The organism is Dietzia cercidiphylli, assembly GCF_039531545.1.
GTDB lineage: Bacteria > Actinomycetota > Actinomycetes > Mycobacteriales > Mycobacteriaceae > Dietzia > Dietzia natronolimnaea.
In genome coordinates this window covers 229,218-281,608 of record NZ_BAAAQG010000006.1, presented here as the reverse complement: position 1 = coordinate 281,608, position 52,391 = coordinate 229,218, and the positions used below count along the sequence as shown (strand labels likewise).

Genomic DNA, 52,391 nt, shown 5'->3' with positions numbered 1-52,391 from the left:
CCTCTACCTCGGCGACCCCACCGCCTGGATCACCGACCCCCGACGAACTAACGGAGATACCCACTAGCGGGCGCGGCGGGCCAGGCGCTCGGTGTCGGAGATGATGACGCTCTTGCCCTCGAGCCGCAGCCAGCCGCGGTGCGCGAACTCGGCCAGGGCCTTGTTGACCGTCTCGCGCGAGGCGCCGACCAGCTGGGCGATCTCCTCCTGCGTGAGGTCGTGCGTCACGCGGATGTTGGCGCCCTCCTGGGTGCCGAAGCGCTGGGCCAGCTGCAGCAGCGCCTTGGCCACGCGACCGGGGACGTCGGTGAAGATGAGGTCGGCCAGGTTGTTGTTGGTGCGGCGCAGGCGGCGGGCCAGCACGCGGAGCAACTGATCGGAGATCTCGGGACGCTCGGAGATCCACCGCTTGAGCGCGGAGCGGTCCATGGCCTGGACGGAGACGTCGGTGACGCAGACCGCCGAGGAGGTCCGCGGGCCCGGGTCGAAGATGGACAGCTCGCCGAACATGTCCGACGGGCCGAGGATGGACAGCAGGTTCTCGCGGCCGTCGGGGGCCTTGCGGGAGAGCTTCACCTTGCCGGAGGTGACGATGTACAGGCTGTCGCCCTGCTCGCCCTCGCGGATGATCACATCACCCTTCGAGTACTCCTCGCGGGTCAGGTCGGCGCGCAGCGCCGAGATGGCCGCGGGCTCGACACCCTGGAAGATGCCGGCCCGGGTGAGTACGTCGTCGGCAGACTGGTCCGTGCGGCGATCTGTCGTCACAGTCTGTGACCCTCCCGTTCGGGCGCGGACGAGCGAGGTCCGCGCCATGGCGTGCGTGTGGCGAAAGCCACTGTAGCCGGTCCGGTGCCCCAGGTGTGACCAACGCGCGGCGACCGGGGTGGGTCAGGTCTCGATCTGCTCGGGCTCGGCCAGGATGGCGGCCTCGAACTTGTCCATCAGGAGGGCGAAGCCGGCGAGGAGGACCGGGACCAGGACGACGAGGATTCCCTGCATGACCCCGAGTAAACACCCCCGCAGGCCGGCTCGCACGCGCGGCCCGGCGCACCCGAGGGTGGTCCGGGCCGTAATGTGGACTCATGCCCGACCCCGCTCCAGCTTCCACGAAGCGTCGCAGACGAGGGGTGGCCGCGAGGGGGGTGGAAACCGACCTCGGGCGCACCCGCCGCGCCAGGCGCATGCTCCGCACCCTCGAGAGCGCGTTCCCGCACGTCTACTGCGAGTTGGACTTCCGCGACCCGCTGGAGCTGAGCGTCGCGACGATCCTGTCCGCGCAGTGCACGGACAAGCGGGTCAACGAGGTCACGCCCGCCCTGTTCGCGCGGTACCGCACGGCCGCGGACTACGCCGGCGCGGACCGCGAGGAGCTGGAGGCGCTGATCCGTCCGACCGGTTTCTACCGCAACAAGGCACGCAGCATCCAGGGTCTGGGCGCGGCGCTGGTGGAGAAGTACGACGGCGAGGTGCCGCGGCGGCTCGAGGACCTGGTCACCCTCCCCGGGTTCGGGCGGAAGACGGCCAACGTGGTGCTCGGTAACGCGTTCGGCGTGCCCGGGCTGACGGTGGACACGCACTTCATGCGCCTGGTCGCGCGCTGGAAGTGGACCGAGGCCACCGACCCGGTCCGCATCGAGCGGGAGGTGGCGCGGCTGCTCCCGCGCGCGGAATGGACCGACGCCAGTCACCGGATCATCTTCCACGGCCGACGGGTGTGTCACGCGAGGACCGCGGCCTGCGGGGCGTGTGTCCTGGTCGACGACTGCCCGTCCGCGGGCGAGGCCGGCCCGCTCGATCCGGTGGCCGCCGCCCGTCTCGTGGCGGGACCCGAGCGCGCCCACCTGTTGGAGTTGGTCGGGCTGGGGGATCAGGCGTGAGCGCCTCGCTGAGATGGTCGCTGGTCGCGCTGGTGGCGCTGATCGGCGTCGTCGTCGCGCTGGTTTCCACCCTCGGCGGCGACGAGGGGGCCGGATCCGCCGCGCCGGCCCCGTCCGCGCCCCCCGTCGGGGCACCCCCGCTCGACGAGCCGCAGACGGTCGTGGACGACCAGACCCGCGCGACGGCGGATCTGCCCGCGTGTCGCGACAGCGCCGCTGCGGCCACGACCGCCGGACCCGTCGCCGGGTTCATGGTGCGTTGCATGGACGACGGCAGCACCACCACCCTCGGCAAGATCCAGGCGGACCGTCCCATGGTGGTCAACCTGTGGGCCTACTGGTGCGAGCCGTGCCGCAGGGAACTGCCCGCCATCCGCGACGCGCAGGCCACCCTCGGCGACAAGGTGCGGGTGGTGCTGTCCCACACCGACCCGTCGGAGACCAAGGGGTTCGACACCCTCGCCGCCCTGGGCATCGAGGAGCTCATCTCCGTCTCCGACCAGGACGAGGAACTGCCGACCCTGCTGGGGGCGCCGCCCGTCCTGCCGCTGACCGTCTTCGTCCGCGCCGACGGGACGGTGGCGCACGTGCTCATCCAACCGATGGACACCGAGCAGGACGTGCTCGACGCCGTCTCCGAACACCTGGGGGTCACCGCATGACAGGTTCCGCGCGCGACTCTCCGGTACCCCGACCCGGTGACGTGACGGGCGTGCCGCACCCCGGGTGGATGGACCCCCTCATGGCGGCCTGCACCGACGGCAGCTTCGACGGGCTGCTGCCCAGGCGGCGTCCGCCCGAGGACCGCGGCCCCAACGAGGTCGGCCGCCCGCACCGGGACGCCGCGGTGCTGGTCCTGTTCTCGGGCTCGGCGGATGCGCCCGGCCCGCACCCCCCGGAGGACGCCCGCGTCCTGCTTACCCACCGCGCCCCCACCCTGCGCAGCCACTCCGGGCAGATCTCGTTCCCCGGGGGCGGGGTCGACGACACGGACAGCGGCCCGGTCGAGGCGGCGCTGCGCGAGGCGTGGGAGGAGACGGGGCTGGAGAGCCACGGGGTGGACGTGCTCGCGGTGCTGCCCGAGCTCTACATCCCGGTCTCCAACTACTCCGTCGCCCCCGTCCTGGCCTACTGGCGCGAGCCGATGGAGGTCGCGTCGGTCGATCCCGCCGAGACCGCGAGGGTGATGACGGTGCCGGTCGGCGAGCTGCTCGACCCCGCCAACCGCTTCCTGCTCCGGCACTCCACCGGCTGGACCGGCCCCGCGTTCCAGCACGACGACCTGGTGGTGTGGGGCTTCACCGCCGGAATCCTGGCCGCGATGTTCTACTCCGCCGGCTGGGACCTGGACTGGGACACCGAGGACGTGCGCGACCTGGAGCAGACCCTGGCGGCCTCGGCGAACGGGGAGCAGTACCGGATGTCGGCGGAGGAGGCGCGGCGCGAGTCCACCGACCCGCTGGCCGACAGGACGGTCGCCGGGGTGCCCGGGGTCCGGTCCGGCCACGACCCCGACCGGGCCGAGGAACCGCTCGACCTGCCCGCGGACGATCCCCGCAGGGGTTACCGGTGACGGGCTCGCAGTGGCTCGACCTCGCGCTGTACGCGCTCGCCGCGGCGGCCGCGATCTCGGGATGGATCAACGGCGCGGCGGCGTCGGGCTTCGCGCTGCTCGGCGTGGCGATCGGTGCCACCTCGGGACTGCTCGTGGCGCCGCACCTGGTCAGGGAGCTCGACTCGCCCGTGGGTCGGCTCGCGGCGGGTCTGGCCGTGATCGCGGTGATGGTGATCATCGGCCAGATCGCCGGCGTGACCATCGGCCGCGCCGCGAGGCGCTACATCTCCGGGGCGGGGGCCAGGGTCCTCGACAGCACCGTCGGGGCCGTCCTCCAGGCCGCCGCGATGTTGCTGGTGGCGTGGCTGGTGGCCATCCCCGTGGCCGCACAGGAGGGCCCGGGGCTCGGCAAGGCGGTGCGCGGGTCCTCGGTGCTTGCCAAGATCGACGATGTGGCGCCCGAGCAGATGCAGCGCATCCCCGCGGCGTTCACCTCGGTCCTCGGCACCACCGGGTTCCCGGACATCCTCGGCCCGTTCGGCACCACGCCCATGCAGGAGGTGCCCCCGCCGGACCCGGTGCTGGCGGGGTCCGAGGTCGTGGCGGCGGTGCAGCCGTCGGTCCTCAAGATCCTGGGCCGCGCCGAGTCGTGCAGCCGAGCCCTCGAGGGCTCGGGGTTCGTCGCCGCCCCCGGCCTGGTCATGACCAACGCGCACGTGGTGGCCGGCACGGGTTCGGTGAGCGTCGTCGCCAGCGACCAGGAACTCGACGCGGACGTGGTGGTCTACGACCCGGGCGTCGACGTGGCCGTCCTGCGCGTGCCGGGGCTGCAGGCCCCGGTCCTGCCCTTCGCCGACCGCCGGGGCCGCAGTGGCGACGACGCCATCGTCGTGGGCTACCCCGGCAACGGCCCCTACCGCCCGGACGTCGCCCGCATCCGGGAGCGGGTGACCCTCCGCGGGCCCGACATCTACCGCGAGGCCACCGTCGAGCGCGAGGTGTACATCCTGCGGGGGTCGGTGCGCGAGGGCAACTCCGGCGGACCGCTGATCACGCCGCAGGGACAGGTCGTGGGCGTGGTGTTCGGAGCCGCGATGGACGCCGCCGACACGGGGTACGCGCTCACCGTCGAGCAGGTGTTGCCGCAGCTCGAGCGGGCGGTCGACTCACTGGAGCCCGTCTCCACCGGCAGCTGCGTCGGGGCACGCTGAGGGGACGTCCCGCCTGGGGGACGTCCCGCTGAGGTGACGCCCCGCTGAGGTGGCGCCCGTCGCCCGGTTCCCGCCCTGCTCCGGTGTGAGGAGCCGGGCGGTCAGAGCCCGTTGACCCGGCGCGCGAAGTCGACGATCAGTCGGGAGGTCGCACGCGGCTGCTCCATGGCCGGGTAGTGCCCCGCGTCCGCGACCAGCTCGGTGTGGAAGTCCCTGGCCCACGCCGCCGACGCGCTCACCGTCGACGGCCGGATGAACCGGTCCTCCGCGCCGCTGATCCCCAGCACCGGTTGGTCGAGGACGCCGGAGACGGTCCGCCGGAAATCGCGGCCGTCCGGACGGAGCTGACTGCGGACCATCCAGCGGCGGGACTCCAGGGACAGGTGCGCGACCTTGGGGATGAGCATGGACCGCCTGAGCAGCGCGGCGGTCTCCCGGAAGTCGTCGGTGTCCGGCCATGTCGGCCCGGAGCGTGCTCTGAGCATCGCCTCCACCGACGCCGCGCCGTCGGCGGTGAGGCGGCGTTCGGGGAGCCGGGGCGCCTGGTCCGCCAGGAGGCGGGGGACCAGGGCGCGGCGTTGGGCGCGATCGCGGAGTGCGGCGTTGCGGGTGGCCAGGGGGTGGGGAGAGCCCACGACGACGAGGCCCCGCACGGCGCGCGGCCGGCGGTACGCGGCGGTCCAGGCCACGAATCCGCCCTCGCCCTGCCCCACGATCACCGCCGAGGTGTGGCCGAGAGCGCGGATGAGGTGCGTGATGTCGGCGGCCAGCGTCCACCCGTCGTAACCGCGCGGTGGTTTGTCGGAGTCCCCGTGGCCGCGGAGGTCCACCGCGACGGCGTGGAAACCGGCCTCGGCCAGCGCGACGACGGGCGCCCGCATGGTCCACCAGATGCCGCCCAGGCCGTGGACCATCAGCACCAGCGGTGGCAGTTCACCGGGGACGGTGTCGGGCGGGAGAGCCTCGGCGACGTGCAGGCGGATGCCGTTGGCCGAGACGTCACGATGCCGCCACGACCCGTCGATCCTGACGATCGACGGGTCGGGCGGCCGGTGTGCTGGCGTCTTCAGCTGCGCGTGGCGGGCTGGGGCGTCTCGGTGACCCGGACCGTCCCGGGCCGCGGCTCGGCGCCCGTGGGCATGGCCAGCTTGAGGTCGGACACCGAGTCGATGGTGCGCTGGGGCTTACGGATCTTCTTGATCTTGCGGTAACCCAGCAGCCCGCACACCGCCGCCAGCAGCACCAGCACCACGAAGACGATGAGGAACCCGATCCAGTCCCACGACTTGGTACCGAACCACAGCGAGATGAGCTTCGCCCACATGAAGACGAACGGGAAGAAGGACATGAGGAGCAGCACGAGCGCCGCGACGAAGAAGCCCGACCCGGTGGCCGCCTTCTTGACCTGCTCGGTGACCTCGGTCTTCGCGAGCTCGATCTCCGCGCGGACGAGAGTGGACACCTGCGTCGTGGCGTTCTTGACCAGGGTCCCGATGCTGGCGTCGCCCCGACCGATCGAATCCGCGTCGTGCAGAGGGATCGATGCCTCGGTCGGCGAGTGGGTTCCCTGGGCGTGGCTCACGGTTGTTCCTCCATTGTCAGGCGACGGATGCACCGTCGTCCATCGTGCCACGACACGTGGCTGCCTTCACCCGCTACCCGGTCAGCCGCGCGTGCCCTTCTCCCTGATCTGCTCCATGATGGTCGGATCCGACAGCGTCGAGGTGTCCCCGCCGTCGCGGCCCTCGGCCATGTCCTTGAGCAGGCGCCGCATGATCTTCCCGGACCGCGTCTTGGGCAGCTCGGGCACGATCGTGATGTCGCGCGGCTTGGCGATCGGGGAGATCTCCCGCGACACCTCGGCCCGCAGCTCGTCGATGAGCTTCTGCCGGTCCTCCTCGGCGTCGACGTTGCCGCGCAGGATCACGTAGGCGACGATCGCCTGACCGGTGGTCTCGTCGTCGGCGCCGACCACCGCCGCCTCGGCGACCGCGCGGTGACCCACGAGGGCGGACTCGACCTCCGAGGTGGAGATGCGGTGACCGGAGATGTTCATGACGTCGTCGACGCGGCCCAGCACCCACAGCGCTCCGTCGGCGTCCCACTTGGCGCCGTCACCGGCGAAGTAGTACCCCTCCTCGGCGAACCGGGACCAGTAGGTGTCGCGGTAGCGCTCCATGTCGCCCCAGATGCCGCGGAGCATGGACGGCCACGGCTCGGTGAGCACCAGGAAGCCCTGCTCCTCCGCGCCGACCTCCTTGGCGTCGCTGTCCACGATGGCCACGTCGATGCCGGGCAGCGGCCGCATGGCCGAGCCGGGCTTGGTCTCGGTCACGCCCGGCAGCGGGGAGATCATGATCGCGCCGGTCTCGGTCTGCCACCACGTGTCCACGATGGGGGCCTTGCCGCCGCCGAGGTTGTCGCGGTACCAGCGCCACGCCTCCGGGTTGATCGGCTCACCGACGGAGCCGAGCAGGCGGATCGAGGACAGGTCGTGGGCGGCCGGGATCTCGGCGCCCCACTTCATGAAGGTCCGCACGAGGGTCGGCGCCGAGTAGTAGATGGTGACGCCGTACTTTTCGATGATCTGGAAGTGGCGGTGCTCGTCCGGCGAGTTGGGGGTGCCCTCGTAGACGATGCACTCGGCACCGTTCGAGAGCGGGGCGTACACGCCGTACGTGTGGCCGGTGACCCAGCCGACGTCCGCGGTGCACCAGTAGACGTCCTGGCCGGCCTTGTGGTCGAACACGTTGTGGTGGGTGTAGGACGCCTGGGTGAGGTAGCCGCCGGAGGTGTGGACGATGCCCTTGGGTTTGCCCGTGGTCCCGGAGGTGTAGAGCAGGAACAGCGGGTGCTCGGAGTCGAAGGCCTCCGGCGTGTGCTCGGTGGACTGCTGCGGGACCACCTCGTCCCACCAGACGTCCCGGCCCTCCGTCCACTCGACGTCCAGGCCGGTGCGGCGCACGACGAGGACGTTCTGCACGGACTTCGCGTGCCCGTCGACGCCCTCGAGATTCCCGGCCAACGCGTCGTCGACGCCGGCCTTCAGCGGTGCCGGCTTGCCACGACGGAACTGTCCGTCGGCGGTGATCACGAGCTTGGCCTCGGCGTCGTCGATACGGGAGCGCAGGGCGGCGGGCGAGAAGCCGGCGAACACGACGGAGTGGGTCAGGCCGAGGCGTGCGCAGGCCAGCATGGCGATGTAGACCTCGGGCAGCAGCGGCATGTAGATGGCCACCCGGTCGCCGGCGACCAGCCCGAGGGAGCTGAGGTAGTTGGCCGCGCGGCTGACCTCGTCCTTGAGTTCGGCGTAGGTGATGTCCCGCGCGTCGTCCTCGGGCTCGCCGATCCAGTGGATGGCCACCCGGTCGCCGTTGCCGGCCTCGACGTGGCGGTCCACGCAGTTGTGGGCCACGTTGAGCGTGCCGCCCACGAACCACTTGGCGACCGGGGCGTCGGACCAGTCGAGGACCTCGGACCACTCGGTCGACCAGTCCAGGCGCCGTGCCTGCTCGTCCCAGAACGCGAGTCGGTCGGAGGCTGCGACGTCGTAGAGGTCGGCCTGCGCGTTGGCCTGTGCGGTGAAGTCGGGGTCGGGGGCGTAGGTCTGGGTGTGGTCGTGATCGGTCATCAGCGGCTCTCTCTCGGGATATGTGTTCACGGCGGCCGGAGTCGACACGGCGGAAACGACCGGACCGGTTTCTGTGAGCGTAGTCACATACCTGGTGCCGTGTTTCGCAACACACCCGATAGGGGGACGCGGGGGGGAGGCGGGGTCAGGACCTCGGCTCGCGGCCTGCGGATTCGCCGGTCTCCCCGCCCTCCGCAGGGGTGGCGCCGGCACTCTTCGGGGTCTCGGCCCTCGCGTTGTCGGGGCCGGCGCCCACCGCGGTGGCGGGTGACGTCGTCGTCGCAGTCTTCCCCGCGCCCTCCGGCGCCTCGCCCGGCGACGTCCCGACGGTCCCGGGCGCCGTCTTCCCGGGCGACTTCTCTCCGGCGGGCTTCTCCCCGGCCGGCTTCGTGCCCGGGGTCCCCGTCTTCTCCGGGGTCGCCGCCTTGCCCGGGGTCGCCGCCGTGCCCGGGGTCACCGTCTTGCCAGGGGTCGCGGTCGCCGGGGGCGTGGCCTCGCGACCGCGGACCGGGGCCTCGAGCCCGTAGTACTCCAGGAGCTTGACCTCCTGTTCCGGTGTCAGGGCGTCTTCGGTGTGATCGGGGCGCGGGGAGTCCCGGATGACGGCACGGGTGTGGTCCACGTGCAGCTCGTCGTCGAGGAGCCGCGCTCCATGGAGGGGGACGATGGCGTCCGAGGAGAAGATGCCGGTCGAGACGGTCGCGAAGGTGATCTTGCCGCTGGCGTCGTCCACATACACCTGGCGGACCGCGCCGATCTTGGTCCCAGTCGAATCGAATGCCGTCGCGTCCAGCAGTGCGTCGAGTTGGTCCTTGAGGGTCACGGGATCTCCGGGGGGTCGAGGTGGGGGGCGGGGCCGGGGAGCACCCTGAGGTACTGCTGATTACACCAGCTAGACAGCGGTTGAGCCGGGTCTTGACCGGCTGTGTCGGCGGATTGCGGTGCGCGGGGCGGCGGTCGCCCCCGGGTCGGTAACCTCGTCCGGGTGAACACTCGCGCCCAGGACCCCCTCGCCCCGCTGGTCTCCCTGCCCGGCGTCGCGGAGGCGTCGGAAGCCGCCAGGAGCGCCCTCGCCACCGTCCACCGGCATCCCGCCAACCGTCGGGGCTGGCCCACGACCGCGGCGGAGTCGGTGCTGCGTGGGGCGCGGGCCTCGGCCGGCGTGGAGGGTGCGTCGGTGCGGTTGGACGCCGACGGTGACCACGACGAGGTGCTCTCCGGTGCGTTGCGGGTGGCCGGCGAGCTGACCGGCGAGTCGCTCGACCGGGCCGTGTCGGTGTGGACCCGGTCGCCGCTCCAGGAGCTCGCTCACCTGCACCTGTTGGCCGCGTCCGGCCCCGGGGTGGACGCGGCCTCCCTCGGTCGGCCCAGGCCGGATCGGGGGGTGGCCGAGCGGCTGCAGGGGCTGGCGGAGCTGGTGACGGGCGGGACGAGGGTCCCCGCCCCGGTCCTGGCGGCGGTGGTCCTGGGCGAGCTGTCCGGGATGCGGCCGTTCGGGTCCGCCGACGGGGTGGTGGCCCGGGCGGCGTTCCGGCTGGTGACCGTGTCCACCGGCCTCGACCCGCACTGTCTGGGGGTCCCGGAGGTGACCTTCTACCGGGATCCCGCGGCGCACCGGTCGGCCCTGCACGGGTTCGTCTCCGGCGACGAGGAGGGGGTCGGCTCATGGATCCTTCACTGCTGTAGAGCACTCGAGGCCGGTGCCCGCGAGGCCACCTCGATCGCGGACGCCGCCGGGACCTGAGCCCCGCGCCCGGCACGCGAATGGCGGGTCGGCACGCGTGCCGACCCGCCAACTCACTGCGGTTCCATCGAGAGATCCGGGTACCAGGCGTCCTGTGGTCCGCCGTGTGGCCGGTCCGGGACAACCGTCGGTGACGGCTGGCGCGGACCCACGGCTGGTGTGCCTCTCGGGCGTTATCCGTCGCGTGGGTTCCGGAGTATCGATGACGGTGGCTCGGACGGGGAACCGTGACTTCTCTTCCGTCACCGTCCTGGCGTCGTCGTCACCGTGCCCTGAGCATGCCGCGCGGACAGGCGCCCCGGCGATGGGGGGATCCCACAAGGAACCCGGGGACTTGCGGGTGGTTCCCGCCATCGCGTCCCGCCGTGTCGGCGGCGCACGATGAGGAGTTGGGGCCGAACGAGGGCGGGTCGGGTGATCGGTCCCGGCGGACGAGTCGGGTGACCGGGTTCAGTGGTCTCGCCGCGCGGAGCGGGCGAAGGAGAAGGCCGCCGCCCCCACCGCGAGCGCGATCGCCCCGACGCCGATGATCGGCCCGGTCGCGCGTTCCAGCGTCGGGAGCAACGGGGTGGGGTTGGAGAAGGTGAGGATCGGCCACCCGCGCTCCAGGGCCTCGCGGCGCAGCGCGCGGTCCGGGTTGATCACCGTCGGATGCCCGACCTCCTCGAGCATCGGGAGGTCGGTGGAGGAGTCGGAGTAGGCGTACGAGGCCTCCAGGTCGTAGCCGTAGCGCCGGGCGAACGCCCGGATCGCCTCGGCTTTGCCCGGTCCCTGGCAGTAGAACTCGATGGACCCGCCGTACCGCCCGTCGGCGTCCCGGTTCATGCGGGTGCCGGCGTAGTGGTCCACGCCGAGCATCCGGGCGATCGGCGCCACGAGTTCCTCACCGGAGGCGGACACGATCACCAGGTCGTGCCCGAGCGCCCGGTGCTCGGCGAGCAGTTCCTGCGCCTCGGCGTACACGGTCGGCGAGACGGTCTCCGTGAGTCCTTCGGTGACGATGCGCTCGACCTTCTCGGGCTCCCACCCCTTGGTGGCCGTGGCCATGGCCTGGCGCACCTTCTGCATCTGGTCGTCGTCGGCGTCGGAGAGGCTGAACGCGAGCTGCGTGTAGGCCAGATCGATCACCGATCGGCGGGACAACAGACCCTCATCGAGGAAGGATTTGTTGAACGCGAACACCGACGAGGTGGCGATGATCGTCTTGTCGAGGTCGAAGAACGCGGCGACCCGGCGAGGTCGGTGCGATGACCGAGGGCCCTGGCGGCGTGGGGCGGACACGGCTCCACGATACGGTTCTTGTGCTCACCGCGCGGATAAGTGATACTGATCACGCTCGTAAGAGCATCCCCCTATAGGTGCTCGATTCGTTCCCCCACGAATCGGGACTTCGAGAAACCGCGGCGTCCCCCTGCCGCGGTTTCTCCCATTTCGGGCGGGGTCCGCGGCCCGGGGTGTCCGGGTCGGGGACCCCGGGTCCCGGCCTCTCCACAGCCCCCGGCCTCTCCACAGCCGCCCCCGGGACACTGCATCGGGCCGGGTCCGCCGACCGGTGGGTGCGCCACGCTGTGCCCGTGACCCAGAGCCCTCGCGCAGCGCACGACACAGTCCCCGACCCTCCCGCGGGCAGGACCGTCGCGGTCGACGTGACCGACCCGGACCTCGACGCCGATGTCCGCGCCGTGCTCGCCGCGTTGGCCCTGGACCCCGTGTCGCCGGACAGCGCCTCGGCGGACGTGGCGGTGACGGACCGTGAGGACACCGGCGGGGGGCCCGGCGTGGCGCGACTGGTGCGGGTGGGCGCCGACGGCGCCGGTGGCGACGACGACGAGGTGGTCCGACTGCCGTCCGGGACCGCGGATCTCGTGGGGGCGCTCATGGCGCCGGTCGCCCCGGGTCGCGGATCCCTGGTGGCCGTGGTGGGGGCGGTGGGCGGGTGCGGTGCCAGCACCCTGGCGGCCGCGATCGCCGTCCGTGCGGCCGATTCCGGCCGGGCCCTCCTGGTGGAGGCGGACCCGCGGGGGACCGGGATCGACCTGGTCCTGGGGACGGAGTCCGAGCCGGGGCTCAGGGTGGAGGACGTGCGGGCCGAACTCGGCGGCCCCGACCCCGACGCCCTGTGGGGAGCCGTTCCCGAGGCGGGGCCGGGGTGCAGGGTGCTGGCCCGGGCCAGGGGCGGCGATCAGGCGCCGGCGGGGCGGTCCGTCTCCGATGGCGCGGTGGGGGCCGCACTGGCCCACCGGTCGGCGGGCGGACTGGTGGTCTGCGATGCGGGCGGGGTCACGGCCGGAGACCCGCTACTCGCGCGGGCCGACCTCGTCGTCGTCGTGACCAGGGCCGATCTCCAGGGCGCCGTCGCGGCCGGACGGATCATCGGCGACCTCCGCGGCGCCGCCCTGGTGATCCGCACGCACGGCGGGGACCCGCTCGACGCGGCGGACGTGGCCGACTCGGCGGGGTTCGCACGGTGGCACGTGCTCCCGGAGGTCCGGTCCGTGCGTCGGCTGGCCGGGGCCGGTGACCTCGTCCGGGCGCTCGGGCACGGACGCGGTGGTCGGCGCGGACGGGTGCGGCGGCTCGGCGCCGTGGCGGACGCCCTGCTGGGGGAGGTGAACCCCGGTGACCGGTGAGGGATCCGGGACGGCTGCGCTCCCCGGGGACCTCGTGGACCGGGTCCGCGCCCGGTTGGCCGGCCTCGGGGTGGAGCCCGACCCCGACGAGGTGGTGCGCGCGGTCCGGGCCGAGTCCGACGTGCTGCACGGCCACCTGGACCTGCTGCGGACCGCCCGCCTGGTGCGCGAGCACCTCGCCGGCGCGGGACCACTCGAGGCGCTGCTGGCGAGCCCGGGGGTCACCGACGTCGTAGTGGACGGTCCGGGACCGGCGCTGGTGGACCGCGGACGTGGTCTCGAGGCGACCGACGTGGTGGTGCCCACCGAACCCGAGTTGCGGGCCCTCGCGGTGCGGCTGGCGGGTCGGGCCGGGCAGCGGCTCGACGACGCCCGGCCCTGGGCGGACGGGGTGGTGCGGTCCCGGGACGGCATGGCGTGGCGGCTGCACGCGGTGTTGCCCCCGGTGGCGGTGGACGGGACCTGCCTGTCGTTGCGGGTCTCGCGGCCCGCGCAGGCCACCTTCGACCGGCTCGTGGAGTCCGGGACCGTGCCGCCGCAGGCCGAGCCACTGCTCCGCGCGCTGGTCGCGGCCCGGATCGGCTACCTGGTGGTCGGCGGCACCGGCTCGGGGAAGACGACCCTCCTCGCGGCGCTGCTCGGCCTGGTGCCGCCGGGCGAACGGCTGCTGTGCGTCGAGGACTCCCCGGAGCTGCGGCCGGCGCACCCGCACGTCGTGCGACTGGTGGTGCGGCACGGCAACGTCGAGGGTGCGGGCGGGGTGGCCATGTCCGATCTGGTCCGGCAGGCGCTGCGGATGCGCCCGGACCGGATCGCGGTGGGCGAGGTGCGCGGCGGGGAGGTGGCGGACCTGCTCGCCGCACTCAACACCGGGCACGACGGCAGCGCCGGCACCGTCCACGCCAACTCGCCCACCGAGCTCCCGGCCCGCCTCGAGGCCCTTGGGGCGCTCGGCGGGCTCGACCGGGCGGCGCTGTCCGCGCAGGTCGCCGCGTCGCTCAGGGTCGTGGTGGGGATGCGCCGCCTGCCAGACGGGAGACGGGCCGTGGACTCCATGGGCGTGGTCCGCCGGGATGCGCAGGGGATCGTCGTGGACCCCGCCTGGCGCGCCGACGGGGGAGCGGTGCCCGGCAGGCCCGCGCTCGACGCGCTGATCTCGGGAGCCGGGAGATGACGGCGGCGGTGGTGCTGCTGGCCGGCGCCCTTCTCGTGTGGCCGGACGGGGTGGCCCGGATGCGGCTCCGGCACCTCAGTGGCGTGCCCGGGTCGCGCGGACAGGGTCTGCCCGCGGTGCTGGGTCGGGTACCGGCGGCGGTGGTGGTCCCCGTGCTCGCGGGGATCGCGGGCCTGGTCGTGGCCGGACCCCTCCACGCCTGCGCTGCCGCCCTGCTCGGGGCCGTGGGGGCCGACCTGCGCAGGCGCGGTGGTGTGCGCGGACTCCGGCTGGAGCGCCTCGGTTCCTGGGAGCGCGCGCTCGACGACGCCTCCTCGGCGCTGCGGGCCGGGGCCGGCCCGGAGGAGGCGCTACGCCGCGCCGCGGAGGGTGCACGGTCCGGGGATCCCGGGGTCGCGGCCGTGCTGAGCGCCGCCGGCTCCCACGCCCGGCTGGGTGGGGACGTCGCCGCGGCGCTGTACGCGGCCGCCGCCCGGCAGACGGGCAGGGCAGAGTCTGGCAGGGCAGAGGCGGGCACGACAGCGGTGGGTCGAGCGGCGTCGGGTGGGGCAGAGTCCGGCCACGCAGTGGCGGGTGACCGGCGAGTCGATCGCGTGGCGGGCGAGCTCGCCGGCGCGTGGCTCCTGGCCGCCCGTCACGGGGTGGCGCTGGCCGAGGTCGTCGACGGGCTCCGTGCGGACGTGGCCTCGCGCCGCGAGCGGGCGGTCCGCGTGGACGCCGCGCTCGCCGGTCCCCGCGCTACGGCGGTGATCCTCACCGCCCTGCCCGGATTCGGCGTGCTGCTGGGGTCCGGCTTCGGGGCCGATCCGCTCGGGGTGCTGCTCGGTGGCCCGATCGGCGGAGTGTTGTGCCTGATCGGAGCCGGGTTCCTGGCAGCGGGTCTGCTGTGGACGGATCGGATCGTCGACGGGGCGTCCAGATGAGTGTCGCCCTGCTCCTGCTCGCCGCCGCGCTGTGCGTCGCCCCGTGGCGGGGCGCGGCCACCGAGCGGCTGCGCGAGCTCGCCCCCGTTGCCACTTCCACCCCCGCCCCCGATCGGAGCACGCCGGGGAGTCCGATGCGGACGATCCTGCTGTCCCCGCTCCTCGACCGGGTCCGCCGGCGGCGTTCCGGGCCCGCGGACACCGAGTCCCTGGCGCGGATGCTGGACCTGCTTGCGGTGGCGCTGCTCGCCGGGCTGCCCACCCATCTGGCGCTGGCCGCGGTCGGCGACGCGGTCGCCCCCACCGACCCGGACGTGGCCGGGCCCCTCCACGCCGCGGCGGCCCGGGTCCGCCTCGGTGCGACACCCGGCCAGGCGTGGCAGGACGTACCGGGCGCGGATCGGCTGGGCCCGGTCGCGTCGGTGCTCGCCCGTGCCACCGACGGCGGCGGATCCGTCCGATCGGCCCTCGACCACGCGGCCCACCGCATGCGTTCGGGTGCCGACGCCGCCGCGACCGCCCGCGCCGAGCGCGCCGCCGTGCTCGTCGCCGGCCCACTCGGCCTGTGTTTCCTCCCGGCGTTCGTGTGCCTGGGAGTCCTCCCCGTCGTCGTGGGTCTGGCCGACGGGATGCTGCCGGGGGTCCTGCCGTGAACCGGCGCCCCGCCCACCGATTCCGGGGTGGAGACGCCGCCCCGGTCACCATGAAGGAGACGCACGATGACCATTCACACCACCTCCCGGATCACCTCCACCCTCCGCCGCGCCCGCGTCGCCCTGTCGCGCCGGTTCGACACCGTCGCCCGACTCGACGCCGGGATGTCCACGGTGGAGTACGCCGTCGGCACCATCGCGGCGGCCGCCTTCGGGGCCGTGCTCTACACGGTCGTCAGCGGCGACTCGATACCCGATGCCCTCGGCGGAATCATCGAGCGGGCGCTCAACACCTCGGTGTGAGCTGGTCGCGTCGGTTCCGCGCTGCGGACCCCGGGGACGGCGGCTCGGTGACCGTCGAGGCGGCGCTCGGGATCGCCTCGCTCGTCGTGGTCCTGGCCGTGGCCGCCTCCGGCGCCGCCGCGGCGCTCACCCAGATCAGGGTCGTCGATGCGGCGCGGGAAGCAGCCAGGGTGGCGGCCATGTCCGGTGCGGGGGAGGGTGCCGCGGCCGGGCGGGCCGCGGCGCCCGGTGCCGAGGTGTCGGTCGACAGCGGCGGTGGAGGCGTGACAGCACAGGTCAGCGTGCCGGCGCGGGGCCTGCCGGGCGTCGTGCTGACGGGCCGCGCGGTGGCGCGGGCCGAACCCGGGGTCTCCGGGTGAGAGGGCGTGACCGGCGCGGAGTCAGGTCGCGTGGTGATGGCGGCTACATGAGCGTCGTGACCGCGTTCGCGGCGGCCGCCGTCCTCGCCCTCACCGTGGCGGTGCTGCTCGTGGGGCGGGCGGCGGTGGCCGCGCATTCCGCCCGATCGGCAGCCGACCTGGCCGCACTGGCAGGTGCGCACGCGCTGCGCGCCACCGAGGACCCGTGCTCGGCCGCTGCCGGGGTGGCCACCGCCAATCGGGCCGTCGTGGCGGGGTGCACGATCGACGGCCACGACGTGGTGATCCGGGCCGAGGTCCGGGTCGAGCTCGGCGTGCTGGGGGTGCGGGCGGCGTCGGCGGTGGCCCGCGCGGGGCCGTTATGACGCGGGGCCGCTATGACTCGACGACCTCCGAGAGCTGCCCCACCACCTCCATCAGCAACGCGATCGCGCCGGGTTTGGAGAGCGGGTCGTTGCCGTTCCCGCACTTGGGGGACTGGATGCACGAGGGGCACCCGGTCTCGCACTCGCACGAGCGGATTGCGTCGAGGGTCGCCCGGAGCCACGAGGTCGCGCGCCGGTACCCGCGTTCGGCGAAGCCCGCGCCGCCCGCGTAGCCGTCGTAGACGAACACCGTGGGCAGTCCGGTGTCGGGGTGCAGGGCCGTCGAGACGCCGCCGATGTCCCAGCGGTCGCAGGTCGCGACCAGCGGCAGTAGGCCGATGGCCGCGTGCTCGGCGGCGTGCAGCGCGCCCGGCCAGTCGGCCTCCTCCAGCCCGGCGACCCGCAGCAGCTGCGGGGTCAGCGTGTAGACCACCGCCCGGGTGGCCAGGACGGTCTCGGGCAGGTCCAGCGGCGTCACGTCGAGGATCTCCCCGCCTCGCAGTCGCCGCTGGTACCCGGTCACGCGCGCGGTCACCTCGACCTCGGCGTAGGACAGCGTCACCGGCCCGGCGGAGACGGACTCCAGGGTCTCGATCAGGTCGATCGACACCTGCTCCCGGGCCGAGGTGGTCCATTCCGGCTCCTCCGGGCGACACAGGGCGAGTCCGTCGTCCAGGTCCAGCTCGTCCACCACGAAAGACTCCCCCTGGTGCAGGTACAGCGCCCCCGGGTGGACCTGCGACCGGGCCCGGACCGAGTCGATGGTCCCGAGCATCCGGCCGTCGACGGCGTCGACGATCACCACCTCGGCCCCGCCGGTCCCGCGGATGTCGACCTCCGTGTGCGGGGTGTGGTCGTCCGCCGCCGGGTACCACCCCACGGGCCGGCGCCGGACCAGTCCACGCTCGGCCAGCTCCTCCAGGACCTCGGTGGCGCCCCACGCGCGGGCTTCCTCGTGCGACATGGGCCGTTCGCTGACCGCGCACCGCAGCTGCCCGGCCAACAGGACGGGGTTACGCGGGTCGGTCACCGTGGCCTCGACCGGCTTGCCCAGCAGCGCCTCGGGGTGGTGGACCAGATAGGTGTCGAGTGGGTCGTCGCGGGCCACCAGGACCACCAGCGCGCCCTGTCCTCGTCGTCCGGCCCGGCCCGCCTGCTGCCAGAACGAGGCGATGGTCCCCGGGAACCCCGCGCTGACCACGGCGTCCAGTCCGGAGATGTCCACACCCAGTTCGAGCGCGGAGGTCGAGGCGACACCCACCAGGTCCCCCTCGGCCAGCCCGCGCTCGAGTCGTCGTCGATCCTCGGCCAGATATCCGGCGCGGTAGGCGGCGATCCGCCCGGCCAACTCCCGGCCCCGCTCACCGTGGTCCGAGATCAGCCGCTCGCGCGCCCGCAGCGCGGTGGACTCGGCGCCCGCACGGGAGCGCACGAAGGTCAGCGTCCGGGCGCCCTCGGCCACCAACCCGGCCATCAGCGTGGACGCCTCGACGGGCGCCGGCCGCCGCACGGGGGCCCCGTTCTCCCCGGAGAACCCGTCCATGAGCGGTGGCTCCCACAGTGCGACGGTCCGGCCGCCCTGGGGTGAGGCGTCGTCGGTCACCTCGACGCAGGGGCGGCCGACGAGGGTGCTGGCGGCCGCGCCGGCGTCCGAGGTGGTGGCGGAGGCCAGGACGAACGTCGGTTCGGCCCCCAGGGCCCGGGCGAGCCGGTCGAGCCGGCGCAGGATCAGGGCGACGTTGGAGCCGAACACGCCGCGGTAGGAGTGGCACTCGTCGACGACGACGTAGCGGAGCCCCCGCAGGATGCGCGTCCACTGGCGGGACCGACCGAGCACCGACAGATGGAGCATGTCCGGGTTGGTGACGATCCAACGGGAGTTCTCGCGGATCCACGGCCGGGCGTCGGTCGGGGTGTCTCCGTCATAGGACGCGGGGGCCACATGGGCGAGCCCGGGGACGGAGTCCACCAGTGACACCACCGACGACAGCTGGTCCTGGCCCAACGCCTTGGTGGGGGACAGGTACAGCACGCAGGCCCCCCGGTCGGCGGCGAGTGTGCTGAGCGCGGGCAGTTGGTAGCCGAGGGACTTGCCGGACGCGGTGCCGGTGGCCACCACCACGTTCTGTCCGGCGTGCGCGTGCTCGGCGGTGGCCACCTGGTGGGCCCAGGGCCTGCCGACGCCCCGAGCACGCAGTTCGTCGACCAAGCCCGGGTGTGCCCAGGTGGGCCAGTCGGCGTACCGGGCCTCGCGGGCGGGCAACTCCGCTGTGTGGGTGACGGGGGACGGCCCGGCCGGGAGCTGCTCGAGCAGGTGGCCCAGGAGTTCGCGTCCGTACGTCATCACCCCTCGACCGTAGAGGGCAACCCGCCCGGGTCCTCACCCGAGCGCGTGTCGGAGTCGGGTCCGGGGTGGATCCGGCTGCACGGCGCGGTGGGCCGCCCTGCGGAGATCGGTTCACCTGGCCCTGGTCTCGTGGTGTACTTGTCCCGGTCGTCGATGCCGGTCGCGGGCTCCCCGCGGGCGGTGGGGCGACCCGACCCGCGTGGCCATCCCGAGGGTCGCTCCAAGCAGTACGGAAAAGGAACGCAACAACATGGCACAGGGCACCGTCAAGTGGTTCAACGCGGAGAAGGGCTACGGCTTCATCGCCCCCGAGGACGGCTCTGCCGACCTCTTCGTCCACTACTCCTCCATCGAGGGCAGCGGCTTCAAGTCGCTCGAGGAGAACCAGCGCGTCGAGTTCGAGCTCGGCGAGGGCCAGAAGGGCCCGCAGGCCCAGGAGGTCCGCGCCATCTGAGGCGCCACGGTCCGTGATCGACGAGGCCCCCGACGCGCGCGCGTCGGGGGCCTCGCCGTGTGTCAGGGGCCGGCCGTAGGCTCGGCCCCGTGACGCAGCTGTCGTTCTTCGCCGCCGACGAGCACGTCCCCGAGCCGACCGACCTCGAGGGCGCCCTCGCCGCCCGTGGCCAGTCCACCCTCGCGGGGGCCCTCGCGCAGGTCTCCGTGGGGCTCGACGCCGCCTGGCGCGCGGACGCCCTCGTCGCGCTGCTCACCGAGGCCGGGCTCGATCCCGTCCGCTCCACGGCGGGCCCGGACGGCCGGTGCACGGTGTCCACCGCGCGGACCGCGGATCTCGTCCCGGTCGTGCGGCGCTGGCGGCGTGGCGCCGTGACCGCCGTGCCGGACGGGTGGACCCCGTCGGCGGGGGCGCTCCGGGTCTGGTTCATCACCGCCGGCCGGATCACCGCCGCCGGTGCGGTCGATCTGGGGATCGACGCCGGGGTCGAGCAGCACGCCCCCCGACGGGCGGCCCTCGTCGAGGCCCTGGCCAGGGCCGGGATCCGCACCACCTACGTCGGACCACGGGGGGACGGGCCACTGCTGCGGCTGGGGACGGCCCGCGCCCGCGCACGGTTGGCACAGACCCTCGGCGCGGCGCCCCCCGGGGTGCCGCCGGAGGTGTGGCCCCGCTGAGCGACCAGCCCCACCGCCCGGAGTGAACGAACCGACCGAGCCGCGGGCCGGGAGGCGGGGCCCCGGTGTTGCGCCTGGATATCCGGTGGGGAAGTGTTCGATGCCATGTGCATGCTCGTCGTCGCCCGCCGGGTCCACCCCCGGTACCCGCTGGTGCTGGTGGCCAACCGGGACGAGGTCCACGCCCGCCCCGCCGAACCCCTGCACAAATGGACGGCCGACACGGAGGGGATCTCCGGAATCGTCGCGGGCCGCGACGTCACGGCCGGCGGGACGTGGCTCTCGCTGGCCGCCGGGGCGCGGTTGGCGGCGGTCACCAACGTCCGGGAGGGCGGCCCCGAGCGCCCGGCGGCAGCATCCCGGGGTGAGCTTCCGGTCGACGCGCTCACCGGACCGGTCCCCGTGACCGGGTTCGCCCAGCACGTCGTCGACGATCTGGGCAGGTACGGGCCGGTCAACCTCCTGGCCGGCGACCTCGACGAGATGTGGTGGGCCTCCAACCGGTCAGGTCGGGGGCCCATGCGGTTGGGCACCGGGGTCCACGGCCTGTCCAACGCGGCACTCGACACCCCGTGGCCCAAGGTCGTCGGCGCGGTCGCGCAGGTGCGAACCCTCCTGGGCACCGAGGCGATCTCCGGTCAGGACTGGTCGGGCCCGCTGCTCGACCTGCTCGCCGATCGCCGCAAGGCGCCGATCCGGCACCTGCCGCGGACGGGGGTCCCGCTCTGGCACGAGTGGCGCCTGTCGTCGCGGTTCGTCCGGATCGGCCGGTGGTACGGGACCCGGTCGACGACGGCGCTGCGGATCGACGAGCACGGTACCGCCGACGTGGTCGAGCGCACCTGGGACGCCCGGGGACGCGTCGCGGGGACGGTCACCGCCCGGCTCTGAATGCAGATCCGCGCGGTGACCGCCCCCGGGGCGGTCTCGCCGGTGTGGCCGTCCGGCCAGCGTGTCCGACTATCCGACGGTCCAGGTGTTGCTGCCGTCGAGCAGGGACTGCAGGTCCGCCGGTGCGGTCTCCTTGGCGGCGGCGACCTGGGCGCGGGCCTGGTCGTCGTAGGTCTCGCGGTGCACCTGCCGGATGATGCCGGTGACGGTGTACTCGAGGTCCTGGCTGGACAGGTTCGCCAGCGCGTGCGCGTAAGAGGGGTCCTCGGCGTGGGCGTCGTGGACGATGATGTCGGCCTCGTCGACCTCGGCGGTCGCCGCGACCTTCAGCGAGAAACCGGAGCGGACCACGCAGTGCTGACCGTCGTCGCCGAAGATGATCTTCTCGCCGTGGCGGACTGCGATGAGGTGGTCGCCCGCGTCCTCCTTGCGCAGCAGGTCGAACGAGCCGTCGTTGAAGATCGGGCAGTCCTGCAGGATCTCCACGAAGCTGGTGCCGCGGTGGCGGGCGGCGGCCTCGAGGACCTCGGTCAGACCCTTGCGATCCGAGTCCAGGGCGCGGGCCACGAAGCTCGCCTGGGCGCCGAGCACCAGCGACAGCGGGTTGAACGGGTGGTCCAGTGACCCCATGGGGCTGGACTTGGTGACCTTGCCCGGCTCCGAGGTGGGCGAGTACTGGCCCTTGGTCAGCCCGTAGATCCGGTTGTTGAACATCAGGATGTTGAGGTTGACGTTGCGGCGCAGGGTGTGGATGAGGTGGTTGCCGCCGATCGACATGGCGTCGCCGTCACCGGTGACCACCCACACCGACTGGTCCGGGCGGGCGGTGGCCAGCCCGGTGGCGATCGCCGGGGCGCGCCCGTGGATCGAGTGCATCCCGTAGGTCTCGAGGTAGTACGGGAAGCGGCTCGAGCAGCCGATTCCGGAGATGAACGTGATGTTCTCGCGCTTGAGACCGAGCTTGGGCAGCAGGGCGCGGATGGTGGCCAGGATGACGTAGTCGCCACAGCCGGGGCACCAACGCACCTCCTGGTCGGAGGTGTAGTCCTTGGGCTTCTGCGGCGCATCGCTCTTGGGTACGGAGGCCAACGCGTCCAGGGGCAGCGGGTTGCCGACGAGTCCGGGTTCGGTGGTGGTCATGGAAATCCTCTCCTCGCTCGCGGGTCAGCGGGTTCGGTTGGCGGTGGTGGTGCCGGTGGCGGTGTGGCCGATCCGCCGGTTGCGCGCAGCGGGCTCGCCGGTCGTGGTGATGACCCCGTCGAGCGCCAGACGGTACTTGTCGTGCTCGGTGTGGGTGAGTCGCCCGGCGAACTCCGCCTCGATGGCGGTCTGCAGCTCCTCGGCCGAGAACGCCATGCCGTGCACCTTGGTGATCGGCTGGATCTGAGCCGGGAAACGGGCCTTGAGCAGCATGGCGAGCTGTCCCAGGTTCATCTCCGGAACGAGCACCCGGTGGTACTTGGCGAGCACCTCGCCGATGTTGTCCGGGAGCGGGTTGAGGTGGCGGACATGCGCGCGGGCCACGCGGTGGCCGTTGGCGCGGGCGCGGCGGACCGCCTCCCCGATGGGGCCGTAGGACGATCCCCAGCCCACCACCAGGACGTCGGCCTCGCCGGACGGGTCGTCGACCTCGAGGTCGGGCACGTCGATGAGCGCGATCCGCAGGGCCCGGGTCCGGGTCATGAGGTCGTGGTTCTCCGCGGTGTACGAGATGTTGCCGGTGCCGTTGGCCTTCTCCAGCCCGCCGATGCGGTGCTCGAGACCGGGCTCACCCGGGACCGCCCAGTCGCGGGCCAGCGTCTCGGGGTCACGGGCGTAGGGGAGGTAGTCCCCGGCGGCCTCGGTCTCTCCGTCGGCGCCGGTCGCGGGCGCGGTGGCGAGGTTCTTGTCGATCGCCGGCAGGTCGGCCACGTCCGGCAGGAGCCACGGCTCGGAGCCGTTGGCGATCGCGCCGTCCGACAGCACGATGACGGGGGTGCGGTAGGTGACCGCGATCCGCGCCGCCTCACGGGCGATCTCGAAGCAGTCCGAGGGCGACTGCGGGGCGATCACCGCGACGGGCGACTCTCCGTTGCGCCCGAACAGCGCCTGCAGAAGGTCCGACTGCTCGGTCTTGGTGGGCAGCCCGGTCGAGGGGCCGCCGCGCTGGACGTCGATGATCACCAGCGGCAGCTCGGTCATGACGGCCAGGCCGATGGCCTCGGACTTGAGAGCGAGGCCGGGGCCGGAGGTCGAGGTGACGCCCAGCGCCCCGCCGTAGGAGGCGCCGAGGGCGGCGCCGATGCCGGCGATCTCGTCCTCCGCCTGGAAGGTGGTCACGTCGAACTGCTTGAGCTTGCTCAACTCGTGCAGGATGTCCGAGGCGGGCGTGATGGGGTAGGTGCCCAGGAACACGGGCATGTCCGCCGACCTGCCCGCGGTGACCAGGCCGTAGGCCATCGCCGTGTTGCCGGTGATCTGGCGGTAGCGACCCTTCGGCAGCTGGGCCGGCATGATCTCGTACTCCGAGGCGAAGGCCTCGGTGGTCTCGCCGTAGTTCCAGCCCGCGTGCAGGGCCAGGACGTTGGCCTCGAGGATGGCGGGCTTCTTGCCGAACTTGCTGCCCAGGAACTTCTCGATCGAGTCGACCGTGCGCCCGTACATCCAGGTCAGCAAGCCCAGCGCGAACATGTTCTTGCAGCGCTCGGCGTCCTTCTTGCCGATGTCCACGGACTCGACGGCGCCGATGGTCAGCGTGCCCATGGCCACCTCGTGCACCTGGAACGCCTCGAAGGCCGGGGAGCCGAGGGGGTTGGACTCGTACCCCACCTTGGTGAGGTTGCGCTTGGTGAACTCGTCCGAGTTGACGATGAGGATGCCGCCGGAGGGCAGGTCGTCGATGTTGGCCTTGAGCGCGGCCGGGTTCATCGCCACCAGCACGTCGGGGCGGTCCCCGGCGGTGAGGATGTCGTAGTCCGCGATCTGGATCTGGAAGCTCGAGACCCCGTGGATCGTGCCCTGTGGGGCCCGGATCTCGGCGGGGTAGTTGGGCTGGGTCGCCAGGTCGTTGCCGAAGGCGGCGGCTTCGGAGGTGAACTGGTCACCGGCGAGCTGCATGCCGTCGCCCGAGTCACCCGCGATGCGGATGACCACCTTGTCCAGCTTGGTCTTGGACACATTGCCCACCGCTGCTGACCTCCGTTGCGTCTGAGATGATCGGGGCTGGTCGTGACTCCCGTACGGCCACCGACGGTACGCCGGTTCCGGCGCGACCCGTGGCCGCGGCGGAATTGGAAAACGGTAACACGTTCCAGTTAGGCGTAGTGCCCCCTCGTCATCACCATAGACCGGTCTGTCTATCCGTGCCAATCGGCGGGAGTGCGCGCGGCCCCCGGGCGAGGTGTCCGGGGGCGTGCGAGCCCGATGACCTCGACGACGACGACGAGACGGCCCGCTGCGAACGGGGACACATATATAAGGATGCGTCCGTGCACCGACCCCGCCGGGTCGCGTTCACTCACCGTCACCAGGGCGCCTCGGGTCACCTCCTCATGGGGGAGGGGGAAGCAGAGCGCCGGCGCCCGTCCACGGCCTCGGGGGTGGATCCGCGGCGGAACGCGACTCTCGGGCAGCGCCCCTGGCCTGGTATGAATTCTCATAGACAGGCCCCGGCACGCGTACCGTATCCGGGACCGGAGTTCGGCGACACACGTCGCCGACGGATCAGCGCAGGTTGGGAGCAGTTCAGTGGCGAGCAAGCAGACAGCATCGGGCGGAAAGCGGAGCCTGGTGATCGTCGAGTCCGCCACCAAGGCCCGCAAGATCCAGCCCTACCTGGGGTCCGACTACGTGGTCGAGGCGTCGGTCGGCCACATCCGTGACCTGCCCAAGGGCGCCGCCGACATCCCGGCCAAGTACAAGAAGGAGCCGTGGGCGCGGCTCGGCGTGAACCCGGAGGACAACTTCGAGCCGATCTACGTGGTGAGCGCGGACAAGAAGAAGAAGGTCGCCGAGCTCAAGAAGGAACTGGCCGGCGTGGACCAGCTCCTCCTGGCCACCGACCCCGACCGCGAGGGCGAGGCGATCGCCTGGCACCTGCTCGAGGTGCTCAAGCCCAAGGTCCCGGTCAAGCGCATGGTGTTCCACGAGATCACCAAGCCCGCGATCCTCGCCGCCGCAGAGAACACGCGCGAGCTGGACACCGACCTGGTCGACGCCCAGGAGACCCGCCGGATCCTCGACCGTCTCTACGGATACGAGGTCTCCCCGGTCCTGTGGAAGAAGGTCATGCCGCGGCTCTCCGCGGGCCGCGTGCAGTCCGTGGCCACCCGCGTGATCGTCGAGCGCGAGCGGGAGCGCATGGCGTTCGTCGCCGCCGACTACTGGGACATCACCGCGACCCTGACGACGCAGCAGGCCACCGGCGGGGACGCGGGGGAGCCGCGCAGCTTCACGGCCCGCCTCGCCGCGGTGGACGGTGCCCGGGTCGCCCAGGGCCGCGACTTCGGCCAGAACGGCCGCCTCAAGACCACCGGCGCGGCCAAGGACGCGGTGGTGCTCGAGGAGGCCGCGGCCCGTGCGTTGTCGGACGCCCTCGACGGTGCCGACTTCGTGGTCGACTCCGTGGAGTCCAAGCCGTACACCCGGCGCCCCTACGCGCCGTTCATGACCTCGACGCTGCAACAGGAGGCCGGCCGCAAGCTGCGCTACACCTCCGAACGCACCATGCGCATCGCCCAGCGGTTGTACGAGAACGGCTACATCACCTACATGCGTACCGACTCCACGACCCTGTCCGAGGGCGGCATGTCGGCTGCGCGCGCGCAGGCCACGGAGTTGTACGGCAGCGAGTACGTCTCGCCCACCCCGCGTCAGTACACCCGCAAGGTCAAGAACTCCCAGGAGGCGCACGAGGCCATCCGCCCGGCCGGGGAGTCCTTCGCCACCCCCGGCCAGCTGCACAGCGCGTTGGACGCCGAGGAGTACCGCCTGTACGAGCTCATCTGGCAGCGCACGGTCGCCTCCCAGATGGCCGATGCCAAGGGCACGTCGGTGAGCATCCGGATCACCGGCGCCGCGGGTGAGAACCCGTCCGGGTACAGCCGGGCCACCTTCGCGGCCTCGGGCCGCACCATCACGTTCCCCGGCTTCCTCAAGGCGTACGTCGAGGCGGCGGAGGAGTCCACCGAGTCGTCCGACAAGCCCATGGCGGACGACGCCGAGCGGCGGTTGCCCCGACTCGACGAGGGGCAGGCGCTCACCGGTTCGGATCTGTCCGCCGACGGCCACACCACCAGCCCGCCGGCCCGCTACAACGAGGCGAGCCTGGTCAAGATCATGGAGGAGATGGGCATCGGCCGCCCCTCCACCTACGCCAGCATCATCCGCACCATCCAGGACCGCGGGTACGTGTACTCGCGGGGCAACGCCCTCGTGCCCAGCTGGGTGGCGTTCGCCGTGATCGGTCTGCTCGAGCAGAACTTCGGTCGACTGGTGGACTACGACTTCACCTCGCTCATGGAGGACGAGCTCGACGAGATCGCCGAGGGGCGCGAGAATCGCGACGACTGGCTGCGTCGCTTCTACTTCGGTGACCCCGAGGGCGCCGGGTCGGCCGGGGACGGTGACCACGCGGTCGGGCTCAAGAACCTCATCGACGTGAACCTCGAGGCCATCGACGCCCGCAGCATCAACTCCATCCGGGTCTTCGACGACTCCGAGGGGCGACCGGTCCACGTCCGCGTCGGGCGGTACGGTCCGTACCTCGAGCGCATGGTCGTGGGGGAGGGTGGCGAGCAGGAGTCGCAGCGCGCCAACCTGCCGGAGGGGATGAGCCCCGACGAGCTCACCCTCGAGGTGGCCGAGAAGCTCTTCTCCACGCCGCAGGACGGGCGCCCGCTGGGCGTGGACCCCGAGACCGGTCACGAGATCGTGGTCAAGGACGGCCGCTTCGGCCCCTACGTCACCGAGAAGCTGCCCGAGCCCACCGATGCGGAGAAGGCGCGATGGGCCAAGAAGGTGCTCGCCGACGCCGAGGCGGAGAAGAAGCGGATCGACGCGGAGCGCGACGCCGCCATGGCGGCCGCGAAGGACGACGAGGCCAGGGCGGAGGCCAAGAAGGCCGCGACGAAGGCCAAGTCCGCCGTGACCCGCAAGGCCAAGAAGGAGTCAGACAACCCCACCGGCCCCAAGCCGCGGACGGGGTCGCTCATGCAGTCCATGGAGCCGGCCACGGTCACGCTCGAGGAGGCGCTCAAGCTGCTGTCCCTGCCGCGGGTGTTGGGCGTCGACCCCACGAGCGGTGAGGAGATCACCGCGCAGCTCGGCCGATACGGCCCGTACCTGAGGAAGGGCACCGATTCGCGGACCCTGGACACCGAGGACGCCGTCTTTACCATCACGCTCGAGGAGGCTCTGAAGATCTACTCCGAGCCCAAGCGTCGGGGCCGGCAGGCCGCCGCGCCCAAGGCGCTGCGCGAGATGGGGGTCGACGAGGTCTCCGGCAAGCAGATGCTGGTCAAGGACGGGCGTTTCGGGCCCTACGTGACCGACGGGGAGTCGAACGCGTCGCTGCGCAAGGGCGACACCGTGGAGACGCTCACCGACGCGCGCGCCTCGGAACTGCTGTCCGAGCGTCGGGCCAAGTCGCCGCCGAAGAAGGCGGCCGCGAAGAAGGCCCCGGCCCGGAAGTCGCCGGCCAAGAAGTCGCCGGCCAAGAAGGCCACCGCGGGGCGCTGACCCGACCGCGGACACCCTCCCCGCGGTTGGCGGACACCTCCTCCGCGCTGGCGGACAGGATCGGTGCTCACGGGCCCTCAGGACGCGCAATTCGTCCGCCAACGGCGCGGAGGCGTCCGCCAACTGCGTGGCGGTGGCCGCCAACGGCGCGGTGGTGTCCGCCAACCCAGGTGCGGATCAGGTGTCGGCGGTGTCCAGACCCTCGACGGTGGGGCGAAGCGCCACGTTCCCGGCCTGCCACCGGTCCGCGAGGGTCGGCCGGAGCGGCCGGGCCAGCTGCGTCATGATGCCGCGCCCACGCAGTTCGACGCTGCGTCCCAGCACCCACCTCGCCGCCTCGGGAGCGTCGGCGTTGCGGATCGCGGCAGCCGACGCCAGGACGTGGCCCTGTTCGGACTTGGCCAGGGTGGTCAGGCGTGCGGCCTCGTTGACCGGATCACCGATCACGGTGTACTCGAAGCGCTTGGCGTGTCCGATGTGCCCGGCGATCACGGTGCCGTAGGAGACCCCGATGCCCGCCGAGAGCGGGGAGAGCCCGGCGAGCTGGCTCTGGAGGGCGCGGGCGGCCCGGAGCGCCCGACCGGCCTCGTTCTCGACCTCGATGGGCGCACCGAACACCGCGAGCAGCGCGTCGCCCTGGAACTTGTTGATGTAACCGCCGTTGGTGTCGACGGCCTCCACCGCGATGCGGAAGAACTCGTTGAGCACGGCGACGACCTCGGCCGGCTCGTGGGCGGCGGCGAACTCCGTCGATCCGGTCAGGTCGACGAAGAGCACCGCGACCTGCCGCTCCTGGCCCCCGAGCTCCGTCCCTCGTTCGAGCGCGTGGCGTGCCACGTCCTCGCCGACGTAGCGGCCGAAGAGGTCCTGGATCGCCTCGCGTTCCTGCAGGCCGGTCACCATCTCGTTGAAGCCCTGGCCCAGTCGGCCGATCTCGGAGCTGTCGTAGATGGTGACGCGGGCCTCGAGGTCGCCCTTCTTGACCCGACCGACGCCCGCCTGCATCTCGCGGACGGGGTCGGCGATGGAGTCCGAGACCAGGCCCATGCCGATCGCGCCGGCGATCACGGCGACGCTGGCCATCACCGCGAGCGCCACGAGGATGTGCCCGGGGTCGTCACCGAACAGCCCGACCCACTGCCCGGTGAGGATCAGCAGGATCCCGGCGACGGGGATGACCGTGGTGAGCGCCCAGCCCAGGAAGATCCGTCGACGGACCCCCGGGACGTGCCGGTTGGCCGGCACGCCCTGGGCGAGGGCGCGGACGGTGATCGGCCGCATGATCCGCTCGGCCTGGAGGTACGAGATCAGGCAGGTGGTGGTCCCGCCGAGGATGCTCGTCACGCCCACCACCAGGGCGAGGCGGGGGGAGTGGGCCACGTTGGCGACGACAAAGACGATGGTGCCGATCAGCCACATGGCCCCGGAGATGAGCGCCTGGTGGAAGGGCAGCCGCAGGGCCCGGTTGCGGATCGCCCCGCCGAACTCCTCACCTGACCGGTCGACCCGGAGTACCGGGAGCAGGAGCAGGGTCGACGCGATGACCCCGCCGATGAACGCCAGCACAAGGTAGCCGATGAACAGGTACTGGTTGAGGAACCGGAACTGGTCCAGGTCGAGGAAGCGGTCCATCGGCAGGACGAAGCGCAGGAACGCGAAGACGAAGACCGCGCCGATGATGTTGGCCTGCACCATCGTGAGGGCATAGACGGGCCAGGGGGTGGCCCACAGCCACCGGAACAGCCTGACCCAACGCTCCATTGGGTCAAGGGTAGTTCCCGGGGCTCGTCACGGGAACGCAGGTGTGACGTAGTGCGGCGATATGGTGGGGCCATGCCAGGGGTGTTCGATCGGTTGGCCGGTCAGTCCGACGTCGTGGCGGAGCTGACCGCCGCGGCGTCGGCGGCGCGTGCGCGGGTGCCGGGCCAGGGGTGGGACGAGTCGGACGCGCGGATGGTCCACGCGTGGCTGTTCACCGGTCCACCGGGGAGCGGACGGAGCGTCGCCGCCCCGTGTTTCGCCGCCGCGTTGCAGTGCGAACACCCGGAGATCGTGGGCTGTGGCGAGTGCCGGTCCTGCCACACCGTGCTGGCGGGGACCCACGCGGATGTCCACCTCCTGGCTCCGCAGGGCGTCAACATCCTTCTCAAGGACGTCAAGGAGACCATCCACCGCGCCGCCAGTCGCCCGAGCACCGGCCGCTGGCAGATCGTGGTGGTCGAGGAGGCGGACCGGCTCACGGAGCAGTCCGGCAACGCGCTGCTCAAGGTGGTGGAGGAGCCGCCGAGCCGCACGGTGTTCCTGCTGTGCTCGCCCACGACGGACCCCATGGACATCATGGTCACCCTGCGGTCCAGGTCGAGGAACGTCGCGCTTCGTCAGCCGGACGCGGCCGCCGTGGAGAGCGCGCTCCTCGCCGGCGGTGGGATCGACCCGGAACGTGCGCGGTGGGCCGCTGCGGTCTCCTCCGGGCACATCGGTCGCGCCCGGTGGTTGGCCACCGACGAGGCCACTCGCGAGCGTCGGGACGTGGTGTTGGAGCTGCCCATGGTCATGCACAATCCCGGCCGGGCGTTCCCGCTCGCGGACAGGCTGGTCAGCGCCGCGGAGCAGGAGTCCCTCGCCCGCAACACCCGGAACGACGAGCGTGAGGTGGAGGAGCTGCGCACCGCGATGGGTGTGGGCGGCACCGGGAAGGGGGCGGTCGCGGCGGGTCGCGGCGCCGCGGGCGCGGTGAAGGAGCTGGAGAAGGCGCAGAAGTCGCGGCGGACCCGTTCCACCCGTGATTCGCTGGACCTGGCGTTGGTCGACCTGGCGGGCTTCTACCGGGACGCGCTCATGGCCGGACTCGGGGTCGCGGACGTCGCCCCGGTGCACCCGGACAAGGCCGAGGAGTCGGCGCGCCTCGGGGGGCACTATCCGCCGGCGTCCGTGCTGGGGGCCATCGAGGCCATCCAGGAGTGTCGCGCGGCCATCGAGGTCAACGTGAAGCCGAAGTTTGCCGTGTCCGCGATGGTGGGGGCGATACGCGAGGCGCTGGGTTGACGGAGCAGAGTTGATGGAGCAGGGGTGATGTACCAGGGTGGAGGCCACCCGCACCCGGGGTACCGGTCGTTTTCCGGCGGCGAGAGCCGGTCGTATATAGTTGCGTCGCCCCACAAGGGCTCGCCGCGTTAGCTCAGTCGGTAGAGCATTTCACTCGTAATGAAAAGGTCGTCGGTTCGATTCCGACACGCGGCTCAGATGGAAGAACGCCCCTGATCTCGGGAAACCGAGGGCGGGGGCGTTCTGCTTCGGAGCCCCAGTCATGTCGCGGTAGGGAGTTCCCGACTGTCCGGTCTGGGTAGACCAGGTCTCCTCAGGGCTTTCGCGCCAGAAAGCTCAGCAGCGCAGTTCCACGCGAGCGTGGCGAACGAACCAACTCTCCCACTGCTCTGGTGTCCACCCTCGTTCACGCGTCAGTCTCAACCACACGGATCTGCCGGTGAGCATCCACATCGCGTCGACGACCGCGTCGGGGGGAGGAGATCCGAGGATGAGCCCGGAGGCCCACCGCACCTCGTCCCAACGGGTGCGTTCCCGTTCTGCGAGTCGCCCCGCGGCGACGTCGTCGACGACGGCGGCCTCGTCGAGAACGTACTGGATGGCGGCCGATCGTTCGTGCGCCCCGCGCAGCCATCTCGCGCCGGCGGCCAGGCGGTCCTCGACAGCTCCCTCGCCCATCTTGACGTAGTCCGGCAACTCGCGGACGGGGGAGTTCGCGCCATCAGACGACGACAGATCAATGCAGGTGTCGAGAAGGGTGAGCTTCCCGTCGAACTGCTGGTAGACGGTCTGCCGGGTGAGGCCTGCGGCGGAGGCGACGTCGGACATCGTCGTGGCCACCCATCCCCGTTCGATGAACATCTCCCGCGCGACGTCCACCACTGCCGCCCGGTTGAGGCGAGCCCGCTCCGCACGGAGCTCCGACGAGTAGGTCCTGGCCATGATCCGAGTCTAGACAGAATTGAGTTTACGATGTGTAATGTCAATTATGGATTCAGGATTCGTCGATACGCGGCTCGGCCGGCTCCACGTCGATGTGGTCGGCGAGGGCCCGCCACTCGTGCTGTGGCACAGCATGTTCGTCGACTCGACGAGCTGGAACCGACTCGTGCCGCTGCTGAAGGGCGCCCATCGTCTCCACCTGATCGACGCACCGTCCTGCGGGAGAAGTGACCCGTTGCGCGAGGCGACGGACATCTCCGCATGTGCGGACGCCGCGATCGAGGTGCTGGAGCATGTCCGGGGGTCGTCCGGGCAGGACGGGGTCGACTGGCTCGGCAATGCGTGGGGTGGTCACGTCGGCATGGAGGTGGCCGCTCGCAGGCCCGACCTGATCCGCAGTCTCGTCGCCGTCAGCGCGCCGACTCACCCGATTAATCGACTCCTCCGCCGCAAGGTCCGGATGCTGGTCCCGCTCTACCGGCTGATCGGGCCCCGCGGGCCGGTGAGGTCCGCGATCGAGGAGACCATCTTCACCGACCGCACCCGCGCGCACGATCCCGAGGCCGTCGAGGTGTTGCGTGGTGCGCTCGACCGGGCGGGGCGCACGGCGACGATTCGGGCCATCGAGACCGCGATCCTCAATCGTGTCGACCTGCTCTCGGCGGCACTGGAGGTGACGTGCCCGGTCCTGTTCGTCACCACCGACGACCGCGGCGAGTGGACGCCGGAGCAGGCCCGCGCGGTCGCCGCCGAGATGATCGACGCACGCGAGTCGACGGTGTCCGGGGCGCGGGTGATACCCGCGCTCGAACAGCCCGAGTCAACCTTCCTCGCCCTGGGCGAGTTCTGGGCGGGGCTGGATCGCCGCTGATGCGCGAGGTGTTCGGCCATCCTGGGGTTTCCCCGGTGGGGGACCGCCGAACCCATCGGAGCACGGCTCTGCCGATATGGCGAACACTGGCGGTGACGACGACCGCTCGCTACAGTCGAGTAACGGATTACGTAGTTAGATAGCGCGAATTGGCGTCCCCTCGACCGAAGGATCCCTGATGACTACCTCCCCTCTGCTCGTCGAGCGAGCCGACCACATCGAGACGTGGACACTCAACCTGCCGGATTCCCGGAACCCCATCTCCGATCCTGCGATCGTCGACGCCCTGTGTGACCGGGTCGCAGCGGTCAATGCCGACCATGACGTCCGGGCCGTCGTGCTCACCGGCGCCGGCTCGGCGTTCTCCGCCGGCGGCAACGTCAAGGACATGGTCGACAAGGCGGGGATGTTCGGGGGTAGCCCGTACGAGCTCCGTAACGGCTACCGGGGAGGGATCCAGCGGATCCCCCGCGCGCTGTATCACTGCGAGGTGCCGGTGGTCGCGGCCGTCAACGGCCCCGCGGTGGGCGCGGGTTGTGACCTGGCGGTGATGTGCGACCTGCGGGTGGCCTCGACCAAGGCGTGGTTCGCCGAGAGTTTCGTCCAGCTGGGGATCATCCCGGGCGACGGCGGCGCATGGCTGCTGACCAAGGCCATCGGCCCGGCCCGGGCGGCCGAGATGGCGCTCACCGGAGATCGCGTCAAGGCCGAGCAGGCCGCCGCGTGGGGGCTGGTCAACGAGGTCGTGGAGCCCGAGAACCTGCTGGAGGCGGCCCACGCCCTCGCCGCACGGGTGGCCAAGAACCCGCCGCACGCGGTGCGGATGGCCAAGAAGCTGCTCCGCGAGTCACAGCACCAGTCGCTCGAGTCGCTGCTCGAGCTCTCGGCGGCGATGCAGGCGCTCGCGCACCACACCGCCGATCACCGCGAGGCGCTCGCGGCGTTCGGGGAGAAGCGCGCAGGGGAGTACACGGGGCGCTGACCCGTCCCCGGGGCCACGCGGGGCGCTGATCCGCCCCCCGGGACTTCCCGGGGCGCTGATCCGCCCCCCGGGACTTCACGGGGCGCGGATCCGTCGCCGAGTCCATGGTCGGCCGGGGCCTCGCGTCAGCGCGGGCCCCGGTTCAGCGCAGACCCCAGGCGGTGGCGTGCCGGAGGCAGGTCTGGGCCAGCTCCTCGCTGCGCTGGACGATGAGGTCCCGCGCGGCGATGACGCCGACGGTCGCGATCGTCCGTCCCCCCTCGCGCAGTGCGACCGAGACACCGTCGCCACCGTCCACGGCCACGCCGGGGGCCGTACACACACCGGTCTCGCGGAGCTCTTCGAGCGAGGCCAGGAACCTGTCGACGAACTCCGACTCCGCAGCCGGCCGGGCGTTCAGGTAGGCCCACACGTCACGCTTCTCCCGGTCGGCCAGGAGTAGCCAGCCCGAGGAGGTCCGCAGCAGCGAGCGTCGCAACCGGTTCTCCGCGATGTAGGCGTAGTGCGCATCGGCGGCGACGTGGTCCACATAGAAGAGGTCGTCACCGACGTCGGTCGACAGGGCGGTGGTCAGACCGGTTTCAGCGTGGAGTGCGGTGAGCTGCTCCCGCGACACGGAGGTGACGGGCGGCCGACCGGCGATCACGTTGAGGAGATACGGCGCGGTCCCCAGCGTGTAGACGCGATTGCGCTCGTCGAGGTAGCCGACGGCGACCAGGCCGTTGAGCAGGCCCTGCGTGGAGCTGATCGGGGCGTCGAGGGCCTTGGCGACCGCGGTGAGGGTCAGCCCGGTTCCCGACCTGGCGACCAGTTCCATGATCGCTGCGACCCGGTCGACCATGCGGTGGCGAGGACGCTCGGGGACCTTGTCCATGCTGGGCTGCTCGGTGCGCCCGCTGTCTCCCGCATCCGGTTGCGTCATGGGGTAAGACTATCCGCCCCTGCGGGACGCACGCTGGGCATACGAGAGAGCGTAGTTCGATCCGCTATTGCGTAAGATTGCCATTCGTGCGATTCTCGAGCACGTGGTCCGGGTCACCATCCGGGCCCCGAACAGGCACACATCACACCAACCCCTTTCGAGGAGGCCCGATGCGGTCCGCACTCGCTCCACCGCCCACCCTGGCGTCGGCGGACATGGACGCCCTGCGAGTGGAGGTCCGTGACTTCCTCTCCGAAGAGATCGCCGCCGGTCGGCTCACGCCGTGGATCGACACCTGGCTCACGCGATGGGACGAGGACTTCACCCGTCGCCTCGCCGAGCGCGGCTGGGTCGGCATGGCGATCCCCACCGGGTACGGCGGCCGGGGACGCACGCACCTCGAGCGTTTCGTCGTCACCGAGGAGTTGCTGTCCGTCGGGGCGCCCGTGGCCGCGCAGTGGGTCGCCGACCGTCAGATCGCCCCCTCTCTCCTGCGGTATGGAACGGAGGAGCAGAAGCGCGAGTACCTGCCCCGGATCGCCGCGGGGGAGTGCTGCTTCGGCATCGGGATGAGCGAGCCGGACTCCGGCTCCGACCTCGCTAGCGTGCGGACGAAGGGCGTCCGCGTCGACGGCGGCTGGACCGTCACCGGGACCAAGGTGTGGACCTCCGGTGCGCAGCACGCGGAGGCGTTCATCGCCCTGGCCCGCACCGAGCCGCTGGACACCTCCCACCGCCATGCGGGGCTGAGCCAGTTCATCGTGGACCTGCGCGGAGAGGGCGTCACCATTCGCCCGATCGTCTCCCTGTCCGGAGACCGTCACTTCAACGAGGTCGTGCTCGACGAGGTGTTCGTCCCGGACTCCCGGGTGTTCGGCACGATCGGGCAGGGATGGGAACAGGTCAACTCCGAGCTCGCCTTCGAGCGCAGCGGCCCCGAGCGGTTCCTCTCGTCCTTCCGCCTGTTCGCCGCCGAGATCGGCGCGATCGCCGAAGGGCGGTTGCCCGCGCGCACTGATCTGGGTCGCTCGGTCGCGCGGATGGCGGGGCTGCACGCCCTGAGCCAGAACATCGCCGGGGCGCTGCAACGCGGGGAGCCCGCGGACAACGCCGCTGCACTGATCAAACTCCTGGGCACCACCACCGAGGGTGACATCGTCGATGTGGTCTCCACCCGGCTCGGCGACGAGTTCTCGCCGGGCGAGGCGGACACCGCCTCGTCCGAACTCGCCGACCTGCTCCGTGCGGGACTGCACCAGCGGCCCGGCTTCACGCTGCGGGGCGGGACCAACGAGATTCTGCGCGGCGTGATCGCGCGAGGAATGGGGATGCGATGAACGAGAACACCTCCACCAGTGAGACCGCCGGGAACGCCGGGAACGCCGAGACCGTCGGACTCGAGGTCGACGAGGACCTCGAGTCGATGATGGCGGGCGTCCTGGCACAGTTCTCCGGACCCACCGTCGATCCCGATGCGGCTGCCGCATGGCGAGCCCTGACCGAGGTGGGCATCGGAAGGCTCACCGCTCCCGAGGAGACCGGGGGCAGTGGCGCGGGGTGGGCCGAGGCCGCCACCCTGCTCCGGCTGGCCGCCGCCGCCGGCGTCGCGGTCCCGTTTGCGGAGACCGACCTCGTCGTCGGGCCACTCCGCCGCGCCGCCGGCCTCGATGACTCCTCGCCCGGGACGGCGACCCTCGCCGTCCTCGGCTCCGACGGTCGCGCCCGTCGTGTGGCCTGGGCCGGGGCGACCGACAGTGTCCTGATCGTGCGCAGGTCCGAGGCCAACAGAGACGGCGCAGCGAGATTCGAGGTCGCGGACGTCGACACCGGCCGAGCGGAGATCACCGCCGGCGAGGGGATCTCCGCGGTGCCGCTGGGTGACGTCCTGCCGCCCGAGGGCGCGGGGTGGACCGCGGTCGAGTCGGCCGCCGTGGAGTCGGCGGTGCTGCGCGGCGCGCTCGCCCGCGCTGTCCAGTGTGTGGGGGCCTCGGAGGGGATGCTCGAGTCGGCCATCGCCCACTCGACGGAACGCAACCAGTTCGGTCGGGCACTCGCCAAGTTCCAGTCCGTGCAGAACCTGGTGGTGGACATCGCCGCCGAGACCGTCCTGGCGCGCGCGGCGGTCGACCAGGCCGTCGCCGACGCCATGGCCACCGACCTCTGCGGGCCGCTGTCGGGTTTCCGGGTGGCCGTGGCCCGCAGTGTGGCCTCGCAGGCCGTCGCGGTCGCCGTCCGCAACGCCCACCAGGTCCACGGGGCCATCGGCACCACGCACGAACACACCCTGCACCGCCTGACCCTGCCCGCTCTGCAGTGGCGCGGTGAGTTCGGATCCGCGGCCTTCTGGGAGGCCCTGCTCACCGACGCCGCCGTCGCCGGGGGGATGGACGGCGCATGGCCCATGGTCGTCGAGGGCACTGCCGTCGAGAGCGCCGCGGCCACGTGGCTCGACCGGGTCACCCTCGGCCGGGTCGGTGGCGACGGTGGGGGCCACGGCCGCGCACCGGGAGTCTGAGTCCGTGACCGAGCCGCACCCGACCGAGCCGCACCCGACCGAGCCCCCCCGGACCGGTGCCCTCACCGACATCCGCGTCGTGGATCTGGCCCGGGTCCTCGCCGGACCGTTGTGCGGCCAGATGCTGGCCGACCACGGCGCCGACGTGATCAAGGTCGAACCGCCGGGCGGGGACGAGACCCGCGGCTGGGGGCCACCCTTCGTGCGGGACGACCACAGCGCGTACTTCGACGGGCTCAACCGCAACAAGCGGAACATCTGCATCGATCTGCGCGACCAGGAGGGGCAGGCACTGCTCGGCAGGATGCTCGAGGGCGCGGACGTGGTGATCGAGAACTTCAGGGCCGGCACCCTCGAGAAGTGGGGATTCGGCGACGACGAGCTCGCCGAGCGCTTCCCGCGCCTGATCCACTGCCGCATCACCGGGTACGGCGTCGACGGGCCCCTCGGTGGCGCACCGGGGTACGACGCCGTCCTGCAGGGACTCTCGGGCCTGATGAGCATCAACGGCGAGCCCGACGGGGCAGCGATGCGGATCGGGATCCCACTGGTGGATATCGTCACCAGTCTCAACGCGATGAACGGCATCCTGATGGCCCTGCACGTGCGGGCCACCACAGGTCGCGGACAGCTGGTGGACCTCGCGTTGCTCGACAACGCGGTGTCGATCCTGCACCCCCACGCGGGCACGTGGTTCGCGACCGGCGAACCGCCCGTCCGGACCGGAGTCGCGCACCCGACCATCTGCCCGTACGAGACCTTCACCTGCTCCGACGGGCCCTTCTTCATCGGCGCCGGCAACGACCGGCAGTTCCGCGCCCTCGCCCTCGCGCTGGACGCTCCCGAGCTGGTCGACGATCCCCGGTTCCTCACGAATCCGGACCGCCTGGAGAACTCGCCGGCGCTGCGGGCGGTCCTCGGTGGACTCGTCGGCGATATCCGTCGGGACGAGCTGGCGGAACGCCTGCGTGAGGCGGGAGTGCCCTCGGGGGCGGTGAACCACGTGGGTGAGGCGCTGTCCATGCCCCAGGTACTGCATCGCGACATGGTCGTCGAGCGCGACGGGTACCGCAGTGTCGGCATCCCGATCAAGCTCTCCGACACCCCGGGATCCGTGCGGTTCGGTCCCCGCCCCCACGGTGCGGACACCGGGCCCGTACTGGCGGAACTGGGGCTCGACAGGGCGGCGCACACCGAGCCCGGCGGCCGCTGACCGGCAGGGCACAATCTCGGTACGCTCGGGTGGTAGTACCGAGAAAGGTCGACCCGTGGAATTCCTCCTCATCGCCGCAGTGATCGCGGTGGCCGTCGCCGTGGTCTCCCGCAGCCAGAACAAGGGCCAGACGCAGCTGCAGGCGCACGACAACCGCCATCTCGAGGACCATCGCGCCGAGGCCGCGCGCTGGGTCGAGCGACTCGGTGGCCAGGTGTTCAACCTCGACGGCACCGACGAGGCCTCCAAGCAGGCGATGGCCGATGCGTCCGAGCGCTACACCGCGGCCGTGACGGAGCTCGAGAACGCCCGCACACCGGTCCAGGCGCGGTTGGCCAAGGACACCGCGATCGAGGGGCTCTACTACATCCGGGCCGCCAGATCGGCGATGGGCCTGGACCCCGGTCCGGAGCTGCCCACGACCGACGGCCAGGAACGTGCCGGCCGGGTGACCGAGGACCGGACCGTCGAGGTCGACGGCCGCACGATGACCGCGGCGACCGAGCCGAGCGACAAGACCCCGCACTACTACCCGGGTGGTGTGGTGGCCGGACGGCCTGTGCCCGCCGGTTGGTACTCGGAGCCGTGGTGGGCCTCCGCCCTGGCCACGGGCATGTGGATGATGGGCTCGATGATGATGTTCAACATGATGTTCGCCGGAATGGCGGGCGTCGGCTACTCCGGCGAGGACTTCGCGGCCGGGGTCGGCGAGGGTGGCGCGGACGTCAGCGACATGGGCGGCGGCGACATGGGCGGAGGCGAGGGAGGCGACGGCTTCTTCGACGGCGGGCTCATGGGCGGCGACGGCGGCGGCGGCGACGGCGGCGGGTTCTTCGACGGCGGCCTGTTCGGCGGCGACGGCGGAGGCGGCGGCGGCTTCTTCGACGGTGGCCTCTTCGATTTCTGACCCGGTCCAGTAGGGCCAGCAGTTCCAGTAGGGCCAGCAGGGTCAACCGCAGCCGGCCAGCACCCGCTCCATGGCCTCGTGCTCGGCCGGGGTCACCCAGAGTCCGTAGCGCTCCTTGACCAGGATCTGCCGCGAGATCAGGGGACAGCGGAATTCCCGGCGCGGGGGGAGCCAGGTGGCCGCGTCACCGTCGCTCTTGCTCTGATTGGCGTGCCCCGCCACCGCCAAGAGGTTGAGCGGATCGTTGGCGAAGTCGCGCCGCTGGTCGGGGGTGAGCTGCTGGGCGCCCTTCTGCCACGCGTCCGACAGGGCCACCACGTGGTCGATCTGAACCGCGGACGAGGTGTCCTGACCCCGCACGAACTCGATCCGCTCCCCGGTGTACGGCCCGTACAGGACCCCGGTGAGCACCACACAGTCCCGGGTCCCCGGTCGCACCGTGATGTCCTGCAGGTCGCGCCGCAGGATGTCGTTGCGCGTGTCGCACCCGTTGCGTCCGAACTCCACGGAGACGTCGTCGGACCACGCCTGTCCGAACAGGTCACGGTCGTATCCCGTCTTGGGTGCGCGGCCCTTGATCTCCAGCCGGGGTAGGGCCACCCGTGCGGCCGCGACCATCGGATCGCCCGGCGGGACGGCCTCGGGCGGTGCCGGCTCGGGGGGCGCGGGTTCGGGGACGGGCGGGGCCGCCGGATCCGACGCCGGGGGAGGGGGCGGTGGTGCGAGGGACGACGACGAGACGGGCATCCCGACTCCGCCGCCCGTCTCCCGGTCGGCATCCGCGCACCGGCCCAACCCCGCCAGGACGAGGACCGCCAACACCGAGACCACTGTGACGCGAGTGGTTCGTGTTGATCGAGTTCTCCGAGCGCGCGAAGTGGCTCGAGGGGTCCGTGATGCCATGCACGCACCCTAGCGAGACCGTCCGACACCGCGACCCCCAGTCCGGATACGCTGACGCCGATGCCGTCCGACGCCGACACCCAGCCGAGAGCCCACGACCCGGCGCACACCGGGCCGCAGCGGCGGGACCCCGGCGAGGCGGCCCGCCCGGCGCCCCGTGTGGTGGCGGCGTGCGTGGTGATCATCGTGGCGTTCACGGCGCTCCGGACCTGGGTGGCGGCCGCGGGCTGGTTCTACTGGGATGACCTGATCCTGCACGGCAGGGCCGCCGCACACCGCCTCCCGGACCCGGGGCTGCTGTTCTCCGACCACGACGGCCACCTGATGCCCGGAGGGATGGCGCTGGCGTGGGTCGCGGCCCACGTGGCACCGCTCGACTTCCGACTGCCGCTGGTGCAGATCGCGGTGCTGCAGCTCCTCGCCGGCGCGGCGCTCGCCCGGATGCTGTGGGTGCTGCTGCGGGGGCGGCCGGTTCTGTTGGTCCCCCTCGTCGCGACCCTCGCGATCCCCCTCGGTCTGCCTGCTGCCACCTGGTGGGCGGCCGCTCTCAACGCACTTCCGCTCACCGCGGCGATGGCGTGGTCGGTGGCCTCGACGATCCGGCTGGCCGAGACGGGACGCCGCCGGCACGCGGTGGGCGCGGTCCTGGCCACCACGGTCGGCCTGGTGTTCGTGGAGAAGGCACTGATCATCCCCGTGGTGGCGGCCGCCGTCCTGGTGGGCTGGTGGTGGGTCGGCCGGAGTGGGTCGGTGACCCCGCGTGTCCTCTGGCGACGGACGCGGATGGCCTGGGCTGCCCAGGGAGCCGTGCTCGTGGTGTGGGCGGCGGTCTTCCTCGCCGTCGTCGGTCGTCTCGGTGGTCGGGGGTCGTTCGGCGAGGTCGAGGGCACGCGCCCGGGGTTCCTGGACCTCGTGGACCACACCTACAGACTGGCCGTCATCCCGACAGCGGGAGGTGGTCCGTGGCGGTGGGACCGGTGGCACCCGGGGCCGCCCATGGCCGACCCGCCGGTCGCCGCCGTGCTCCTCGGTGTCCTCGCCTGTGCCGGGGTGCTGGCGTGGTCTCTCGCCACCCGTCGACGCACCGGGGCCGTCTGGGCGGCGGTCGCGCTGTACCCGCTGCTCTCCGTGGTACTGGTCGCCGTGGGGCGGGCGGGCCCGGACACCGCGGCGGAGATCGTCCAGACCCTCCGGTACCACGCCGAGTTCCCGCTGGTCCTGGGCGCCGCCGCGGCGCTGGCGTTGTCGGCGCCACGACGGGGTGTCACCACGACCGGGCGCAGGATGGTGCCGGCGGGCGTGGTGGCGCTCATCGCGCTGCTCGCCTCCTCGGCGGTCTCGACCCTGACCTATCGGACGACGTGGTCCGAACAGCCCTCCCGCGACTACGCCCTCCCCCTGCTCGAGACGCTGCATGATCGGAGCGCCCCGCTGCTCGACCAGGATCTCCCGCTCGAGGTCCTCCTCCCGGTCACCGCACCGTCACACCGGCTCTCGTCGTTGCTCGCGGGTGTTCCCGGGATCCCGCCGGTGACCGGGTGGACCACTGATCCGGTCGTGATCGACGCCCTCGGCACCCTTCATCCGGCCGAGGTCGCGGCGCTCCGGACGATCCCCCAGGGGCCCGAGCCCGGCTGCGGGTACCGGGTCTCCGGGGGCGGTGCCCGGATCCCGCTCGACGGCCCCCTGATCGACCGGGACTGGCTCGTCCAGCTCAATCTCTTCGCCGACGCGGACGGCGAGGTGGATGTCCGCCTCGACGAGGGCGCCGAGGTGACGGTGCCGGTGTCGGCGGGTCTGGGAACGGTGTTCGTGCGCGTCGAGGGGTCCGGTACCGGGGTCACCTTCACTCCCGAAGGGGGCCTTGGGGAGTTGTGTATCGGCAGCGGACCGGTCGGAGTCCTCGTGCCGCGCTGAGGGCCGCGGGGCGGGTGGCCCATAATGGTCGGATCGGATGAGTACGACAGGGACGGAGGCAGGTCATCGACATCGCGATGGTCATGCTGACCCTCACCGCGCTCCTCGTGGTCCCCGGGCTGATCGTGGGACTGGCCGCACGGCTCCCGCTCCGGTTGGCGGTGGGCACGTCGATCCCCGTGTCCGCGGGGATCGTCACGATCGCCACCTACGCGTACGGCCGGTCGGGTGTGCCGTGGTCCCTGGGCGCGTATGCGGTGGCCACGGCGGTCACCGCGGTGATCGTCGGGCTGGTGGGGTTGCTCATCTCCGGGACGCTGTGGGTCCGGCGGCGCCATCGCGGGCGGGTGGGTGACACGCCGCGTGCCCGCCGCTCGTGGTGGTGGCTGCTCCCGGCCGCGTCGATCCCGGTCAGCGCGTGGCTGATCGGGCAGATGATCCTCACCGAGCTCTCGGCCACGCCGGGCGGCACCGCCAACGTCTTCCAGGGCTGGGACGCCCACTGGCACGCCAACTACATCCGGTTCATCCACGACACGGGACTGGCGTCCCCGGACCAGGCGGGCGAGCTCCGGTACCCGGAGAACGGGGCCACCCTCTACTACCCGAGCACCTGGCACGCGATCGCCGCCCTGGTCATGGGGCTGCGCGGCATCGGGGCGGTCGAGACCTACAACCTGGTGCAGATCGGCGCCATGGCGCTGGCGTTCCCGCTCGGTGTGGCCGCACTCGCCTGGCTCATCACCCACCGGCGCTTCTCCCGACCGGCCGCCGCCACCTCGGCCGCGGTCGCGGCCATGGCCACCCCCCTGTTCCCCGGGCTGCCGTTCGTCGAGGTGATGGTGGCCGCGACCCCGTCCGGGGTGGCCAACGGGTTGGCGGGCCTGGTGGCCGCGGTCGTGGTGGCCGCGCTGGCCGACCGACGACTCGTGCCCGCCGCCGCGCTAGGCCTGGTCGGCGTCGGGGGCATCCACCCGTCGGCCATGGTCACCGCAGCCGTGTTCGTGCTGTTCTGGTGGTTGTTCGAGGGGCTGTGGCGCCCGGTCCGGGGCCGGTTGCGGGACTTCCTCGTACTGGCCGGGATCGGTTTGGCGGGCGTGCTCACGCTGCTGCCCCAGGTCCTCACCGTCTCCGAGGACGCGGACGAGATCTCGGCCTTCGAGTTCGAGATCAACGCCGACCGGGCGGCCGTCTGGGGCCGGGCCGTGGCGCTACAGGTGCGACACGTGCAGGACTGGGGAGTGCGCTGGGTGCTGCTGGCCCTCGCGGTGGTGGGGGTGATCGTCATGCTCCGCCGCCTCGTGCTGTGGCCGCTCCTGCTCTGGGGCGGGGTGCTGGTGGTGTGCGTCAACTCCATGAGCACGTTCGGTAACTGGACCGGCGGCGCACTGCGCGGGATCGGCAGCATCTACTACAACGACCCGCGCCGGATCGGGGTGCTCCTGGCGGTCCTCGTGGCGGCCGCCGTCGGCGTGGGCGTGGGAGTGGCCGTCCAGGCCCTGGCGGGGTGGTCGGCCCGGTTGATCGACCCGATCACCGACCCGCGCGGGACCGGTGCGGCGGGCCTGCGGGTCGCGGTCGCGCTGGGCGCGCTGGTGGCCACCGGGTCGTGGGTCGTCCAGGCCTCGCCCGAGTACGCCGCGGCCGCGGGCGCGAACCAACGGGCGGGCAGGATGGTCGACAGTCACGATCTGCGGGCCTTCGACTGGCTCTCCGAGCAGCCACAGGCGTATTCGGGCCTGATCTACACCAACCCGGACGAGGGGTCGGGGTGGATGTACGCCACCAACGGGCTGCCCTCGACCGCACGCCACTACCTGCAGTCGGGCTCCACCGCACCGCTCACCACCCACTTGTTCTTCAGCATGGACCGGGCCGGGACCGACCCGAGGGTCGACGCCGCTCTCGACGAACTCGGCGTGACCTACGTGTACGTCAGCCCGCCCAATTACTGGGGATTCCAGAAGCCCAACGACCACCTGCTCCGGCTCGACCAGACCCCGGGCCTGGTCAAGGTCTACTCGGACTCCCAGGTGCGGATCTTCGCGGTCCGTGCCGCCTTCACCGAGGCCGAGCTCGCCCGGATCCTGGCCGACTCGCCGTTCCCGCCCGATGGACGTACGCCGCTGACCCGCGCCACCGCGCTGTACGGACGGGAGTGAGCGGGCCGGCCCGGGCCGGGTCGTATCCTTGGAGCTGTTGTCCGACAGGGCGCCGCGGCGGGTTCGCCGCACATCGGGAGGGGATCTGAATGAGGGCACTCGTGACGGGTGGGGCCGGGTTCATCGGGTCGACGCTGGTGGACCGCCTGCTGTCCGTGGGGCACGAGGTGACGGTCGTCGACGACCTGTCACGGGGCCGGCTGGAGAACCTCACGAGCGCCCGCGAGGCCGGCTCGCGGTTCACCTTCCGCCAGCTGGGCCTGACCGACCCCGCGATCGGGGACCTGGTGGCGGACCTCGCCCCGGAGGTCGTGTTCCACCTGGCCGCGCAGATCGACGTCCGCCTGTCGGTGGAGGACCCGGTCCGCGACGCCGAGGTCAACGTGGTGGGGACCGTCCGGCTGGCCGAGGCCGCCCGACGGGCCGGGGTTCGGCGGATCGTCTTCACCTCCTCGGGCGGATCGATCTACGGCCCCGTCACCGACCTGCCGGTGGCCGAGTCACGGCCGGTGGACCCGATGAGCCCGTACGCGGCCGGCAAGGTCGCGGGCGAGGTCTACCTCGAGATGTTCGCCAAGCTCTACGGCATCGAGTGGGCGGGCGTGGCCCCGGCCAACGTGTATGGGCCGCGCCAGGACCCGCACGGCGAGGCCGGGGTGGTGGCGATCTTCGCCCAGCGACTACTGGCGGGGGAGCCGACCCGGGTCTTCGGGGACGGGGGCAACACCCGGGACTACGTGTTCGTCGACGACGTGGTCGACGCCTTCGTCCGTGCCGCGACCGTTCCGGCCGCCGCCGGGCTGCGCTTCAACGTGGGCACGGGCGTCGAGACCAGCGACCGCGAGCTGCACACGCTGGTCGCCGCGGCCTCGGGATCGGGGGACGACCCCGAGTACGCCCCCGCCCGCCTGGGTGACGTCGCGCGGTCCGCGCTGGACGCCGGCCGCGCCGCCGAGGTGCTCGGCTGGACGCCGCAGGTGGCGATCACCGAGGGCGTCGCCCGCACCGTGGACTACTTCAGGGGGTGAGCCCGGGCCCCTCGGCCGCTGGGCCGGTCGCGGTCTCCGCCCCGGCCCCGACCTCGGCCGCGGGCGCCTGCTGCGCCGCGCCCGGCTGCCGGACGTCGGGCTGCGGCAGGAACGGGCGGACCAGGTCGATGAGCCCCGGCAGGACCCCTCCCGGCGCGGGCGCGGGCTCGACCGGTCGGGTGATCTCCTGCTCCGAGGGCGCCCCGGTGGTCGTGTCGGTGGCGCCGCCTGCCGGGGCGGCGGGGGTCGCCTGCGCGGCGACGGGGGTCGACGCGGGCGCCTGACGCACCGGCTGCGGGGCGACCGCCACGGGAGTAGCGGACCGCGGCGCGGGGGCCGGGGTCCGCTCGACCGCCACCGTCGACGGCGCGGTCTCCGCCCCGGCGCCGGCCGCGGGCTCGGGGTTCTGGGCGGGGGACCCGGTGGTGGTCCCGGTCGGCTCGGGAGTGCCGCTCCCGGCGTCCCGGTCGGAGGTGGTCGCGGCGACGGGCTCCGGTGAGGCCAGTGCGGTCTGCGCGGAGGTCACCTGCTCGCGCGCCTGCTCGACCGCTTGTGCGCTGCGGTGGGAGTCGTACCAGAGCCCGGTGGAGATCAGACCGACGGAGACCACGCCGAGCGCCCCCATCCCCAGAGCGGTGGCAGAGGGGCGGGAGAATCGGGTGTCGAGCGGAGCCATGGGCCCCAGTATCAGTCACCCCCGGTGTCGGCGACAACCCCGCGCTCCGCCGCGCGTGTCGAGAGCGGAACCGCGACAAGGCGTTCCGGCGCCTCCCAGACGACCTCCGCGTCGCCGTACGGGTCATCGGCCCGTCGGAGCCACAACCCAAGGGCGTGACGCCACACGGTGGGCAGGACGCGACCGTCGTCGCCCGGTCGGACACCCGTGTGCCGCGCACGGATCCCGCGGTCGCGCCAGAGCGGCACCCGGCCGCCGAGCATCACGCCGAGCATGGCGTCGAACGCGCCGCAGCCCCGGTCGAACACCCCGCCGTGGCCGCGGGTGCCGTAGACGGGGGTGCCGTCGGCGAAGTACCCGGTGTCGAGGCGGGTGGCGCCGTCGGCCAGGTCGGAGGTCGACCACCTCCACCGCAGGCCCGACCTGATCTGCAGCAGCTCGACTGGGTCCCCGGGGGCGGTGAACGAGAACCTGCGCACCGGGCCGGGGGACCGCCAGTCGGCCGGCCCGCTCACGCCCACCCCGAGGTCCGGGGACTCGGCGTAGATCACCCGGTCGGCGCGCAGCCCCTGCCGCTCGGCGGTACCGACGATCCGCCCGCCGTAGGAGTGGCCCACCACGGTCAGCGCGGCGCCCGGGCACTCGATCTCGATCACCCGGTCCACCTCCCGGCAGAACCGGACCAGGCGGGGCGCCATCGCCTCCGCGTAACGCGGGTCACCGGCGTCGGCCATGATGTCCTGCGGGAACTCGCCGTCCAGGAAGGCCACCACGGCCAGCCGGCCACCGCCGGCGTCGACCAGGTCCACGGCGACGTCGGTGTTGACGTGCGACATGTCGAGGTTGGTGCCCGTGCCGGGGACGTAGACCGCGACCGCCTCGGTGTGCGGGCCGAGGTCCCCCACCACCTCGATCATCCGACCACCCCGGAGCGGGGAGAACCCCACGAACGACCGACGACGACGACGAGTGTCCCGTCGCGCCATGGTCTCCAGTCGCCCGATCCGCGGGCTCCACGGTGTCCAGGCAAGCTGTTCGCGGTGCAGCGCGCGGCGCACCAGGACGGAGTTCGCGCGCGCCCGCACCGCCCACGGCACGCCGTAGGTCCCGCCGACGGACCCGGGCTCGGCCAGCGCGAGCAGGCGCCGGTCGGCGGTGCTCATGTGCTCGATGCTCGAGTACACCTGATCGGGAGTGGCCCCCGCCCAGGCCGCGACGGTGGCCCGGGTGTCGAGGGTCCCGTCGCCCGCCGCCCCTGCGCCGTCCGTCCCTGCCATCCGGGACAGGTCGTTCAGTGCGTTGTCGACTGCCCGGTCCAGCGACGCCCGCAGGCGGTCCCGGTCCCCGACGGGCACCGGGTCCGGGCCGTCGAGGTCGTCCCAGATGTCCTCGGCGAGCTCGACGAGCCTGTAGACACCCGCCAGGAGCTCATCGACCCCTCTTGCCTCGCCGTCGACCGCCTCGGTGAGGGCGGTCAGGGCGGGCGAGCGGGCCGGGGACGACGCGAGCGCGTCCCGCGCCGTGGTGAGCGCGTCCCGCGCCGCCACCAGCCGGGCAGCCAGCTCGAGAAGAGACCGCACCTGCCCGGGCGGCGGGTTCTCCGGCCGGGCTCCGGTCACCTGGGTCGCCTGGTGGGCTGGGTGTCGGCCACGTCCCGGACGGCCCGCGCGGCCGCGGCGTCGGATGTCGTGCCGTCCGACAGCGACCGGGCGATGTCGTGCAGTCGGGTGACCCTGGCGAGGGCGGGGGCCAGGAGGTCGCTCACCTCGTCGTCGTCGTCGTCGAGCCGCGTCCTCGCCACCTCGAGCCGACGCGCGAGCCGGCCCGCCTCAGCCCGAACCCCCGCATCGTGAACCTCCGCGTCGCGAACCCCCGCGTCGTGAAACGCCGAGCTTCCGACCTCCGAGCCGTCGACCTCCGAGCCACCGACCTCCGAGCCACGAGCCCCCGAGCTCCGCGCGAGGGGTCGGCCGCCCGGTCACCGTCGCGGGCGGTCGTCGTCGTCCGCGGCGGGCATCACCGCGGTCGCGCGGGGCTCGTCCTCCGGCCGCACCGCGTTCTGCAGTGCGATGGACCGGGCCAGCCGGGCGTAGCGCAGTTCCTGTTCGCGGAAGCGCACGTACGTGGAGACGGTGACAAAGGCGAAGCCCATCACCAGCGCGTAGAGCACCAGGTCTGTGCCGCGCTGTACGCCCAGCGCGTTGGCCACCACGGTGAGGTCGTCCGGGCGCAGCACGGCGTAGACCATGAACACCACGAACAGCACGAAGCCGATCTTGACCCCGGCCTTGGCCCGCGCCTTGCGCCGGTTGGCCAGGAAGAACGCCACCAGCGCGGCGCCGGCGAGCAACAGCAGTGCCTTGATCATCGCGGCAACCTCTTTCCCACGAAGCCGTCGGAGAGGATGTTGATCCCGTTGAGCAGCGACTGCCCCTTCGACATGGAGTACTCGGTGTAGAGGATGTCGACCGGCTGCTCGGCCACGCGCCACCCACGGCTGTCCATCAGTTCCACGAACTCGCTGGCGTGACTCATGCCGTTCATGCGCAGGTTGAGGTCGTCGGCGACCCGCCGGTTGAACACCCGCAGTCCGTTGTGGGCGTCCGTCAGACCGAGCCTGCGGGTGCGTGGGCTGAGCATGACGACGGTCTTGAGGACGACCCGCTTGATCAGCGGCACCTGGTCGCCCTCGCGGCGTGGGCGGCCGAAGCGGGTCCCCACCACGATGTCCACGGGCTCACAGCGCAGCCGCTCGACCATCGCGAGGACGTCCTTGACCTGGTGCTGCCCGTCGGCGTCGAAGGTGACGAAGTAACGGGCGCCGGGTTGCGCGCGGGCGTACTCGACACCGGTCTGGATGGCGGCCCCCTGCCCGAGGTTGACCGGGTGCCGGACCAGGTGTGCGCCCGCCCGGTGGATCGCCGCCGCGGAGTCGTCGGTCGAACCGTCGTCCACGGCCACGATGTTGGGGAACGTCTCGCGTGCGGTGCCGAGGACGTCCTCGATCACGGTGCCCTCGTTGAAGCAGGGGACGACCAGCCAGACGTCCCTGTTGCCGGCGGGTCCGCCCCCGGACGTGGGGGAGGGTCCTGGGAGTCGCTCACTGTCACTGCTCATCGCCGGTCGATACTATGCGATCGAACGGAAAACCCTGTGACGAGAAGGACGGCGGTTCCCCGATGGCCATCGATGTGATGCTCCCCTACTACGGGGACGTCGGCCACTTCAAGAAGGCTGTGGACAGTGTCCTCTCCCAGACCTACACCGACTTCCGTCTGGTCGTGGTGGACGACGGCTACCCGGACCCGGAGCCGGCCCGCTACATGGGGGAGATCACCGCGCGCGACGAGCGGGTGACCTACGAGAAGAACGAGACCAACCTCGGCGCCAACGGTAACTACCGCAAGTGCCTGGAGATGGTCACGGCACCGATCGTCGTGGTGATGGGCGCCGACGACGTCATGCTGCCCAACTACCTGCAGGTGGTGGCGGACGGTTTCGCGGCCGTTCCCGACGCCGCCGTGATGGAGGTCGGCGTCAGCGTCATCGACGAGCACGGTGCCCCCGTACGGCCCCTGTCCGACACCGTCAAGGCGTTCACCTCGCCCAAGGCCGACGGTCGCACGGTCCTCCACGGCGAGAAGCTCATGACCTCGCTGATGCACGGGAACTGGACCTATTTCCCGTCGCTGGCGTGGAGTTCCGAGTGGATCCGCCGCATCGGGTTCCGCGAGGGACTGGACGTGGTGCAGGACCTGGCGCTGCTGGTCGACGTGATCACCGGTGGCGGTCACATGGTCTACGACCCGACCCTGGCGTTCCTCTACCGCCGGCATTCCGCCTCCGACTCCTCGGTGCGCGCGCTCGACGGCCGCCGCTTCGACGAGGAGGCCCGCTTCTTCGCCGGTGAGGCCGACGCGTTCGCGGCCCGGGGCTGGAAGAGCGCCGAGCGGGCCGCGCGTCTGCACCTGACCTCGCGGTTCAACGCGCTGTCTCTGTTGCCGACCGCGGCCCGGGCCGGCAAGTTCGCCGAGGGCGGCAAGCGGCTGCTCGGTCACAGCTTCCGTAAGTTCTGACCCCGACGGGAATTGACCGGAGCTGGCACGAGAGGAGGCCGGGATGATCCCCGAGGCGTGGATCCCGCACCGCCGTGAGGACGGCGAACTGATCGGCTGGATCGACATGACCACCGCCGAGCCGCTGCTCGTGCCGATCGACCGGCTCGGCCGCCCGCTCGATGCGGTCGACGACTGGCACAGGGCGGAGGACGTACTCGAGGGGATCGGTCTGCGGTTCCTCATGGAGCGTTTCCTGTTCCACGAGAACGGCCGCGACACCGTGGTGCGGATCTCCCACCTCGACGAGGACCGGATCGTCTTATCGACGGCGCTCACGGACGCGATCGAGGAGGTCGGCCGCGAGATCGTCGCACCGTTCCCGGCGCCGTCGACGCTGCGCCCCGGCTGACGACGCCGGCGACACCGCGCCTCGCCCGGCCTCCGGCCCGGCCCGGTCACCGCCGCACGACCACCACTCTCGAGCCCACCTCGCGGACGTCGAACAGTGCCGGGTCCTCGAACTGCTCCGGGTGGAACCGGATCTTCTCCCGACTGTTGTTCCGGGCCAGGGGCATCTCGTTGATCGCCACCGGGACCACCCAGTTCCTCGAGCCCTCCCGATCGAACACCATCACGTCCGGGCCGCGGAACGGGCCTGAGTCCATCGCGGCGGCCAGCTCGCGGGGGGAGTCGATGGAGGCCCACTCCCGGACCTCGTCCGTCCGTGCGGTGTAGCGACCGGCCGGGGTGGCGTAGGCCTGCGCGGGTGCCTGGAAGGTGAAATACGGGCGGTAGGCGTAGACGGTCGGGACCGACGTGAGGACCACCAGGTCCGAGGGCTCCCGCCCGGGGGTCATCTCGTCGATCGCCTCCAGCACCTCCAACGGGGCCGCGGGGGCCTCGCGGGCTGCGGCGGCGAACCGCGAGTCCTCCTCCGAGACGTGCTGCACCATCTGGATCGCGGCCAGACCGGCCACCACCACGGCCACCGCGGTGACCCGGCCGCGCGAATCCGCGGGCGACGTGGCCAGCGCCCACCGGGCCAGGGCGAGCGAGCCGACCACCCCCGCGAGCGCGAGTGCCAGCGTGACTACCGGGATCAGCCGGAACGGCAGCAGCGTGGACCCGGTGACCGCCCGCAGCCCCGAGAGCGCGTACCAGCCGAACGCCGTGACGACCATCAACCCCAGGGCCTGCGCCAGCACGAGACCGCGGTCCGGTGCCGGCAGCGGCCAGCCCGGTGAGTGGGTGGCCTCGTCGTCGTCGTAGTCGTGGTCATCAGCGTGGCGACGGCTGGCTCCCCGGTCTCCGATCCGGGCGCCCAGGGACGCCGCACCGCGGTCTGCGAGCCGGCCGGCACGGTCCGGCCACACCGTCACCACCACCCACGCCAGCCCGATCAGACACAGCAGGCCGGCGGCGGACACCTCGAACATCGGCAGCGGCCAGCGGGAACCGATCTCCGGGGCGAAATCGTTGGCCACGGACGACTCGGTCTCGGCGCCACCGAGCACCGCCAGGAGGAAGCGGTGCCAGAACACCAGCGCGATCAGCATGGAGATGCCGGCCGTCGCGGCCAGGTGGGCGATCAGCGCGCCGACGACGCGGCGGTCGGCGCGGTGGCGCACTATGTCGACGACGACGACGACGACGACGAGGGCGACCAGCAACGCCGCGACACCCGCGATGAGCGTGTACGCCAGCGCGGCCCAGCCGAGGTAGACGCCGATCGTCACGACCAGCGGCCACGTGGGTCGGCCGGCCCCGGGGTCCCGCGAGCGCGCGGCGGCGCGTGCGCAGAGCAGGAAGGTCGCCACCACGACCTGCGGGAGCAGGCAGATGAGGATCCACGAGTAGGGCTCGTAGGCGTTAGTGTGCCCGCCGACGACCGCGGTGACCAGACCGAACAGCACGGCCAGCCGCGTCGGCACCAGCCAGCGCCAGGCGACAAACGCGATCGCGCCCGCGATCGCCATGGTGACGATCGCGTAGGGCTTGTAGAACTCCCATGCCTCGACCCCCGCCAGCGCGGCCAGTCGCCCGCCCACCCAGAACCACTGCGGCGGGTAGAAGGGGGCGGCATCGGCGTAGAAGGGGTCGCTCAGCGCGGGGGAGTCGGCGAAGCGGGTCACGTAGGCGACGCGGTTGAGCTGGTCGCCGCCGAGCCCGAAGAGATAGTGCGGGGTGCCGTTCAGCAGCAGCCCGAGGTGGGAGGAGGCCAGGAACGCGGGGCCCGCGGTCCCGAGGAACCACAGGGCGCGCTCGCCGGTACCGCGGCCGCTGCCTCGGCCCCGGCGCCCCCCGCGCAGCAGGAGCCAGCCGGCCAGCGCGACCAGTCCCGCGGCGACGGTGGCGCCCAGAGCCTCGGGCAACCAGCTGGGCTCCGGCAGGGACAGCGCGTCGATCGCCGTGAGGGTCAGCGCGCCGACGAGCGCGGCCACCACGAGCCCCGCCACGAGTTCGCTCCCACGCCGCAGGAGCAGCCGGGCCTCGCTCATCGGGCGGGCTCCGGGTCGAGTCGGGCGATCACCGCGAGGCCCACGACGTGCACCACCACTCCGATGCCGGGTCCGGCGAGGAGGGCGATGGCCGATCGAACGTCGAGCGGGCCGGGTACCGAGACCAGGAGGATCAGGGCGGCCAGCACCGCTACCCACCAGCCGAGGTTGTAGAGCAGATGTCGATCGAACGCCAGCGCGGCATTGCCCGTGACCATGAGCGCGGCGGTGCCCACGG

48 protein-coding genes and 1 tRNA gene (1 of these 49 only partly in view) are annotated in these 52,391 nt (G+C 72.2%); 29 read left to right on the top strand and 20 right to left on the bottom strand.

The features are described from left to right. Nucleotides 1–63 precede the first annotated feature (63 nt). On the bottom strand, nucleotides 64–768 hold the full coding sequence (locus ABD250_RS06300; protein WP_182659128.1) for a cyclic nucleotide-binding domain-containing protein: 705 nt from the start codon (nucleotides 766–768) through the stop codon (nucleotides 64–66). A gap of 317 nt (nucleotides 769–1,085) precedes the next feature. On the opposite strand from ABD250_RS06300, the gene nth reads away from it, so the two are divergent. From nth to ABD250_RS06280, 4 genes are read left to right on the top strand one after another with little or no spacing between them, the layout of a single operon-like run. Next, nucleotides 1,086–1,880: an endonuclease III gene (gene nth, locus ABD250_RS06295; RefSeq protein ID WP_425551869.1), complete on the top strand. Its 795-nt coding sequence runs from the start codon at nucleotides 1,086–1,088 to the stop codon at nucleotides 1,878–1,880. Continuing rightward, complete coding sequence (locus tag ABD250_RS06290) at nucleotides 1,877–2,542, top strand: TlpA family protein disulfide reductase (RefSeq protein WP_344391306.1); 666 nt, start codon at nucleotides 1,877–1,879, stop codon at nucleotides 2,540–2,542. Before nth ends, ABD250_RS06290 begins: the two co-directional genes overlap by 4 nt. Then, on the top strand, nucleotides 2,539–3,453 hold the full coding sequence (locus tag ABD250_RS06285; protein WP_344391304.1) for an NUDIX hydrolase: 915 nt from the start codon (nucleotides 2,539–2,541) through the stop codon (nucleotides 3,451–3,453). Before ABD250_RS06290 ends, ABD250_RS06285 begins: the two co-directional genes overlap by 4 nt. After that, entirely contained in the window at nucleotides 3,450–4,646 is a 1,197-nt protein-coding gene (locus ABD250_RS06280; protein WP_344391302.1) for a MarP family serine protease, read from the top strand. The genes ABD250_RS06285 and ABD250_RS06280 overlap by 4 nt, the downstream gene beginning before the upstream one ends. A gap of 101 nt (nucleotides 4,647–4,747) precedes the next feature. On the opposite strand, the gene ABD250_RS06275 is transcribed toward ABD250_RS06280, so the two are convergent. The 4 genes from ABD250_RS06275 to ABD250_RS06260 all read right to left on the bottom strand — a co-directional run bounded on the left by ABD250_RS06275 (nucleotide 4,748) and on the right by ABD250_RS06260 (nucleotide 9,100). Further along, nucleotides 4,748–5,566 carry an alpha/beta hydrolase gene (locus tag ABD250_RS06275; protein WP_182659065.1) on the bottom strand — a complete coding sequence of 273 codons (819 nt, stop codon included), beginning with the start codon at nucleotides 5,564–5,566 and terminating at the stop codon, nucleotides 4,748–4,750. A gap of 146 nt (nucleotides 5,567–5,712) precedes the next feature. After that, nucleotides 5,713–6,228, bottom strand: a complete 516-nt coding sequence (locus ABD250_RS06270; protein ID WP_179524416.1) for a phage holin family protein — start codon at nucleotides 6,226–6,228, stop codon at nucleotides 5,713–5,715. A gap of 81 nt (nucleotides 6,229–6,309) precedes the next feature. Then, nucleotides 6,310–8,277 carry an acetate--CoA ligase gene (gene acs / locus ABD250_RS06265; protein WP_182659064.1) on the bottom strand — a complete coding sequence of 656 codons (1,968 nt, stop codon included), beginning with the start codon at nucleotides 8,275–8,277 and terminating at the stop codon, nucleotides 6,310–6,312. Nucleotides 8,278–8,422: 145 nt separating this feature from the next. Then, nucleotides 8,423–9,100 (bottom strand): PRC-barrel domain-containing protein, encoded by a 678-nt coding sequence (locus tag ABD250_RS06260; protein WP_344391298.1) that lies wholly within the window; start codon nucleotides 9,098–9,100, stop codon nucleotides 8,423–8,425. A 162-nt stretch (nucleotides 9,101–9,262) separates the two neighbouring features. Between ABD250_RS06260 and ABD250_RS06255 the strand changes: the two genes are divergently transcribed. Continuing rightward, nucleotides 9,263–10,021 carry a Fic family protein gene (locus ABD250_RS06255; RefSeq protein ID WP_259848099.1) on the top strand — a complete coding sequence of 253 codons (759 nt, stop codon included), beginning with the start codon at nucleotides 9,263–9,265 and terminating at the stop codon, nucleotides 10,019–10,021. 450 nt (nucleotides 10,022–10,471) lie between these two features. Here the strand turns inward: ABD250_RS06255 and ABD250_RS06250 are convergent, their stop codons facing one another. Beyond that, complete coding sequence (locus tag ABD250_RS06250) at nucleotides 10,472–11,302, bottom strand: HAD family hydrolase (RefSeq protein WP_179524420.1); 831 nt, start codon at nucleotides 11,300–11,302, stop codon at nucleotides 10,472–10,474. 293 nt (nucleotides 11,303–11,595) lie between these two features. Between ABD250_RS06250 and ABD250_RS06245 the strand changes: the two genes are divergently transcribed. From ABD250_RS06245 to ABD250_RS06215, 7 genes are all read left to right on the top strand, one after another. After that, nucleotides 11,596–12,651, top strand: coding sequence for a CpaE-like family protein (locus ABD250_RS06245; RefSeq protein WP_344391294.1), 1,056 nt, complete (start codon nucleotides 11,596–11,598; stop codon nucleotides 12,649–12,651). Further along, nucleotides 12,641–13,825, top strand: coding sequence for a TadA family conjugal transfer-associated ATPase (locus tag ABD250_RS06240; RefSeq protein WP_179524421.1), 1,185 nt, complete (start codon nucleotides 12,641–12,643; stop codon nucleotides 13,823–13,825). The genes ABD250_RS06245 and ABD250_RS06240 overlap by 11 nt, the downstream gene beginning before the upstream one ends. Beyond that, on the top strand, nucleotides 13,822–14,748 hold the full coding sequence (locus ABD250_RS06235; RefSeq protein ID WP_344391292.1) for a type II secretion system F family protein: 927 nt from the start codon (nucleotides 13,822–13,824) through the stop codon (nucleotides 14,746–14,748). Before ABD250_RS06240 ends, ABD250_RS06235 begins: the two co-directional genes overlap by 4 nt. Continuing rightward, nucleotides 14,745–15,401 (top strand): type II secretion system F family protein, encoded by a 657-nt coding sequence (locus tag ABD250_RS06230; RefSeq protein ID WP_344391289.1) that lies wholly within the window; start codon nucleotides 14,745–14,747, stop codon nucleotides 15,399–15,401. Before ABD250_RS06235 ends, ABD250_RS06230 begins: the two co-directional genes overlap by 4 nt. Before the next feature lie 66 nt (nucleotides 15,402–15,467). Further along, nucleotides 15,468–15,704 (top strand): DUF4244 domain-containing protein, encoded by a 237-nt coding sequence (locus ABD250_RS06225; protein ID WP_259848306.1) that lies wholly within the window; start codon nucleotides 15,468–15,470, stop codon nucleotides 15,702–15,704. Continuing rightward, nucleotides 15,701–16,063 carry a TadE family type IV pilus minor pilin gene (locus tag ABD250_RS06220; protein WP_344391287.1) on the top strand — a complete coding sequence of 121 codons (363 nt, stop codon included), beginning with the start codon at nucleotides 15,701–15,703 and terminating at the stop codon, nucleotides 16,061–16,063. The genes ABD250_RS06225 and ABD250_RS06220 overlap by 4 nt, the downstream gene beginning before the upstream one ends. Before the next feature lie 47 nt (nucleotides 16,064–16,110). Continuing rightward, nucleotides 16,111–16,428: an Rv3654c family TadE-like protein gene (locus ABD250_RS06215; RefSeq protein ID WP_304813062.1), complete on the top strand. Its 318-nt coding sequence runs from the start codon at nucleotides 16,111–16,113 to the stop codon at nucleotides 16,426–16,428. A gap of 10 nt (nucleotides 16,429–16,438) precedes the next feature. Here ABD250_RS06215 and ABD250_RS06210 read toward each other — a convergent pair whose 3' ends face one another. After that, nucleotides 16,439–18,772: a DEAD/DEAH box helicase gene (locus ABD250_RS06210; protein ID WP_344391283.1), complete on the bottom strand. Its 2,334-nt coding sequence runs from the start codon at nucleotides 18,770–18,772 to the stop codon at nucleotides 16,439–16,441. Nucleotides 18,773–19,025: 253 nt separating this feature from the next. Here ABD250_RS06210 and ABD250_RS06205 point away from each other — a divergent pair, with 253 nt between their 5' ends. The 3 genes from ABD250_RS06205 (at nucleotide 19,026) to ABD250_RS06195 (ending at nucleotide 20,797) form a co-directional block, all read left to right on the top strand. After that, a complete protein-coding gene (locus tag ABD250_RS06205; RefSeq protein WP_107749373.1) occupies nucleotides 19,026–19,229 on the top strand; it encodes a cold-shock protein in 204 nt (67 codons plus the stop codon). Nucleotides 19,230–19,318: 89 nt separating this feature from the next. Further along, nucleotides 19,319–19,906, top strand: a complete 588-nt coding sequence (locus ABD250_RS06200; protein WP_344391277.1) for a hypothetical protein — start codon at nucleotides 19,319–19,321, stop codon at nucleotides 19,904–19,906. A gap of 93 nt (nucleotides 19,907–19,999) precedes the next feature. Next, on the top strand, nucleotides 20,000–20,797 hold the full coding sequence (locus ABD250_RS06195; RefSeq protein WP_338404206.1) for an NRDE family protein: 798 nt from the start codon (nucleotides 20,000–20,002) through the stop codon (nucleotides 20,795–20,797). A 69-nt stretch (nucleotides 20,798–20,866) separates the two neighbouring features. On the opposite strand, the gene ABD250_RS06190 is transcribed toward ABD250_RS06195, so the two are convergent. Further along, a complete protein-coding gene (locus ABD250_RS06190) occupies nucleotides 20,867–21,937 on the bottom strand; it encodes a 2-oxoacid:ferredoxin oxidoreductase subunit beta (RefSeq protein WP_182658996.1) in 1,071 nt (356 codons plus the stop codon). Nucleotides 21,938–21,961: 24 nt separating this feature from the next. Next, on the bottom strand, nucleotides 21,962–23,962 hold the full coding sequence (locus ABD250_RS06185; protein WP_179524438.1) for a 2-oxoacid:acceptor oxidoreductase subunit alpha: 2,001 nt from the start codon (nucleotides 23,960–23,962) through the stop codon (nucleotides 21,962–21,964). Between the two features lie 603 nt (nucleotides 23,963–24,565). On the opposite strand from ABD250_RS06185, the gene topA reads away from it, so the two are divergent. Beyond that, a complete protein-coding gene (gene topA, locus ABD250_RS06180) occupies nucleotides 24,566–27,514 on the top strand; it encodes a type I DNA topoisomerase (RefSeq protein ID WP_338404207.1) in 2,949 nt (982 codons plus the stop codon). A gap of 177 nt (nucleotides 27,515–27,691) precedes the next feature. Here the strand turns inward: topA and ABD250_RS06175 are convergent, their stop codons facing one another. Further along, on the bottom strand, nucleotides 27,692–29,275 hold the full coding sequence (locus tag ABD250_RS06175; protein ID WP_179524440.1) for an adenylate/guanylate cyclase domain-containing protein: 1,584 nt from the start codon (nucleotides 29,273–29,275) through the stop codon (nucleotides 27,692–27,694). A gap of 72 nt (nucleotides 29,276–29,347) precedes the next feature. Between ABD250_RS06175 and ABD250_RS06170 the strand changes: the two genes are divergently transcribed. Next, a complete protein-coding gene (locus ABD250_RS06170; RefSeq protein WP_182658994.1) occupies nucleotides 29,348–30,559 on the top strand; it encodes a DNA polymerase III subunit delta' in 1,212 nt (403 codons plus the stop codon). Nucleotides 30,560–30,681: 122 nt separating this feature from the next. Beyond that, nucleotides 30,682–30,754, top strand: a tRNA-Thr gene (locus ABD250_RS06165). Nucleotides 30,755–30,895: 141 nt separating this feature from the next. Here the strand turns inward: ABD250_RS06165 and ABD250_RS06160 are convergent. Beyond that, entirely contained in the window at nucleotides 30,896–31,501 is a 606-nt protein-coding gene (locus ABD250_RS06160; RefSeq protein WP_182609910.1) for a TetR/AcrR family transcriptional regulator, read from the bottom strand. A 46-nt stretch (nucleotides 31,502–31,547) separates the two neighbouring features. On the opposite strand from ABD250_RS06160, the gene ABD250_RS06155 reads away from it, so the two are divergent. Further along, nucleotides 31,548–32,372, top strand: a complete 825-nt coding sequence (locus tag ABD250_RS06155) for an alpha/beta fold hydrolase (protein WP_182615887.1) — start codon at nucleotides 31,548–31,550, stop codon at nucleotides 32,370–32,372. Between the two features lie 178 nt (nucleotides 32,373–32,550). Continuing rightward, complete coding sequence (locus ABD250_RS06150; RefSeq protein WP_179524444.1) at nucleotides 32,551–33,354, top strand: crotonase/enoyl-CoA hydratase family protein; 804 nt, start codon at nucleotides 32,551–32,553, stop codon at nucleotides 33,352–33,354. 142 nt (nucleotides 33,355–33,496) lie between these two features. On the opposite strand, the gene ABD250_RS06145 is transcribed toward ABD250_RS06150, so the two are convergent. After that, nucleotides 33,497–34,195: an IclR family transcriptional regulator gene (locus ABD250_RS06145; RefSeq protein ID WP_107748977.1), complete on the bottom strand. Its 699-nt coding sequence runs from the start codon at nucleotides 34,193–34,195 to the stop codon at nucleotides 33,497–33,499. A gap of 251 nt (nucleotides 34,196–34,446) precedes the next feature. On the opposite strand from ABD250_RS06145, the gene ABD250_RS06140 reads away from it, so the two are divergent. The 4 genes from ABD250_RS06140 to ABD250_RS06125 are packed head-to-tail and all read left to right on the top strand — an operon-like array spanning nucleotide 34,447 to nucleotide 38,911. Continuing rightward, a complete protein-coding gene (locus ABD250_RS06140) occupies nucleotides 34,447–35,613 on the top strand; it encodes an acyl-CoA dehydrogenase family protein (protein ID WP_179524445.1) in 1,167 nt (388 codons plus the stop codon). Continuing rightward, nucleotides 35,610–36,791, top strand: a complete 1,182-nt coding sequence (locus ABD250_RS06135; protein ID WP_344391268.1) for an acyl-CoA dehydrogenase family protein — start codon at nucleotides 35,610–35,612, stop codon at nucleotides 36,789–36,791. The genes ABD250_RS06140 and ABD250_RS06135 overlap by 4 nt, the downstream gene beginning before the upstream one ends. A gap of 4 nt (nucleotides 36,792–36,795) precedes the next feature. Beyond that, nucleotides 36,796–38,004 carry a CaiB/BaiF CoA transferase family protein gene (locus tag ABD250_RS06130; protein ID WP_344391266.1) on the top strand — a complete coding sequence of 403 codons (1,209 nt, stop codon included), beginning with the start codon at nucleotides 36,796–36,798 and terminating at the stop codon, nucleotides 38,002–38,004. Between the two features lie 55 nt (nucleotides 38,005–38,059). Continuing rightward, nucleotides 38,060–38,911 carry a DUF1542 domain-containing protein gene (locus ABD250_RS06125; protein ID WP_182658874.1) on the top strand — a complete coding sequence of 284 codons (852 nt, stop codon included), beginning with the start codon at nucleotides 38,060–38,062 and terminating at the stop codon, nucleotides 38,909–38,911. 42 nt (nucleotides 38,912–38,953) lie between these two features. Here ABD250_RS06125 and ABD250_RS06120 read toward each other — a convergent pair whose 3' ends face one another. After that, a complete protein-coding gene (locus ABD250_RS06120) occupies nucleotides 38,954–39,733 on the bottom strand; it encodes an HNH endonuclease family protein (RefSeq protein ID WP_370650953.1) in 780 nt (259 codons plus the stop codon). 141 nt (nucleotides 39,734–39,874) lie between these two features. Here ABD250_RS06120 and ABD250_RS06115 point away from each other — a divergent pair, with 141 nt between their 5' ends. The 3 genes from ABD250_RS06115 to ABD250_RS06105 all read left to right on the top strand — a co-directional run bounded on the left by ABD250_RS06115 (nucleotide 39,875) and on the right by ABD250_RS06105 (nucleotide 44,921). After that, the gene (locus ABD250_RS06115; protein WP_344391263.1) at nucleotides 39,875–41,731 is read left to right on the top strand and encodes a hypothetical protein; all 1,857 of its coding nucleotides are present in this window, start codon (nucleotides 39,875–39,877) and stop codon (nucleotides 41,729–41,731) included. A gap of 77 nt (nucleotides 41,732–41,808) precedes the next feature. After that, on the top strand, nucleotides 41,809–43,893 hold the full coding sequence (locus tag ABD250_RS06110; protein ID WP_344391261.1) for a DUF6541 family protein: 2,085 nt from the start codon (nucleotides 41,809–41,811) through the stop codon (nucleotides 43,891–43,893). An 89-nt stretch (nucleotides 43,894–43,982) separates the two neighbouring features. Continuing rightward, nucleotides 43,983–44,921 carry an NAD-dependent epimerase/dehydratase family protein gene (locus tag ABD250_RS06105; RefSeq protein ID WP_344391259.1) on the top strand — a complete coding sequence of 313 codons (939 nt, stop codon included), beginning with the start codon at nucleotides 43,983–43,985 and terminating at the stop codon, nucleotides 44,919–44,921. Here the strand turns inward: ABD250_RS06105 and ABD250_RS06100 are convergent. The 5 genes from ABD250_RS06100 to ABD250_RS06080 all read right to left on the bottom strand — a co-directional run bounded on the left by ABD250_RS06100 (nucleotide 44,911) and on the right by ABD250_RS06080 (nucleotide 48,714). Continuing rightward, nucleotides 44,911–45,597, bottom strand: a complete 687-nt coding sequence (locus tag ABD250_RS06100) for a hypothetical protein (protein WP_344391257.1) — start codon at nucleotides 45,595–45,597, stop codon at nucleotides 44,911–44,913. The two genes, ABD250_RS06105 and ABD250_RS06100, sit on opposite strands and share 11 nt — an antisense overlap. Before the next feature lie 11 nt (nucleotides 45,598–45,608). Then, on the bottom strand, nucleotides 45,609–47,216 hold the full coding sequence (locus ABD250_RS06095; protein ID WP_344391255.1) for an alpha/beta hydrolase: 1,608 nt from the start codon (nucleotides 47,214–47,216) through the stop codon (nucleotides 45,609–45,611). Continuing rightward, nucleotides 47,213–47,398, bottom strand: a complete 186-nt coding sequence (locus ABD250_RS06090) for a hypothetical protein (protein WP_344391253.1) — start codon at nucleotides 47,396–47,398, stop codon at nucleotides 47,213–47,215. The genes ABD250_RS06095 and ABD250_RS06090 overlap by 4 nt, the downstream gene beginning before the upstream one ends. Before the next feature lie 177 nt (nucleotides 47,399–47,575). After that, nucleotides 47,576–47,965 (bottom strand): DUF2304 domain-containing protein, encoded by a 390-nt coding sequence (locus ABD250_RS06085; protein ID WP_182659256.1) that lies wholly within the window; start codon nucleotides 47,963–47,965, stop codon nucleotides 47,576–47,578. Further along, on the bottom strand, nucleotides 47,962–48,714 hold the full coding sequence (locus ABD250_RS06080) for a glycosyltransferase family 2 protein (RefSeq protein ID WP_241730776.1): 753 nt from the start codon (nucleotides 48,712–48,714) through the stop codon (nucleotides 47,962–47,964). Before ABD250_RS06080 ends, ABD250_RS06085 begins: the two co-directional genes overlap by 4 nt. Before the next feature lie 62 nt (nucleotides 48,715–48,776). On the opposite strand from ABD250_RS06080, the gene ABD250_RS06075 reads away from it, so the two are divergent. Then, on the top strand, nucleotides 48,777–49,673 hold the full coding sequence (locus ABD250_RS06075; RefSeq protein WP_182644801.1) for a glycosyltransferase family 2 protein: 897 nt from the start codon (nucleotides 48,777–48,779) through the stop codon (nucleotides 49,671–49,673). Between the two features lie 43 nt (nucleotides 49,674–49,716). Next, nucleotides 49,717–50,064 (top strand): hypothetical protein, encoded by a 348-nt coding sequence (locus ABD250_RS06070; protein ID WP_182659255.1) that lies wholly within the window; start codon nucleotides 49,717–49,719, stop codon nucleotides 50,062–50,064. Between the two features lie 46 nt (nucleotides 50,065–50,110). Here the strand turns inward: ABD250_RS06070 and ABD250_RS06065 are convergent, their stop codons facing one another. After that, nucleotides 50,111–52,153, bottom strand: coding sequence for an arabinofuranosyltransferase (locus ABD250_RS06065; RefSeq protein ID WP_344391248.1), 2,043 nt, complete (start codon nucleotides 52,151–52,153; stop codon nucleotides 50,111–50,113). Further along, nucleotides 52,150–52,391, bottom strand: the 3' end of a protein-coding gene (locus ABD250_RS06060; protein ID WP_344391245.1) for a polysaccharide biosynthesis protein. The gene runs 1,108 nt beyond the window's last position; only the last 242 of its 1,350 coding nucleotides appear in the window; the start codon falls outside the window, past its right edge; the stop codon is at nucleotides 52,150–52,152. The genes ABD250_RS06065 and ABD250_RS06060 overlap by 4 nt, the downstream gene beginning before the upstream one ends.

Excerpts from the sequence above, each read along its gene's own strand:
- nth (WP_425551869.1), top strand. The coding sequence starts at position 1,086 with ATGCCCGACCCCGCTCCAGCTTCCACGAAGCGTCGCAGACGAGGGGTG.
- ABD250_RS06285 (WP_344391304.1), top strand. The coding sequence starts at position 2,539 with ATGACAGGTTCCGCGCGCGACTCTCCGGTACCCCGACCCGGTGACGTG.
- acs (WP_182659064.1), bottom strand. The coding sequence starts at position 8,277 with ATGACCGATCACGACCACACCCAGACCTACGCCCCCGACCCCGACTTC.
- ABD250_RS06235 (WP_344391292.1), top strand. The coding sequence starts at position 13,822 with ATGACGGCGGCGGTGGTGCTGCTGGCCGGCGCCCTTCTCGTGTGGCCG.
- ABD250_RS06230 (WP_344391289.1), top strand. The coding sequence starts at position 14,745 with ATGAGTGTCGCCCTGCTCCTGCTCGCCGCCGCGCTGTGCGTCGCCCCG.
- ABD250_RS06225 (WP_259848306.1), top strand. The coding sequence starts at position 15,468 with ATGACCATTCACACCACCTCCCGGATCACCTCCACCCTCCGCCGCGCC.
- ABD250_RS06215 (WP_304813062.1), top strand. The coding sequence starts at position 16,111 with ATGAGCGTCGTGACCGCGTTCGCGGCGGCCGCCGTCCTCGCCCTCACC.
- ABD250_RS06210 (WP_344391283.1), bottom strand. The coding sequence starts at position 18,772 with ATGACGTACGGACGCGAACTCCTGGGCCACCTGCTCGAGCAGCTCCCG.
- ABD250_RS06205 (WP_107749373.1), top strand. The coding sequence starts at position 19,026 with ATGGCACAGGGCACCGTCAAGTGGTTCAACGCGGAGAAGGGCTACGGC.
- ABD250_RS06190 (WP_182658996.1), bottom strand. The coding sequence starts at position 21,937 with ATGACCACCACCGAACCCGGACTCGTCGGCAACCCGCTGCCCCTGGAC.
- ABD250_RS06175 (WP_179524440.1), bottom strand. The coding sequence starts at position 29,275 with ATGGAGCGTTGGGTCAGGCTGTTCCGGTGGCTGTGGGCCACCCCCTGG.
- ABD250_RS06170 (WP_182658994.1), top strand. The coding sequence starts at position 29,348 with ATGCCAGGGGTGTTCGATCGGTTGGCCGGTCAGTCCGACGTCGTGGCG.
- ABD250_RS06160 (WP_182609910.1), bottom strand. The coding sequence starts at position 31,501 with ATGGCCAGGACCTACTCGTCGGAGCTCCGTGCGGAGCGGGCTCGCCTC.
- ABD250_RS06155 (WP_182615887.1), top strand. The coding sequence starts at position 31,548 with ATGGATTCAGGATTCGTCGATACGCGGCTCGGCCGGCTCCACGTCGAT.
- ABD250_RS06150 (WP_179524444.1), top strand. The coding sequence starts at position 32,551 with ATGACTACCTCCCCTCTGCTCGTCGAGCGAGCCGACCACATCGAGACG.
- ABD250_RS06145 (WP_107748977.1), bottom strand. The coding sequence starts at position 34,195 with ATGGTCGACCGGGTCGCAGCGATCATGGAACTGGTCGCCAGGTCGGGA.
- ABD250_RS06140 (WP_179524445.1), top strand. The coding sequence starts at position 34,447 with ATGCGGTCCGCACTCGCTCCACCGCCCACCCTGGCGTCGGCGGACATG.
- ABD250_RS06135 (WP_344391268.1), top strand. The coding sequence starts at position 35,610 with ATGAACGAGAACACCTCCACCAGTGAGACCGCCGGGAACGCCGGGAAC.
- ABD250_RS06115 (WP_344391263.1), top strand. The coding sequence starts at position 39,875 with ATGCCGTCCGACGCCGACACCCAGCCGAGAGCCCACGACCCGGCGCAC.
- ABD250_RS06110 (WP_344391261.1), top strand. The coding sequence starts at position 41,809 with ATGGTCATGCTGACCCTCACCGCGCTCCTCGTGGTCCCCGGGCTGATC.
- ABD250_RS06105 (WP_344391259.1), top strand. The coding sequence starts at position 43,983 with ATGAGGGCACTCGTGACGGGTGGGGCCGGGTTCATCGGGTCGACGCTG.
- ABD250_RS06100 (WP_344391257.1), bottom strand. The coding sequence starts at position 45,597 with ATGGCTCCGCTCGACACCCGATTCTCCCGCCCCTCTGCCACCGCTCTG.
- ABD250_RS06085 (WP_182659256.1), bottom strand. The coding sequence starts at position 47,965 with ATGATCAAGGCACTGCTGTTGCTCGCCGGCGCCGCGCTGGTGGCGTTC.
- ABD250_RS06080 (WP_241730776.1), bottom strand. The coding sequence starts at position 48,714 with ATGAGCAGTGACAGTGAGCGACTCCCAGGACCCTCCCCCACGTCCGGG.
- ABD250_RS06075 (WP_182644801.1), top strand. The coding sequence starts at position 48,777 with ATGGCCATCGATGTGATGCTCCCCTACTACGGGGACGTCGGCCACTTC.
- ABD250_RS06070 (WP_182659255.1), top strand. The coding sequence starts at position 49,717 with ATGATCCCCGAGGCGTGGATCCCGCACCGCCGTGAGGACGGCGAACTG.
- ABD250_RS06065 (WP_344391248.1), bottom strand. The coding sequence starts at position 52,153 with ATGAGCGAGGCCCGGCTGCTCCTGCGGCGTGGGAGCGAACTCGTGGCG.